General features: G+C 35.0%; 48 protein-coding genes and 1 riboswitch. Of the genes, 44 read left to right on the forward strand and 4 right to left on the reverse strand.

Annotated elements, in window-relative coordinates:
- Positions 1 to 21: 21 nt before the first annotated feature.
- The 6 genes from FLAK523_RS05855 (at position 22) to FLAK523_RS05880 (ending at position 6,378) form a co-directional block, all read left to right on the forward strand.
- Positions 22 to 984 carry an alpha/beta fold hydrolase gene (locus FLAK523_RS05855; RefSeq protein ID WP_248907529.1) on the forward strand — a complete coding sequence of 321 codons (963 nt, stop codon included), beginning with the start codon at positions 22 to 24 and terminating at the stop codon, positions 982 to 984.
- Between the two features lie 22 nt (positions 985 to 1,006).
- Complete coding sequence (gene thrA / locus FLAK523_RS05860; protein ID WP_248907531.1) at positions 1,007 to 3,418, forward strand: bifunctional aspartate kinase/homoserine dehydrogenase I; 2,412 nt, start codon at positions 1,007 to 1,009, stop codon at positions 3,416 to 3,418.
- 47 nt (positions 3,419 to 3,465) lie between these two features.
- On the forward strand, positions 3,466 to 4,119 hold the full coding sequence (locus tag FLAK523_RS05865; protein WP_248907533.1) for a hypothetical protein: 654 nt from the start codon (positions 3,466 to 3,468) through the stop codon (positions 4,117 to 4,119).
- Between the two features lie 90 nt (positions 4,120 to 4,209).
- On the forward strand, positions 4,210 to 4,644 hold the full coding sequence (locus FLAK523_RS05870; RefSeq protein ID WP_248907535.1) for an OsmC family protein: 435 nt from the start codon (positions 4,210 to 4,212) through the stop codon (positions 4,642 to 4,644).
- Positions 4,645 to 4,726: 82 nt separating this feature from the next.
- Complete coding sequence (locus FLAK523_RS05875) at positions 4,727 to 5,899, forward strand: PLP-dependent aspartate aminotransferase family protein (protein WP_248907537.1); 1,173 nt, start codon at positions 4,727 to 4,729, stop codon at positions 5,897 to 5,899.
- Positions 5,900 to 5,967: 68 nt separating this feature from the next.
- Positions 5,968 to 6,378: an Rrf2 family transcriptional regulator gene (locus FLAK523_RS05880; protein ID WP_248907539.1), complete on the forward strand. Its 411-nt coding sequence runs from the start codon at positions 5,968 to 5,970 to the stop codon at positions 6,376 to 6,378.
- 70 nt (positions 6,379 to 6,448) lie between these two features.
- On the opposite strand, the gene FLAK523_RS05885 is transcribed toward FLAK523_RS05880, so the two are convergent.
- Positions 6,449 to 7,237: a sulfite exporter TauE/SafE family protein gene (locus FLAK523_RS05885; RefSeq protein WP_248907541.1), complete on the reverse strand. Its 789-nt coding sequence runs from the start codon at positions 7,235 to 7,237 to the stop codon at positions 6,449 to 6,451.
- Positions 7,238 to 7,562: 325 nt separating this feature from the next.
- On the opposite strand from FLAK523_RS05885, the gene FLAK523_RS05890 reads away from it, so the two are divergent.
- From FLAK523_RS05890 to FLAK523_RS05950, 13 genes are all read left to right on the forward strand, one after another.
- Positions 7,563 to 8,264, forward strand: a complete 702-nt coding sequence (locus FLAK523_RS05890) for a phosphoadenylyl-sulfate reductase (protein WP_248907543.1) — start codon at positions 7,563 to 7,565, stop codon at positions 8,262 to 8,264.
- Between the two features lie 114 nt (positions 8,265 to 8,378).
- A complete protein-coding gene (gene cysD / locus FLAK523_RS05895; RefSeq protein WP_248907546.1) occupies positions 8,379 to 9,278 on the forward strand; it encodes a sulfate adenylyltransferase subunit CysD in 900 nt (299 codons plus the stop codon).
- 1 nt (position 9,279) lies between these two features.
- Positions 9,280 to 10,011, forward strand: coding sequence for a DUF2490 domain-containing protein (locus FLAK523_RS05900; RefSeq protein WP_248907548.1), 732 nt, complete (start codon positions 9,280 to 9,282; stop codon positions 10,009 to 10,011).
- Positions 10,012 to 10,130: 119 nt separating this feature from the next.
- Entirely contained in the window at positions 10,131 to 11,375 is a 1,245-nt protein-coding gene (locus FLAK523_RS05905; RefSeq protein ID WP_248907550.1) for a sulfate adenylyltransferase subunit 1, read from the forward strand.
- 157 nt (positions 11,376 to 11,532) lie between these two features.
- Positions 11,533 to 13,647, forward strand: coding sequence for a nitrite reductase (locus FLAK523_RS05910; RefSeq protein WP_248907552.1), 2,115 nt, complete (start codon positions 11,533 to 11,535; stop codon positions 13,645 to 13,647).
- A gap of 52 nt (positions 13,648 to 13,699) precedes the next feature.
- Positions 13,700 to 14,494: a uroporphyrinogen-III C-methyltransferase gene (gene cobA / locus FLAK523_RS05915; protein ID WP_248907554.1), complete on the forward strand. Its 795-nt coding sequence runs from the start codon at positions 13,700 to 13,702 to the stop codon at positions 14,492 to 14,494.
- Positions 14,481 to 15,056, forward strand: coding sequence for a bifunctional precorrin-2 dehydrogenase/sirohydrochlorin ferrochelatase (locus FLAK523_RS05920; protein ID WP_248907556.1), 576 nt, complete (start codon positions 14,481 to 14,483; stop codon positions 15,054 to 15,056). The genes cobA and FLAK523_RS05920 overlap by 14 nt, the downstream gene beginning before the upstream one ends.
- A 228-nt stretch (positions 15,057 to 15,284) precedes the next feature.
- Positions 15,285 to 16,337, forward strand: a complete 1,053-nt coding sequence (locus FLAK523_RS05925) for an NAD(P)/FAD-dependent oxidoreductase (RefSeq protein ID WP_248907558.1) — start codon at positions 15,285 to 15,287, stop codon at positions 16,335 to 16,337.
- Between the two features lie 93 nt (positions 16,338 to 16,430).
- Positions 16,431 to 16,535, forward strand: a riboswitch (SAM riboswitch).
- A 266-nt stretch (positions 16,536 to 16,801) separates the two neighbouring features.
- Entirely contained in the window at positions 16,802 to 17,803 is a 1,002-nt protein-coding gene (locus FLAK523_RS05930) for a homocysteine S-methyltransferase family protein (protein ID WP_248907560.1), read from the forward strand.
- 123 nt (positions 17,804 to 17,926) lie between these two features.
- Positions 17,927 to 20,608 carry a methionine synthase gene (metH, locus tag FLAK523_RS05935; RefSeq protein ID WP_248907562.1) on the forward strand — a complete coding sequence of 894 codons (2,682 nt, stop codon included), beginning with the start codon at positions 17,927 to 17,929 and terminating at the stop codon, positions 20,606 to 20,608.
- A gap of 82 nt (positions 20,609 to 20,690) precedes the next feature.
- Positions 20,691 to 21,647 (forward strand): methylenetetrahydrofolate reductase [NAD(P)H], encoded by a 957-nt coding sequence (gene metF / locus FLAK523_RS05940; protein WP_248907564.1) that lies wholly within the window; start codon positions 20,691 to 20,693, stop codon positions 21,645 to 21,647.
- 231 nt (positions 21,648 to 21,878) lie between these two features.
- On the forward strand, positions 21,879 to 23,282 hold the full coding sequence (locus FLAK523_RS05945; RefSeq protein WP_248908053.1) for a pyridoxal-dependent decarboxylase: 1,404 nt from the start codon (positions 21,879 to 21,881) through the stop codon (positions 23,280 to 23,282).
- A gap of 131 nt (positions 23,283 to 23,413) precedes the next feature.
- Entirely contained in the window at positions 23,414 to 24,031 is a 618-nt protein-coding gene (locus FLAK523_RS05950) for a hypothetical protein (RefSeq protein WP_248907567.1), read from the forward strand.
- Positions 24,032 to 24,126: 95 nt separating this feature from the next.
- On the opposite strand, the gene gldA is transcribed toward FLAK523_RS05950, so the two are convergent.
- Positions 24,127 to 25,026, reverse strand: coding sequence for a gliding motility-associated ABC transporter ATP-binding subunit GldA (gldA, locus tag FLAK523_RS05955; RefSeq protein ID WP_248907569.1), 900 nt, complete (start codon positions 25,024 to 25,026; stop codon positions 24,127 to 24,129).
- 151 nt (positions 25,027 to 25,177) lie between these two features.
- Here gldA and FLAK523_RS05960 point away from each other — a divergent pair, with 151 nt between their 5' ends.
- The 16 genes from FLAK523_RS05960 (at position 25,178) to FLAK523_RS06035 (ending at position 46,073) form a co-directional block, all read left to right on the forward strand.
- A complete protein-coding gene (locus FLAK523_RS05960) occupies positions 25,178 to 26,431 on the forward strand; it encodes a dicarboxylate/amino acid:cation symporter (protein ID WP_248907570.1) in 1,254 nt (417 codons plus the stop codon).
- Positions 26,432 to 26,828: 397 nt separating this feature from the next.
- Positions 26,829 to 27,656 (forward strand): prephenate dehydratase, encoded by an 828-nt coding sequence (locus FLAK523_RS05965; protein ID WP_248907572.1) that lies wholly within the window; start codon positions 26,829 to 26,831, stop codon positions 27,654 to 27,656.
- A 242-nt stretch (positions 27,657 to 27,898) separates the two neighbouring features.
- Positions 27,899 to 29,047: an aminotransferase class I/II-fold pyridoxal phosphate-dependent enzyme gene (locus tag FLAK523_RS05970; protein WP_248907574.1), complete on the forward strand. Its 1,149-nt coding sequence runs from the start codon at positions 27,899 to 27,901 to the stop codon at positions 29,045 to 29,047.
- Positions 29,048 to 29,899: a prephenate dehydrogenase gene (locus FLAK523_RS05975; RefSeq protein ID WP_248907576.1), complete on the forward strand. Its 852-nt coding sequence runs from the start codon at positions 29,048 to 29,050 to the stop codon at positions 29,897 to 29,899.
- Positions 29,900 to 30,009: 110 nt separating this feature from the next.
- Positions 30,010 to 31,092, forward strand: coding sequence for a bifunctional 3-deoxy-7-phosphoheptulonate synthase/chorismate mutase type II (locus FLAK523_RS05980; protein ID WP_248907578.1), 1,083 nt, complete (start codon positions 30,010 to 30,012; stop codon positions 31,090 to 31,092).
- A 206-nt stretch (positions 31,093 to 31,298) separates the two neighbouring features.
- Positions 31,299 to 32,276 carry a ribosome small subunit-dependent GTPase A gene (rsgA, locus tag FLAK523_RS05985; protein ID WP_248907580.1) on the forward strand — a complete coding sequence of 326 codons (978 nt, stop codon included), beginning with the start codon at positions 31,299 to 31,301 and terminating at the stop codon, positions 32,274 to 32,276.
- 78 nt (positions 32,277 to 32,354) lie between these two features.
- Positions 32,355 to 32,807 (forward strand): D-aminoacyl-tRNA deacylase, encoded by a 453-nt coding sequence (dtd, locus tag FLAK523_RS05990; protein WP_248907582.1) that lies wholly within the window; start codon positions 32,355 to 32,357, stop codon positions 32,805 to 32,807.
- A 193-nt stretch (positions 32,808 to 33,000) separates the two neighbouring features.
- On the forward strand, positions 33,001 to 36,285 hold the full coding sequence (locus tag FLAK523_RS05995; RefSeq protein ID WP_248907585.1) for a type ISP restriction/modification enzyme: 3,285 nt from the start codon (positions 33,001 to 33,003) through the stop codon (positions 36,283 to 36,285).
- A gap of 69 nt (positions 36,286 to 36,354) precedes the next feature.
- The gene (locus FLAK523_RS06000) at positions 36,355 to 36,966 is read left to right on the forward strand and encodes a hypothetical protein (RefSeq protein WP_248907587.1); all 612 of its coding nucleotides are present in this window, start codon (positions 36,355 to 36,357) and stop codon (positions 36,964 to 36,966) included.
- A gap of 64 nt (positions 36,967 to 37,030) precedes the next feature.
- Positions 37,031 to 37,357: a nucleotide pyrophosphohydrolase gene (locus FLAK523_RS06005; protein WP_039110839.1), complete on the forward strand. Its 327-nt coding sequence runs from the start codon at positions 37,031 to 37,033 to the stop codon at positions 37,355 to 37,357.
- A gap of 100 nt (positions 37,358 to 37,457) precedes the next feature.
- Positions 37,458 to 38,678 carry a 3-phosphoshikimate 1-carboxyvinyltransferase gene (gene aroA, locus FLAK523_RS06010; RefSeq protein WP_248907589.1) on the forward strand — a complete coding sequence of 407 codons (1,221 nt, stop codon included), beginning with the start codon at positions 37,458 to 37,460 and terminating at the stop codon, positions 38,676 to 38,678.
- Positions 38,679 to 38,862: 184 nt separating this feature from the next.
- A complete protein-coding gene (queA, locus tag FLAK523_RS06015; protein ID WP_248907591.1) occupies positions 38,863 to 39,912 on the forward strand; it encodes a tRNA preQ1(34) S-adenosylmethionine ribosyltransferase-isomerase QueA in 1,050 nt (349 codons plus the stop codon).
- A gap of 325 nt (positions 39,913 to 40,237) precedes the next feature.
- Positions 40,238 to 41,512, forward strand: a complete 1,275-nt coding sequence (gene kynU, locus FLAK523_RS06020) for a kynureninase (protein WP_248907593.1) — start codon at positions 40,238 to 40,240, stop codon at positions 41,510 to 41,512.
- A 122-nt stretch (positions 41,513 to 41,634) separates the two neighbouring features.
- The gene (locus FLAK523_RS06025) at positions 41,635 to 42,045 is read left to right on the forward strand and encodes a glycine zipper family protein (protein ID WP_248907595.1); all 411 of its coding nucleotides are present in this window, start codon (positions 41,635 to 41,637) and stop codon (positions 42,043 to 42,045) included.
- A 239-nt stretch (positions 42,046 to 42,284) separates the two neighbouring features.
- Positions 42,285 to 44,675 carry a penicillin acylase family protein gene (locus FLAK523_RS06030; protein ID WP_248907597.1) on the forward strand — a complete coding sequence of 797 codons (2,391 nt, stop codon included), beginning with the start codon at positions 42,285 to 42,287 and terminating at the stop codon, positions 44,673 to 44,675.
- Between the two features lie 60 nt (positions 44,676 to 44,735).
- On the forward strand, positions 44,736 to 46,073 hold the full coding sequence (locus tag FLAK523_RS06035) for an NAD(P)/FAD-dependent oxidoreductase (RefSeq protein WP_248907599.1): 1,338 nt from the start codon (positions 44,736 to 44,738) through the stop codon (positions 46,071 to 46,073).
- Positions 46,074 to 46,181: 108 nt separating this feature from the next.
- Here the strand turns inward: FLAK523_RS06035 and FLAK523_RS06040 are convergent, their stop codons facing one another.
- Positions 46,182 to 47,726, reverse strand: a complete 1,545-nt coding sequence (locus tag FLAK523_RS06040) for a helicase HerA-like domain-containing protein (protein ID WP_248908055.1) — start codon at positions 47,724 to 47,726, stop codon at positions 46,182 to 46,184.
- Between the two features lie 372 nt (positions 47,727 to 48,098).
- Between FLAK523_RS06040 and FLAK523_RS06045 the strand changes: the two genes are divergently transcribed.
- The 7 genes from FLAK523_RS06045 (at position 48,099) to FLAK523_RS06075 (ending at position 54,619) form a co-directional block, all read left to right on the forward strand.
- Complete coding sequence (locus FLAK523_RS06045) at positions 48,099 to 48,917, forward strand: MotA/TolQ/ExbB proton channel family protein (protein ID WP_248907601.1); 819 nt, start codon at positions 48,099 to 48,101, stop codon at positions 48,915 to 48,917.
- Positions 48,918 to 48,953: 36 nt separating this feature from the next.
- Entirely contained in the window at positions 48,954 to 49,565 is a 612-nt protein-coding gene (locus FLAK523_RS06050) for a biopolymer transporter ExbD (protein WP_248907603.1), read from the forward strand.
- Between the two features lie 18 nt (positions 49,566 to 49,583).
- Positions 49,584 to 50,132, forward strand: coding sequence for a biopolymer transporter ExbD (locus FLAK523_RS06055; protein ID WP_248907604.1), 549 nt, complete (start codon positions 49,584 to 49,586; stop codon positions 50,130 to 50,132).
- A 37-nt stretch (positions 50,133 to 50,169) separates the two neighbouring features.
- Positions 50,170 to 50,967, forward strand: a complete 798-nt coding sequence (locus FLAK523_RS06060; RefSeq protein WP_248907605.1) for an energy transducer TonB — start codon at positions 50,170 to 50,172, stop codon at positions 50,965 to 50,967.
- Positions 50,968 to 51,200: 233 nt separating this feature from the next.
- Positions 51,201 to 52,139, forward strand: coding sequence for a PstS family phosphate ABC transporter substrate-binding protein (locus tag FLAK523_RS06065; protein WP_248907606.1), 939 nt, complete (start codon positions 51,201 to 51,203; stop codon positions 52,137 to 52,139).
- Between the two features lie 16 nt (positions 52,140 to 52,155).
- On the forward strand, positions 52,156 to 53,823 hold the full coding sequence (locus tag FLAK523_RS06070) for a lipopolysaccharide assembly protein LapB (protein WP_248907607.1): 1,668 nt from the start codon (positions 52,156 to 52,158) through the stop codon (positions 53,821 to 53,823).
- A gap of 163 nt (positions 53,824 to 53,986) precedes the next feature.
- Entirely contained in the window at positions 53,987 to 54,619 is a 633-nt protein-coding gene (locus FLAK523_RS06075; protein ID WP_248907608.1) for a 7-carboxy-7-deazaguanine synthase QueE, read from the forward strand.
- A gap of 69 nt (positions 54,620 to 54,688) precedes the next feature.
- On the opposite strand, the gene FLAK523_RS06080 is transcribed toward FLAK523_RS06075, so the two are convergent.
- On the reverse strand, positions 54,689 to 55,393 hold the full coding sequence (locus tag FLAK523_RS06080) for a bifunctional 2-polyprenyl-6-hydroxyphenol methylase/3-demethylubiquinol 3-O-methyltransferase UbiG (protein ID WP_248907609.1): 705 nt from the start codon (positions 55,391 to 55,393) through the stop codon (positions 54,689 to 54,691).
- A gap of 72 nt (positions 55,394 to 55,465) precedes the next feature.
- Between FLAK523_RS06080 and FLAK523_RS06085 the strand changes: the two genes are divergently transcribed.
- The gene (locus FLAK523_RS06085) at positions 55,466 to 55,960 is read left to right on the forward strand and encodes a YkgJ family cysteine cluster protein (protein ID WP_248907610.1); all 495 of its coding nucleotides are present in this window, start codon (positions 55,466 to 55,468) and stop codon (positions 55,958 to 55,960) included.
- Between the two features lie 47 nt (positions 55,961 to 56,007).
- Positions 56,008 to 57,243, forward strand: a complete 1,236-nt coding sequence (locus FLAK523_RS06090; protein WP_248907611.1) for an ABC transporter permease — start codon at positions 56,008 to 56,010, stop codon at positions 57,241 to 57,243.
- Positions 57,244 to 57,671 lie beyond the last annotated feature (428 nt).

Consider the following 57,671-nt stretch of genomic DNA (forward strand, 5'->3'; position numbering starts at 1 on the left):
CAAATTATAAAAAATTTGAAATTGGAAAATAAACCCAACCTGATTACATTACAAAATTTCACCACCGAAAGTGGCGTATTTTATGCTACCCTTAACTTAAGTTATCAAGTTTTTGGACCAGCGTTAAATTCGGCTCCTATCGTATTGGTCAATCATGCATTGACTGGAAATTCACAAGTTATAGGTAAAAACGGCTGGTGGAATGATTTGATAGGAGACCACAAAACGATAGACACTACTAAATATTCCCTGCTTGCTTTTAATGTCCCTGGTAATGGTTTCGATCAAACTAGTATTTACAATTATTTAGATTTTACTGCTCGAGATATTGCTAAAGCATTTCTTCAAGGAATACAATTATTGCAAATCAACCAGCTGTATGCCATCATTGGAGGTTCTGTGGGTGGAGGAATTGCTTGGGAAATGATCGCTTTAGAACCCAAAAGCACCCAACATTTAATCCCTATTGCAACTGACTGGAAGTCGACGGATTGGTTAATAGCCAATTGTTATTTGCAAGAGCAAATTCTAAATAACTCTTCACGACCTATCGAAGATGCCCGTATTCACGCTATGTTGTGTTACAGATCTCCAGAATCCTTCAAGGAAAAATTCCAAAGATCTTCTAACGAGGAATTGGCAGTTTTCAATGTCGAAAGCTGGTTGCAGCATCACGGGGAAAAATTGCAGAAACGATTCCAACTTTCGTCCTACAAGATGATGAACCAATTGCTTAAAACAATCGATGTTACCAGAAACAGTGATTCATTCGAAATAATGGCTTCCAAGATTGAAGCGACAATTCATATAATCGGGATTAATTCAGATTTGTTTTTTACGGCTAAAGAAAACAAAGCAACCTATCAGGAATTAAAAAAACACAACGTTAATGTATTCTACAAAGAAATCGATTCGATGCACGGGCACGATGCTTTCTTGATAGAATACGAACAATTAAATAATCTACTTGCTGATATATTTTAGAAGCAATAAAATTCAACATAAAATGAAAATATTAAAATTTGGAGGAAAGTCATTGTCGAATGGCGAAGGAATAAATAAAGTGGTTTCTATTATAACTGATAAAGTAAATCAAGGGGAACAAATAGCTATCGTAGTTTCTGCTAGAGGAAATGCAACGGATGAATTGGAACATATTCTCGAGGTAGCTGTTAAAAATGGAGAATACAAACCTTTATTCGAAAATTTTAAAACGTATCAAAACGGGGGATTTAAGGAAATAGATTTATCGGAGGAATTTGGGATTCTGGAAAAACTTTTTGAAGGGGTAAGTTTGATTGGGGATTACAGCATCAAAATTAAAGACCAGGTTTTATCCAAAGGAGAATTGATTTCGGCAAAATTATTGACCGCTATTTTAGTTAAAAATGGGATAAACGCCCGTTTTGCTGACTCTAGAATATTACTAAAAACAGATTCGAATTATGGGGACGCACAGCCGTTAGAACAACTTTCTAAGAAAAATGTAATTCAGTATTTTAAAGTCAATAATGGAACAACTGTAAATGTTGTTACTGGTTTTATAGGTTCTAATAACAATAATGATACCACGACTTTAGGGAGAAACGGTAGTAATTACACGGCTTCTTTATTGGCTAATTATCTAGATGCCGAAGAACTACAAAGCTATACTCACGTTGATGGGATTTATACTGCAAATCCGGAACTAGTTGCCGATGCCAAAAAAATTGACCACTTAACATTCAATGAAGCGAATGAGCTGGCGAATTTTGGTGCAACAATACTTCACGCCAAAACCATTATTCCTTTGTTGGAAAAGAATATTCCGCTTCGAATTCTTAATACTTTCAATCACGAAAATAAAGGAACTTTAATTACTTCAAATTCGAACAAAGAAGGAATTAAAACATTATCTGTCTTGGAGAATGTGTCTTTGGTAAATTTAGAAGGAAGAGGATTGTTAGGGAAAACGGGTATTGATGCGCGTATTTTTAAAGTGATGGGAGATAATGATATCAGTGTGAGTATCATTTCTCAAGGATCATCAGAAAGAGGAATCGGACTGGTGGTTGCTGCGGATAAAGCCACAAAAGCGATGATCGAACTGGAAAATGAATTCGAAAATGATTTCTATTCTAAGGATGTGAATAAAATCACCGTGACTGATAATGTTTCAGTGATATCTATAATCGGACAAGATTTGAGTACGTTTCACAAACCGTATACCGCATTAATCAAGAATAAAATTGTCCCTATACTTTTCAATAATACCGTTACAGGGAAAAACGTGAGTTTAGTGGTGAAAAAGTCAGAACTGAATAAGGCGTTAAATGTAATTCACGGGGAAATTTTTGGTGTGGCAAAGAAAATAAACATTGCCATTTTTGGACACGGATTAGTAGGCGGGACTTTGATTAATCAAATATTAGAATCGGCAACTGCCATCGAAAAACGAAAGGACATTAAATTAAATGTTTTTGCTATAGCCAATTCGAAAAATGTGCTTTTAAACAAAGATGGAGTTTCGGCTAACTGGAAAAACGAAATTCAAACAAACGGCGCTTCTTACACCATTGACGATGTTATCGCTTATGCAAATGAGCACCATCTGGAGAATTTGATTGCAATTGACAATACGGCAAGCGCCACTTTTGTGGAAAATTATATTCCGTTAGTGGAAAGCAGTTTTGATTTGATTTCATCCAATAAAGTGGCCAATACCTTGAGTTATGGTTTCTATAAAGAATTGCGAAAAGCATTGGCTGACAATCAAAAGAATTATTTGTATGAAACCAATGTAGGAGCTGGATTGCCGTTAATTGACACTATAAAATTACTGCATCTTTCTGGTGAGAATATCACGAAGATTAAAGGAGTTTTTTCAGGATCGTTGAGTTATTTGTTCAATAATTTCTCTGCCAAGGACGTTCCTTTCAGTGAAGTTCTGAAAGAAGCAATCGATAACGGCTATACTGAACCGGATCCAAGAGAGGATTTATGCGGAAATGATGTGGGTAGAAAATTATTGATTTTGGCCAGGGAACTGGATTTGCAAAATGAATTTGACGAAATTGATATTCAGAATTTAATCCCTGAGCAATTGCGTGAAGGCAGTGCAGCTGATTTCCTGACAAAGTTGAAGGAGTTTGATCCTATTTATGACAAAATAAAAACTGACCAAAAACCAAATCACGTCTTGAGATACATTGGAGAATTATCGGGGGATTTGCAAAATGACAAAGGGATTTTGGAAGTCAAATTGGTTTCCGTACCTTCGGATACCGCTTTGGGAGGCTTGAAAGGATCTGATTCTTTTTTCGAAATTTATACGGAATCTTATGGAGATCGACCTATCGTGATTCAAGGAGCCGGAGCTGGATCAGCAGTAACTGCAAGAGGGGTTTTTGGTGATATATTAAGATTGTCTGATAAATAGCCCCCTAACCCCCGAAGGGGGAACTTTGAGAAACTAAAATTAATGTAATGATTAGAAGTATCTGTTTATTTTGTTCCAATAGAATAAAGAAAATAATGTTTTATTTTCTGTTATTGCTTTTTATTTCTTGTAATAAAAGCACCGTTGAGGTTGAAAAGGGTTTTAATAAAATTGAAAATATTGTAAGTAGAGATGAATTAATAAAAGGCATTGTTCCTAATGAAAAAATGTTGTATTGGGAATATGTGAGAGTTCGGCTCGGACTGAAAAAAGGAGTCGAAATAAGGGTAAAACATTGTTTTGGAGATTCTTTAATTAAAAAGAAATACAATATTGTTTATCCTAAAAAAGGTTTAATAAGAGGCGAGTTTATTAGTTATACATTTATAAGTTATATTGATGATGAGGGAGTGAAATATGTGACAACTGAAAAAGAACTAATTGATTTTGTTGGAAAAATAGATAATGCAGAAGAAGCTGCCCTGATTATGTCTTATAAAAGTGATTTGTGGATTGACAATAACGATATAAGAGGAGGTGCTTACAAGAAAGTAAAAGATGGCTTTGAATTATATATGATGAAATATTATAATTGCCCAGTAAAAAAAGAATCGTTTAAAGTGGAAATTGACACAAATGGTAACTTTAAATATAAAAGTAATGGGGTGTATTATAAATCAAAAGATTGTATAATGACTTAGTTTTTTATAAAAAATAATAATTAAAAAGGGACTGCCTCCGGTCTTGGCTCCCTCCCCGCGGCGGCGGGAGGGTTGTGGAGGGGAAAAATTATGAAAATAACATTAAACAGAGTAAACGACAACTTCCATTTCGAATTAAAAAACGAACGTGGACATATAGTAAGTGTGGATAACCGTTCTGAATTTGGCGGAAATGATTTAGGCGCAAGCCCAATGGAATTAGTGTTAATGGGCGTTGCTGGATGTAGCGCTATTGATATGATTTCGATCTTGAAAAAACAACGACAAGAAATCACTTCGTTCAAAGCTGAGGTTGAAGGAGAGCGAGTACAAGTAGGAGAGGCTAAACCTTTTAAAGACATCACGGTGGTTTTCTTATTGGAAGGACCTATAAATGAAGAAAAGGCATTAAGAGCAGCCCAACTTTCTTTCGAAAAATATTGTTCTGTTTCTAAAACATTAGAGCCTACAGCAACAGTACATTACAAAGTGGTTTTGAATAATGTTGAATTATCTAAAATTTAAAAATAAAATTAATCGTTTAAAGATTTAGTGTTGAAATACCAAGTGCTAACAACCTTAAACTTTAAACTTTAAACAAAATATAATGAATGATTCAGAATTCGGTTTTGAAACCCAAGCCATCCGTACCCAATTAGAACGGACGCAATACTTAGAACACTCGGTTCCTTTATACTTAACTTCTAGTTTTGTGTTTGAAGACGCCGAAGATATGCGTGCCTCATTTGCCGAAGAGAAAGATAGAAATATTTATAGTCGTTACAGCAACCCAAACACCAACGAGTTTGTGGAAAAAGTATGCAAGATGGAAGGCGCAACAGCTGGTTTCGCTTTTGCTTCAGGAATGGCGGCTGTGTATTCAACCTTAGCAGCTTTATTAAAATCTGGAGATCATATAGTTTCTTCCAGTAGTGTTTTTGGAGCTACACATTCCTTGTTTGTCAATTATTTCCCAAAGTGGAATATTGAAACCTCTTATTTTGATATTAATAAGCCAGAAACTATTGAAAGTTTCATCACACCTAATACAAAGATTCTTTTTGCGGAATCACCAACCAATCCAGCGGTCGACATTATAGATCTAGAATTGCTTGGGAATATTGCCAAAAAGCACAACTTGATTTTGGTTATTGACAACTGTTTTGCAACGCCATATTTGCAACAACCTATAAAATGGGGCGCACATTTGGTGGTCCATTCGGCTACAAAGTTAATGGACGGTCAAGGACGAGTTTTGGGCGGAATTACAGTAGGTGATCCTGAATTGATTCAGAAAATATATTTGTTCAGCCGATTGACAGGTCCTTCTTTATCTCCGTTCAATGCTTGGGTATTGTCTAAAAGTTTAGAGACTTTGGCTATTCGTTTGGATAGACATTGTGAAAATGCCTTGAAGGTGGCAGAGTTTTTAGAACAGCATCCTAATGTTAATCGAGTGAAATATCCGTTCTTGAAATCGCATCCACAATTTGAAATTGCTCAAAAGCAAATGAAAGCAGGTGGTAATATTGTTGCTTTCGAAATAAAAGGCGGACTAGAAGCAGGACGTAACTTTTTGGATAAAATAAAACTATGTTCGCTTTCGCCAAATTTAGGAGATACAAGAACAATCGTGACTCATCCAGCATCAACAACACATAGTAAATTATCTGTTGATGAACGTTTAGCGGTAAGTATTACAGACGGATTGGTGCGTGTTTCTGTTGGATTAGAAACAGTAAAAGATGTAATTGCTGATTTAGAGCAGGCTTTATCTTAAAAAATTACGATATTTGATGTTGGGTTTGTGAATAACAAAAGCCAACATCAAATATCTAATCTTATTTTATGCTTTCAAAAAAAACAAAATACGGAATCAAAGCGTTGACCTTTTTGGCTCGTCAAGAAGATCAAACTCCAGTTGCTATTGCTGATATTGCTAAAAGTGAAAATATTTCGATAAAATTTTTAGAAAGTATATTGTTGCTTTTGCGTAATTCAGGTTTTTTGGGAGCCAAAAAAGGAAAAGGAGGCGGTTATTATTTAATTAAAGAACCGAAGGATATCAATATGGCCAAGGTATATCGTATTCTTGAAGGACCTATTGCTTTGTTGCCTTGTGCCAGTCATAATTTTTATGAAAAATGTGATGATTGTAAAGAGGAGGAAGCCTGTGCTGTACGTAAATTAATGACCGAAGTACGTGACAACACCCTGAAAATATTAGAAAACAATTCCCTTGCCGATATCGCTTTTTAAATTAAGCCGTTCCAAATAAAAAATAAAAAAAAGACGCTTTCATTGGAATCCAATGAAAGCGTCTTTTTTTTTAAGCCAAAAACACCAATTTATATCCCACGAAAAACAGCATTATCGCGATCGCATTTCTAAGAAATAAATCAGGTACTTTTCCGCTCATCATACTTCCTATAAATATTCCAGGAAGGGATCCTATTAATAACTGACCTAATAGACCTAAATCTAAATTCCCCATTGTAGCGTGTCCTAATCCAGCAACAAGAGTCAAAGGAACTGCGTGAGCAATCTCGGTCCCAACCAGCCTCGGAGTTACTAAAAGCGGATATAAGAAAAACAAAGTCACAGTCCCTAAAGCACCTGCGCCTATTGATGTTAAGGTTACAGTTGCTCCTAATAACACACCTATTGAGATAGTTAGAATATTTTGTGTTTTACTCTCGCTATGGAACTTATCACCAGCGTGTTTTTGAGAAAAAACCAAGAGTTTCTTTTTAAATAAAACAGCTATCGACGTAAAAAGTAAGGCCCAACCCAAACCGTATTTTATGATAGCATTAATACCTGTAATATCTGTTTTTATACTATGAAGTATCCACAAAGTTAGCAGGGCTGCGGGAACACTGCCTAAAGAAAGCCAACCAGTTATGGACCAATTGATGTTCTTTTTTTTATGATGAACGTACACGCCTCCCATTTTAGTAAATGCTGCATATAGTAGGTCAGTTCCAACAGCCGTTGTTGGAGGGATACCAAACCACAATAGAATAGGCGTCATCAATGAACCGCCTCCTACACCTGTCAATCCAACAATAAAGCCTACGATTAAACCTGCTACTATAAATCCTAATTGAAACTCCATAAATAAAAATTTGGACAAAAATAATAACTATTTAATAATTATCCTATCGGGAAAGTAGACTAATTAAAATATATTTGAAAAATTAAATATATTTTAGAATTATATGATATAATTTAGGAATAATAAATTAATCGTCACGATTATTTATTGATTTAATAACCTTTACCCTGATAGGGTTTAAAGTGCTTTTATTGAGGGATTAAGGATTGTTTATTTCGAAATAAAAAATTGAAATATTATTTTGTAGTTTAGAAATAAGTATTACTTTTGCCTTTTAATCTATTAATCCGATAGGGTAATGGATTTTATTGTAAATGAAAATAAAATGAACACAACTATAGTAGAAACATTAATAGAAACAACCAAGGATTTCTCAATTGAGGAGACTATGGATTTTTTAGCAAATGAATATAAAGACAAAGTGGTTTTCTCCACTTCTTTTGGTCAAGAAGACCAGGTGATAACGGCATTAATTGCTAAAAGTGATGTTGCAATTAACATTTTTACCTTAGATACGGGCCGTTTGTTTCAAGAAACCTATGATGTTTTTCATAAAACCTTGAAGAAGTATAAAAAACATATTGAGGTATATTTCCCAGAGGCTTCTGAAGTACAAAATATGCTGAATGAAAAAGGACCAAACAGTTTTTACGATTCGGTTGAAAATAGAAAAGAGTGTTGTTTTATTCGAAAAGTAGCTCCATTGACTAAAGCGTTAAAAGGAAACTCGATTTGGATTACGGGTTTAAGAGCGGAACAATCGGAAAACAGGAATGATTTAGGATTTTTTGAATACGATGCTAATTTCAAAATTATAAAATTCAATCCCTTATTAAAGTGGACTTTAAAAGAGGTTGAAGCGTATTTAGAAAAAAACAATGTCCCTCAAAACACATTACATAAAAAAGGATTTTTAAGTATTGGTTGCGAGCCTTGTACCAGAGCGATTGCTCCTGGCGAAGACATAAGAGCAGGAAGATGGTCGTGGGAATCAAGTCAGAAAGAGTGTGGTTTACACCAGAAATAAGATTTAGAGAAAAGAGAATAGAATAAAGAGAATAGAAATAATAAGTTGAAGAGAGATTATTGTCTAGGTTAAAACAACCTTAAACTTTAATCTTTAAACTTTTAAACTACTAATATGAACACAATATTAAAAACAAACGCATTAGAAAGCGAAGCGATATATATATTCAGAGAGGTAATCTCTCAATTTGATAAACCTGTTTTGCTTTTCTCTGGAGGGAAGGATTCCATTACGTTGGTACGATTGGCCCAAAAAGCTTTTTTTCCGGCTAAAATTCCCTTTCCATTATTGCACGTTGACACGGGACATAATTTTCCGGAAACCATCGAATTCAGAGATCGATTAGTGAAAGAATTAGGATTGGAATTAATCGTTCGTAATGTTCAAGACGCTATCGATGAAGGAAAAGTAATGGAGGAAACCGGGAAATATTCGAGTAGAAATAGCTTGCAGACCACAACACTTCTTGATGCAATTGAGGAATTCAAGTTTGATGCTTGTATAGGTGGAGCGAGAAGGGACGAAGAGAAAGCAAGAGCAAAAGAACGTATTTTTTCTGTCCGTGATGATTTTGGTCAATGGGATGAAAAAAACCAACGTCCGGAATTGTTTGATATTCTGAACGGAAAAATTGAAAATGGTCAAAATGTACGCGTGTTTCCAATTTCGAACTGGACAGAATTAGATGTTTGGAGTTATATAGAACAAGAGCAAATCGAAATCCCATCGATTTACTTTTCGCACAAACGCAAAGTTTTTTTGAGAGACGGTTTAATCTGGTCGCATTCTCCTTATGTGTACCAAGAAGAAGACGAACAAATCGAAGAAAGAATTGTTCGCTTCAGGACCGTCGGTGATATGAGTTGTACTGCAGCTGTAGAATCCTATGCTGCGACTATCAAAGAAGTAGTTGGAGAAATAAGAATATCAACAATTTCCGAAAGAGGAGCCAGAATTGACGACAAACGCTCTGAAGCAGCGATGGAGAAAAGAAAACAACAAGGGTATTTTTAAGATGAAATTCTTGATATATTTTTTAAGCATATTTCTTTTAAGTGTTGGAGTAAAAGCACAAACCGAGAAGAACATAAAAAACCAAAGTTTACTCTGGACACGATATTACAATCAGCTGGATCTAAATAACAAATGGTCTGTTCATACTGAGATTGACAATAGGGTTTTTATAAATTCTGTAACGCAAAACACACTTGTTGGCCGCATTCAACTTAGAGATAAAGTAACAGATAAGATAGAATTAGGTGTAGGTTTTGATTATTTCTCTGTGGCAACACAAGACCCTGAAATAATTAATGGATTTCATATTCCTGAATATCGAGCACAGCAAGATGTAACTGTAAAACAAAGTTTAGGTAAAATAAATTTAAGTCATCGGTATATGATTGAAGAACGGTTTGTTCATAATTCCAGTAAACTAATGTTAGAAGAGGGCACTACATTTTACTTGAGATTTAGATACCGAATTCAAGGAGATTATACTTTTTGGAAAAATGAAAAACAATATCTAAAAGGAATAGTGCACGACGAGTTAATGATTAATGGCGGAAACAAAATTATCAAAAACACCTTTGATCAAAATAGAATATATGGAGCCTTACAATTTGGAGTGAATAAATCAATTGCAATGGAGTTCGGCTATTTGAACAGTTTTCAACAAAGGGCAAGTGGAGTGGATTATTTTGCAAGAGACATAATAAGGTTCAGCTTCATTCATAAGGTTAAGATATAATGTAGAGTAAGAGTTTTGTATTCGAAAATTCAAAAAGTAAATAAAATATTCAAGTTTAAAAGTGTGTATAAAGGTCTTTCTTGAAACCTTAAACTTTTAAACTTTAAACAAAATAAGAGATGGAAGTTTTAAAAATAGCAACAGCAGGAAGTGTAGATGACGGGAAGAGTACATTAATTGGGAGGTTATTATACGATACACAATCTTTGACTACAGATAAACTGGAAGCAATAGAAAAAAGTAGCAAGCAAAAAGGATACGATTATTTAGATTTTTCTTTGGCTACTGATGGTTTAGTTGCCGAGAGAGAGCAAGGAATCACAATTGATGTGGCACATATTTATTTTTCTACAGCTAAGAAAAGTTACATTATTGCTGATACTCCAGGTCACGTTGAGTACACTCGAAATATGGTTACAGGAGCTTCCACTTCACAAGTGTCCATTATTTTGATTGACGCTCGTAAAGGAGTTATTGAGCAAACCTACCGTCATTTTTTTATCAATAATTTATTGAGAGTAAAAGAGGTGATTGTTGCGGTAAATAAAATGGATTTGGTTGATTATTCGGAAGATGTGTATAATAAAATCAAAGCCGACTTTGAAGCACTAAATGCTAAAAGTACTTTCAAAGAGCAAAACGTAAGTTACATTCCGTTAAGTGCTTTAACAGGAGATAATGTGGTGGAGTCATTAGGAGGAATGCCTTGGTACGAAGGGCAAACAGTCCTTGAACATCTTGAAGCTTTAGAGCCTACAGATGTGTACGAAAAAGGGAAAGCTCGTTTTCCGGTACAAACCGTTATCCGACCTAAAACTCAAGAATACCACGATTTTAGAGGGTATGCTGGTAAATTGTATGGAAATAATATTAAAGTAGGGGATGCAGTAACCGTATTGCCTTCTTTAACAGAATCGAAAGTGACAAACATTCACTTTTTTGATAAGCAATTTGACGAAGCTTCAGCAGGTTCTTCAATTACAATCGAATTAGAAAATGATATCAATGTGACTAGAGGCGATATGATTGTAAAATCAGCTGAATTGCCTAAAGTGGAGAAAGACATCAATACCACAGTTTGTTGGATGGACAGTAAAAAGTTAGTTCCGGGAGCAAAATATTTTGTACAACACAACACCAATAGAGTTTTGGCTAAAATTGACAGTGTGAAAAACGTAATTGCCACTGATTTTTCAGGAACAACGGAAGCGTCTCAATTAGCGATTAACGAAATAGGAGAAGTAAATATCAAGTTAAGCAAAGCCTTATATTTTGATGCTTACAACGACAACAAATCAAACGGTGCATTTATCCTAATTGATGCAGCAACAAATACAACTGCGGGAGTTGGGTTTATCCGATAGGAATCCCCACCCCAGCCCTCTCGCCGCGGCGAGGAGGGAGAGAATGTAGATAAACTTTGTGGCTATTAAGTTTACAACCAGAATATAACACAATATAGCTCCTCAATGGCTCCCCCTCCTTCGGAGGGGGTCGGGGGGAGGATAATAATAAATAGGTATGGAAAGTTTTAGAACCGAAATAGAAAATCAGATTGTTCAAAAAGAGATAATCGAGTTAGAAAGAAAAATTGCATTATTCAAAGATGGTAAAATTGACGACGAACGTTTTCGTAGTCTTCGTTTAGCGCGTGGTGTTTACGGTCAGCGTCAAGAAGGCGTGCAGATGATTCGTATCAAATTGCCATTTGGTAAAGTAAGTAGTGAGCAATTGATACGTATCACAAAAGTTTCTGATGAATACTCAACGGGACGTTTGCATATTACTACCCGTCAGGACATTCAAATTCACTACGTAAGTTTAGATAGAACTCCGGAATTGTGGGCACAATTGGCTATTGACGATATTACGCTTCGTGAAGCTTGTGGAAATACCGTTAGGAATATTACTGCAAGTGAATTAGCTGGTGTTGATGTCGACGAACCTTTTGATGTGTCACCTTATGCACACGCGATGTTTCAGTTTTTCTTGAGAAATCCTATTTGTCAGGAAATGGGGCGTAAGTTCAAAATATCATTTTCTTCTTCTGATAAGGATACTGCCTTGAGTTATTTGCACGATTTAGGTTTTATTCCAAAAATTGTAAATGGCGAGCGTGGATTCAAAGTAATGTTAGGCGGAGGATTAGGTTCTCAACCGCATCACGCCGAGTTATTATCAGAATTCATTCCGGTAAACCAAATTATCCCAACTACCGAAGGTGTTTTGAGAATATTTGATCGTTTTGGGGAAAGAGCCAAACGATTAAAAGCACGTATGAAATTCTTAATTAAAGATATTGGAAGAGATGAATTTTTACGATTGGTTGATGAAGAGAAAAAAGCCTTGTCCTACCAAACGGTAGAAATTGACACCACTGATTTTGATGTTGCTATTCCTGAAACTTTATTAGAAGTGCCAAAGGTAATTATCGAAGATACAGCTGCTTTTGAAGCTTGGAAGCAATCAAATGTAATTGCTCAAAAACAATCGGGTTATGTAGCGATTGGTATCAAAGTGCTTTTAGGAGATTTTTATACAGATAAAGCGAGAGCTTTAGCAGACTTAATTAAAAATTATGGAGCTAATGAATTGCGTTTTTCACTAAAGCAAAACATAGTTCTTAGAAATATAAAAGAAAAAAACTTGCCTTTCTTCTACCAAGAATTAGCCAAATTAGATTTTGTTACTCTTGGGTATGATACTATTAACGATATTACCGCTTGTCCCGGAACGGATACCTGTAATCTTGGAATTGCAAGCAGTACTGGTATTGCTGAGGAATTAGAAAGAGTACTAAAACTAGAATTTCCACAATATAAAGAGAACCGAGAAATCACTATAAAAATTAGTGGTTGTATGAATGCTTGTGGACAACATAATATGTCTACAATTGGTTTTCAGGGAATGTCGATTAATGCAGGAAAACTGGTTGCGCCAGCATTACAAGTATTGCTTGGTGGTGGAATTTTAGGAGATGGAAAAGGACGATTTTCTGATAAAGTAATCAAGATTCCGAGTCGTAGAGGACCTGATGCCTTGCGTTATATCTTAAATGATTTTGAAGCTAATGCTGATGGATTGTCCTTTTTAGATTATTACGATACCAAAGGAGAGAAATATTTTTACGAATTCCTTAAACCATTGGCGGACACTACTAACCTAACAGATGAAGATTTTATCGACTGGGGAAATGCCGATAATTATGTGAAAGCAGTTGGTGTAGGGGAATGTGCGGGTGTAGTGATTGATTTGGTAGCTACTTTACTATTGGAAGCCAAGGACAAATTGACTTTCGCTCAAGAAGCATTCGAAGATAAAAAATGGTCTGATTCAATATACCTTGCCTATGCTGGTTTTGTAAATGGTGCCAAAGCTTTATTGCTTGCGGAGAACCAAAAAACAAACCATCAAGCAGGAATCATTGATTTGTTTGATTCTGTTTTTGTGGAAACCAATAAAATAACATTAGAATCTTCATTAAAGGATTTAGTGTATCAAATAAAAGAGAACGAACCATCTGAGGAATTCGCAAAAAAATATATTGAGAAGGCGATCGCTTTTTTCGAAAATATCGAATCGTATAGAACAAAAGATTTAGCTGATGAAATCGCCAATATTCCAAAAAGCAAATAGGAAGGAAGAATGGCGATACCATATTCCAATAAAGAACAAATATTAACTTCGTATGAAAAATAAAATAAATCCATTAGTAACTTTAGTAGGCGCTGGTCCAGGAGATCCGGATTTGCTTACCATCAAAGGCGCTAAAGCATTGGCGGAAGCTAACGTGGTGCTGTATGATGCTTTGGCAAACGAAGAAATATTGGCGTATGCCCCTAAAAAAGCAATAAAAATATTTGTTGGAAAAAGAAAAGGGAATCACGCCTATTCTCAGGACCAAATCAACCAATTGATTGTCGATAATGCACTTACTTACGGACACGTAGTTCGACTAAAAGGGGGAGACCCATTTATTTTTGGAAGAGGAAGTGAAGAAATAGAGTATGTAGAAAGCTTTGGAATTCCTACATTTGTAGTTCCTGGAATTTCATCATCGATTGCGGTTCCGGCATATCAAGGGATATCGCTTACAAAAAGAGGGGTTTCGGAGAGTTTTTGGGTTATAACTGGAACGACTTCAGCACGGAAATTGTCGGCAGATGTAGCTTTAGCGGCTCAATCTTCAGCAACGGTTGTCGTTTTGATGGGAATGAGTAAGCTGGATCAAATTGTTTCTATATTCCAAAAAGAATCCAAAGGAGAAACACCAGTAGCGATCATTCAAAACGGGACAACGCCGGAGGAGAAAGTTGGTTTTGGAACAGTAAACAATATCCAAAAAGTGGTATTGGAGAATAATTTAAGTTCGCCAGCGATAATTGTTATTGGAGAAGTGGTAGGAGACGGTAAGAAAAGGGAAGGATTTTACAAAGAATTAATTTCCAACCATAATAAGGGACTGATCTATGGAAAGGAATGAGTTATACCCCGTATTTCTTAAACTACATCAACTCAACGTACTCATTGTAGGCGGAGGAAATGTAGGGCTGGAAAAATTATCGTTCTTGTTGAAATCGAGTCCAAATGCAAACGTTGAGGTAGTGGCGACACGTTTTTTACCTGAATTAGTTGAATTAGTAAGTAAGCACGATTCGGTTACATTGAAAGAGAAGAAATTCAAGAAAAAAATGCTCGAAAAACGGCATATGGTTATTGCCTGTACCGATGATCTTGAAGTGAATAGAAGGATTTATGAGTTGTCTCGAAAAAGATTCTTAATTTGCAATATTGCTGATACACCGGATTTATGTGATTTTTATTTGGGTGGAATTGTAACTAAAGGGAATGTGAAAATTGCGATTTCGACCAATGGTAAATCACCAACGACGGCCAAGCGACTAAGAGAATTTTTTGAAGAAGTGATTCCGGAGGACATCAATAAAATGGTTGAAAACCTAAACGAGTATCGCAAATCCTTAAAAGGAGATTTCGAAAATAAAGTTCAACGGATGAATGCCATTACGGAGTCGTTGAAGAAGTAAGGGAAAAAGGCAAGAGGCAAAAGCCAAGAGAAAAGAGAATAGAACTAAGAAAAGAGAATAAAGAGAATAGAAATATACGAATGAAACTACACCCAGTCTCCCCCTCCTTCGGAGGGGGCGGGGGGAGGAAAAACTTTCCGAATGATATTTATCATTTAATTAAGGATGAATCGTTCGTTACTTTACACCAAAAATAGTTTAGCATAATACACATATAAAGAATATAAAATGATTGAAACAGATATCCTAATAATAGGAGCCGGTCCAACTGGTTTATTTGCAGTTTTTGAAGCAGGATTATTAAAATTAAAATGTCATATATTAGACGCTTTACCACAAGCGGGTGGGCAGTTATCAGAGTTATATCCTAAAAAACCTATCTACGACATTCCAGGTTTTCCAGAAGTACTGGCAGGAGATTTAGTAGATAATTTAATGGAACAAATCAAGCAATTCGAACCTGGTTTTACTTTGGGAGAACGTGCTGAAACAATTAAAAAACAAGAAGACGGTAGTTTTATTGTGACTTCAAACGAAGGAACTGAATTTCACGCTAAAGTGATTGCTATAGCTGGTGGTTTAGGGAGTTTTGAGCCAAGAAAACCGCTTATCGACGGAATAGATTTCTATGAAAATAAAGGGGTTAAATACTTTATAAAAAACCCGGAAGATTTTAGAAATAAAAGAGTTGTCATTGCAGGAGGAGGAGATTCAGCCCTTGACTGGAGTATTTTCCTTTCTAATGTTGCTTCTGAGGTAACTTTAATTCACCGTAGAAATGAATTCCGTGGTGCATTAGATTCTGTAGAAAAAGTTCAGGAACTAAAAGATTCTAAAAAAATCAGATTAATTACACCTGCTGAGGTAGTTGGATTAAACGGTGCTGAGCACATTGAATCAATCGACATTGAAGAGAATGGAGCTCACCGTAACATCCCAACAGATTTCTTTATTCCGCTTTTTGGGTTAACACCTAAATTAGGACCTATAGGACACTGGGGATTAGAAATCGAGAAAAACGCGATTAAAGTAAACAATGCCTTAGATTATCAAACAAACATTCCAGGAATCTTTGCTATTGGTGATGTAAATACCTATCCAGGTAAACTGAAATTAATCCTATGTGGATTCCACGAAGCAACATTAATGTGTCAAGCGGCTTACCAAATTATCAATCCAGGGAAACGATATGTACTGAAATACACAACAGTTTCAGGTGTTGATGGATTTGACGGAACTCGTAAAGAGGCACCAAAAGCAGTCGTTAAAGCTATAGTTTAACAAGTTATATAAAAAGAAGTAAAAAAATATAGTGTTAATGCTTGCAAGTATTAACACTATGTCTTTACTTTGCAGTGTTCATACATTTATTGAAAGTTATCACGAAAGGCGGAGGGAATGACCCAATGAAACCTTAGCAACCCTTTATCTATAAAGAAGGTGCTACATTCTACCATATTATTTATGGATAGATAACACACGAAAAATACTATCATAGTATTTCCCAATACCCTTTCCTGACAATTTTATCGATATTTTAAGTTACTGAATTCATTTCTTTTTTAGAAGCGAATGATTTGGCATTTTTGCCTTCATCGTTCCTGCTGTACGTTGCAATCTTTTATTCTGAACACCAGAATAAAAGGATTTTCACTTCCATCAGGGCTAAAGAGTAACAATTGTGAACATTTGAAAGTAATAATCAAAGCTCAGCGTTAAGCGTTTTGCGAGAATAAAACAGAAAAATGGCATCAATTCAAGAAGCAATTAAAAAAAATATACTCATACTCGATGGAGCAATGGGAACGATGTTGCAACGCTACAATTTCTCCGAAGAGGATTTTCGCGGAGAACGTTTTAAAGATTTTCCACATTCTCTTAAGGGGAACAACGATTTATTATCCATCACCCAACCACAAGCGATTCGCGATGTGCACGCCGCTTATTTTGAAGCAGGCGCCGATATTGTTGAAACCAATACCTTCTCAGGAACTACCATCGGAATGGCCGATTATTATCTGGAAGAATACGTATATGAATTGAACTACGAATCGGCAAAAATTGCCCGTGAAGTAGCTGATGAATTCACAGCCAAAAATCCAGATAAACCTCGTTTTGTGGCCGGTTCAATAGGACCAACAAACCGTACAGCAAGTATGTCACCAGATGTAAACGATCCGGGATATAGAGCCGTAACTTTTGATGATTTACGCATTGCGTACAAACAGCAAGTTGAAGCTTTAATTGACGGAGGAAGTGATTTATTATTAGTTGAAACTATTTTCGACACCTTAAATGCCAAAGCAGCACTTTTTGCTATCGAAGAAGTAAAAGACGAACGCAATATTGATATTCCAATAATGGTTTCAGGAACCATTACTGATGCTTCAGGAAGAACACTTTCTGGACAAACGGTGGAAGCTTTCTTGGTTTCGGTTTCGCACATACCTTTGTTGAGTGTAGGTTTCAATTGCGCCCTTGGAGCCGATTTATTGAAACCGTATTTACAAACATTGTCGCAAAATACTTCATTCAATGTTTCAGCGCATCCCAATGCAGGATTGCCAAACGCTTTTGGAGAATACGATGAAACACCAGAGCAAATGCAAGCCTTCATTAAAGAATATCTGGACGATAATTTAGTAAATATCATAGGTGGATGTTGTGGAACAACCCCAGAACACATCAAGTTGATTGCTGATATCGCTAAGGATTATAAGCCGAGAGTATCAACAGCAACAATGTAACGTAGAGACGCGATTTATCGCGTCTAACGAAGATGTTACAAAAAAGGAATGACATGATTTATCGCGTCTATAATTATAGCCGCAAACTCACGTATAAAGTGAATGTGTAGAAAAAACAATAAAATGGCACAAGCAGAAATTAGAAGAAACCTTGTATTATCAGGATTAGAACCATTAATCATTACGCCAGATAGTGTATTTGTAAATATTGGGGAACGTACCAATGTAACAGGTTCGAGAAAATTCCTTCGATTAATCAAGGAAGAAAAATACGAAGAAGCACTTAGCATTGCCAAAGAGCAAGTGGAAGGTGGTGCCCAAATCATCGATATTAATATGGATGAAGGGATGCTCGATGGCGAATATGCTATGACAAAATTCCTGAATCTAATCGCTGCCGAACCGGACATTTCTCGTGTGCCTATTATGATTGACAGTTCGAAATGGGACATTATCGAGGCAGGGTTGAAAGTAGTTCAAGGAAAAAGTGTGGTAAATTCGATTTCGTTAAAAGAAGGAGAAGAACAATTCATACACCACGCTAAATTGATCAAGCGCTACGGTGCAGCGGCAATTATAATGGCTTTTGACGAAACAGGACAAGCTGATAATTACGATCGAAGAGTGGAGATTTGCCAACGTTCGTATGATATTTTGGTGAATAAAGTGGGTTTTCCTCCACAGGACATTATTTTCGATTTGAATATATTTCCAGTTGCAACGGGAATGGAAGAACACCGCCTGAATGCGTTGGATTTCTTTAGGGGAACCAAATGGGTTCGTGAAAATTTACCACACGCACATATTAGTGGTGGAGTAAGTAATGTTTCTTTTTCTTTTAGAGGAAATGATACGGTGAGAGAAGCGATGCACTCGGTTTTCTTGTACCACGCCATTCAAAACGGAATGACTATGGGAATCGTAAATCCAGAGATGCTTTCTATATATGATGAAATTCCAAAAGATTTATTAGAGCACGTAGAAGATGTAATTCTAAACCGTCGAGATGATGCCACGGAACGTTTGTTGGACTTTGCCGAAAATGTAAAAGGAGATGTAAAGAGCAATGAAAAGGCAGTTCAAGAATGGCGTTCGGGAACAGTTCAAGAAAGAATTACGCACTCGCTTGTAAAAGGAGTGGACGCATTTATAGAGTTAGATGTTGAAGAAGCCAGACTCGCAGCTACCAAACCAATTGAAGTTATCGAAATCAACTTGATGACAGGAATGAATGTTGTTGGGGATTTATTTGGAAGCGGAAAAATGTTTTTGCCACAGGTGGTAAAATCTGCCCGTGTAATGAAAAAAGCGGTGGCGTATTTATTGCCTTATATCGAGGCAAGTAAACAAGCTGGGGACAAACAAGGGAATGGTAAAATCTTGATGGCAACCGTAAAAGGGGATGTACATGATATAGGTAAAAATATTGTTTCGGTAGTATTGGCTTGTAACAATTACGAGATAGTAGATCTTGGCGTTATGGTGCCTCCTGAAAAAATTATTGCAGCAGCCATTGAACACAATGTGGATATTATCGGACTGAGCGGATTAATCACACCATCATTAGACGAAATGGTTTATTTAGCTAAAGAACTAGATAAACGAGGACTTAAAATTCCAGTGATGATAGGTGGAGCAACGACTTCGCGTGCACATACTGCAGTGAAAATTGCACCTCAATATAGAGAAACGGTAATTCACGTAAACGATGCTTCGAGAGCCGTAACGGTGGCTGGAAGTTTATTGAACAAGGATAAAAAAATATATGCAAGCGACATAAGAGCAGAATACGATGCGTTTAGAGAAACGTTTCTGAACCGTTCACGCGACAAGAATTTTTTGACCATTGAGCAAGCTCGCAAAAATAAATTGCAATTGGATTGGGAGAATTTTACTCCTGTGAAACCAAATGTAATAGGCGAACAAGTGATTGAAGTCGATTTGGACGTTCTGGTTCCCTATATCGACTGGACGCCGTTTTTTAGAACTTGGGAATTATTCGGGAAATATCCGGCTATTTTAACGGATGAAGTGGTGGGAGAACAAGCGACTTCGGTTTTTGCAGATGCACAGGAAATGTTGGAAGTGATTTTGAGAGAAAAGAAACTGACTGCCAAAGGTATTTACGGAATTTTCCCGGCAAATCAAGTCAATGATGATGATATTGAACTAATGGATGAAAACGGGAAGCCATTACAAACGTTCTTGACATTACGCCAACAATCTCAAAAAACAAAAGGAGCACCAAATATTGCCTTAGCTGATTTTATTGCCCCAAAAGACAGTGGGAAAATCGATTATATGGGTGCGTTTTGTGTCACTACCGGTTTTGGTGTTGATGAATGGGCAGCCGAATTTGAAAGAGATTTAGACGATTACAATTCGATAATGGTTAAAGCGTTAGCAGACCGTTTTGCAGAAGCTTTCGCGGAATATTTACACGAAAAAATCCGTAAAGAAATTTGGGGTTATTCGGCGGATGAAGCATTAACTACGGAAGGAATGATTGCTGAAGATTATAAAGGAATTCGTCCGGCACCAGGTTATCCTGCCTGTCCAGACCATTTAGAAAAACCAACGATTTGGAAATTACTAAACGTAGAAAAAGAAATAGGAGTGACCTTGACGGAAAGTATGGCGATGTGGCCCGCTTCATCTGTATCGGGCTATTATTTCGGGAATCCAGAAAGCAAGTATTTCGGACTCGGAAAAATAAAAGAAGACCAAGTAATCGATTACGCCAAACGAAGAAGTATTTCGACCGATAAAGCCACAAAATGGTTAAACCCAAATATTGCGGATTAAATATAGTCATAAAGTCAAAAGTCATAAAGTCTGTAATGGATTTGACTTTCGACCTTCGACTTTAAAACTTTAAGACTTAACAATGAAAGTAACACAACATATAGAAGACGCAAAAGGAGAAACGTTATTCTCTTTCGAGATTATTCCGCCTCAAAAGGGGAAGAATATTCAGGAATTATACGACAATATCGATCCTTTGATGGAGTTTAATCCGCCATTTATTGACGTTACGACATCTAGGGAAGAGTTTATCTATATTGATAAAGGCAATGGATTGTTAGATAAAAAAATGACCAGAATGCGCCCGGGAACACTTGGGATTTGTGCGTCTATAAAGCACAAGTACAATGTAGATACTATTCCGCACGTGCTTTGTGGTGGTTTTACTAAGGAAGAAACCGAGTATTTATTGGTGGATTGTCATTACCTAGGACTAGACAATGTGATGGCACTTCGTGGTGATGCTATGAAAGACGAACAGTCTTTTGTTCCAAAAATGGGTGGAAACAATTTCGCGGTAGACTTGGTACATCAAATCAACCAATTGAATGATGGGAAGTATTTACATGACGTAATGCACATTGATAACAAAGCCGATTTTTGTATTGGAGTGGCGGGTTATCCGGAGAAACATTTAGAATCCCCGTCTTTACTTTCTGATTTAAGAAGATTAAAAGAAAAAGTGGATGCAGGTGCTGATTATGTGGTGACCCAGATGTTTTTTGACAATGCAAAATATTTTGAATTTGTTGCCAAAGCACGAGAAATGGGAATCACAGTGCCTATAATTCCGGGAATTAAACCTATCGCAGTACAAAGACATTTGCAAATATTACCGCAAATATTCCGTATCGATTTACCAGAGGATTTGATTCATGAAGTGGAGAAATGCAAGACCAATGCTGATATTAGACAGGTGGGAATCGAATGGGCAATCCAGCAATCATTAGAATTAAAAGCGGCTGGTGTTCCTGTGTTGCATTATTATTCTATGGGTAAATCAGAAAATATTCGACAAATAGCCTCTAAGGTTTTTTAGGAGCTTTTTCCAGCTGTCCGCTATATCTTTTACAAAAAATCCAGTTCGCCGCGGCGAACTGGATTTTTTGCAAAAGGATGCCGCTTCCATCTGGGCTATGGTATTTGTGATTATTTACAGTAATTGTCATTCAGGAAAATAATTTTAAATCAGACTATTTTTATGCGTCTAAATGACAAAAGGGAATTGATATTTGATAAGTTTGCTACAATAAAATTTCAATTGAAAACAATGAACCCAATTCTGAAACAAGACCTAAACGATATTGAAACGATCCTTGAAAGAGTAAAACAGCAAGGAATTGATTTTTTAAATTCAATTGATACTATTCCTACTTCTACAAAAAACACCATAACCACCGACAGAAATCTGGACGATTCGGGTTTGGGAGCATTGTCCGCCTTAGAAGAATTCAACCAGCGGTTGGCTCCTTTGATGGTTTCGCAAACGGGACCTCGCTATTGGGGATTTGTAACAGGTGGCGTTACACCGGCTTCCATTGTTGGTGATTGGTTGACAACTATTTATGATCAAAATACGCAAGCCACAAAAGGACGTGGTGGAGTTTCAGCTTTAATTGAAATTGAAACGATCAACTTACTTTTGCAATTGTTAGATTTGCCAAAATCTTTTCTTGGCGGATTTGTTACGGGTGCCACCATGCCTAATTTCACCTGTTTGGCTGTCGCTCGACAATGGTTCGGAAACCAGTTGGGAAAGGATTTTGCCAGAAACGGAATTTCAGAATCAATCCATATTCTTTCTGCAACACCGCATTCGTCTTCTATAAAATGTTTGGCGATGTTAGGGATAGGAAGTCAAAATTTCACCAAAATAAAAACTATCGAAGGAAACCGTGAAGCGATAGACATTGCCGATTTAGAAAAAAATATCGAAAGTCTAAACGGAAAACCTTTCATTTTAATCTCCAGTGCAGGAACGGTAAATACCGCTGATTTTGATGATTTCAATGCGATTACCAAACTGAAAGAAAAACACAATTTCTGGTGGCATATCGATGCCGCTTTTGGAGGTTTTGCCGCTTGTTCGCCCAAGTACAAACATTTAGTTAGTGGCTGGCATAGCGCAGATTCAATTACTATCGATTGCCATAAATGGCTGAATGTTCCTTACGAAAGCGCTTTTTATTTGGTTAAAGAACAACATGAAAATCTACAAGTAGAAGTTTTTCAAAACTCGAATGCGCCTTATTTGGGTGACCCATTGGAGAATTTTAGCTATCTTAATTTCTTGCCGGAAAATTCGAGACGTTTAAAAGCATTGCCAGTTTGGTTTTCGTTATTGGCGTATGGCAAACAAGGATATCAAGAAATTATAGAAAACAGTGTTGCTATGGCGTTGCAATTTGACGATTTTATAAGTCAAAACGAAAACTACGTACTATTGGCACCAACACGTTTGAACAACGTTTGTTTTACTTTGGCGGGAGACCACAATCAGGAAAAAGTGAGTTCGTTTTTGACAGTTCTTAACGAAAAAGGCAAAGTGTTTATGACACCAACAATTTATGAAAACCGAAAAGGAATTCGTGCTTCGTTTGTGAACTGGAGAACGAGTGAACTGGATATTCAGATTGCTATTGCCCAAATGGAAGAAATTCTTTTGTCAATTTAAGAATTGAATTCAGAAATTTTTTGATAAAATTAGGACAGTGAATCATTCTATTTATTTTTTAAAACAATTTGCTTTTTGCTTACAGGGTTATAAATGCTTATATTTGATTATTAGCTTCTAATTATTTAGATATGAAATACTTATTCTATACACTTCTAGTGACCGCAATTACGATTACTTCCTGTAAAAATAATGACACCGAAAAAGAACAAGCTGACCCTAGTACTGTAGTCCCTTTTTGGCAGCAATCAACTTCAGCGGTTCAAGGCCAATCAACATTGCCCACCGAAACACAAAATAATTCAAAAATAGCTACGGCTACTTTACCTGGTATGAACCCTCCACATGGACAACCAAATCACCGTTGTGATATACCAGATGGAGCACCCTTAAATTCACCGGGAAATGGAACTGCGGCTGGACCGTCAGCTACTGCCCAACCTTTGCAAATAGGTACAAGTACTCAAACAGCAACCGCTAAAACAGTAACGCCGAAGGGAGTGAATCCTCCACATGGAGAGAGTGGCCATCGTTGTGATATAGCTGTAGGAGCGCCTTTAAATTCAAAACCTTTAACAACTACAAGCGAAAATTCAGATGAAGCTTCACAAAAATATACTCTTCAGCAACCAGTGCCAGCTTTATTATCAACTACTGCTACTGAAACTCCTTCGGGAATGAATCCTGAACACGGAAAAGACGGTCACCGTTGTGATATTGCCGTGGGAGCCCCGTTACCGAAATCATAATTTTAATTTTTCCCTTACTATAAAAAAAGAAGCTCATTTAAAATAATTTTAAATGAGCTTCTTTTTTTGTCTGAACACTAAAAACTGACCACTGCCTACTTTTTCGTAATCTCCCTGAACACTGCCTCTAGATTTTTATTTTTCTGATTAAGTTGCAAAGTTTTTAAACCATTTGCTGTGGCAAAATCAAAAACGGCAGGGCGCATATCTTTGTCAGTTGTAAAGGTCAATTCCCAAATCATATCGTGGGTATTTTTATAAGAAGTAAGATTTTCGATTTTAGCAATTGCTTGCTCTTCGATTTTATAATCAAACTCTACTTCAATAACTTGTTCTTTGTCTTCTGAGATTAAGTTATCCATTTTTTTGTCGGCAACTATTTTTCCGTTGTTGATGATAATCACGCGGTCACAAATCGCTTCCACTTCTTGCATAATATGCGTTGATAGAAAAACGGTTTTGTCTTTTCCCACGTTTTTAATCACGTTCCGAATCTCGATTAATTGATTCGGGTCTAGACCAGTTGTAGGTTCGTCCAGAATCAAAACATCAGGATTATGCAACAAAGCATTGGCAAGTCCCACACGCTGGCGGTACCCTTTCGATAATTGTCCTATTTTTTTATGACTTTCTGTGCTTAATCCTGTCAGTTGAATCACTTCTTCGATTCGGGATTTAGCCACTTTATACACATCAGCATTAAAAGACAGATACTCTCTCACATACAAATCCAAATACAGCGGATTATGTTCTGGTAAATACCCTATGGAAAGCTGAACTGCTTTTGGTTCTGAATTTACATCGTGACCATTTACAACAGCTGAACCTTCATCTGAATGGATGTAAGTTGTCAATATTTTCATTAATGTAGATTTTCCAGCTCCATTTGGACCTAAAAAACCAACAATTTCTCCTTTGTTTATAGAAAAGGAAATGTTGTCTAGTGCTTTTTGGGCACCGTAACTTTTGGAGATGTTATTTACTTCTATTGACATATTGTATTATTTTGAACAAAAGTAAACAGAAAAATTATTGATTTATAGTTTTTTCACAATCAATAACAAATAAGTGAATATCATAAAAAAAGAAAACAATGTTTGATATATTTAAAAATAGAATAATATATTTATAAAAAATATAGAAAATATGAGTCAAGAAACTATAAAACCAAATAGTTTGTTTAAAACATACAGCAGTATTATTTGGTTGCTTTGTGGTATTATCGCTGGAAGTATATTAGGATTAGTTTTTGGTAAAGGAGTAGAAGTTATAAAACCACTTGGAGATATATTTTTGAATTTACTTTTCACGGCTATTATTCCTTTAATTTTCTTTACGATTGCCTCATCCATCGCCAGTCTTGAAAAATCAGAGAAATTAGGGAAGTTGTTTGTGGTTGTAATTGGTGTTTTTCTAAGTACCGTGTTGATATCCGCAATACTGATGATTGTGGGAGTACTGATTTTCCCCATACATCAAGATATAATCATTTCCAATATTCCATTAGAGAGTATGCAAACTGAAAGCGGAGGTTCTCAAATCACTCAATTATTGACCGCGGGTGATTTTTATGAGTTGCTTTCCAGAAAAAGTATGTTGGCATTAATTATATTTTCTTTTTTAATTGGCTTTGCCAGTTTACGTTCTGGTGAAAAAGGAGAAGGCTTTAGAACTTTTCTAAATTCTGGTAACGAGGTGATGAAACAATTATTGCATTTGATTATGAAAACGGCTCCTGTAGGATTAGGTGCCTATTTTGCATATCAAGTTGGTATTTTTGGGCCACAATTATTTGGTGCTTATGCGAAGCCTTTAGGGTTGTATTATGGGGTTTGTGCTTTCTATTTTGTAGTTTTCTTTAGTTTATACGCTCTTCTTGCAGGAGGTAAAAAAGGATTAAAAGTATTTTGGGGAAACAATATAACACCATCTTTAACTGCTTTAGGAACTTGCAGTAGTATCGCTACTATTCCGGCAAACCTGGAAGCTGCTGAGAAAATGCAAATACCAAGTTATATTAGAAACGTAGCAATACCTCTTGGCGCTCCTTTACATAAAGACGGATCAAGTATGTCTTCGATTATAAAGATTGCGGTTATATTTGCGATGTTTGGAAAAGATTTTACGGATCCATACACCTTGCTTACGGCACTAGGAATTACAGTAATCGTTTCGGTTGTTGAAGGAGGAATTCCAAATGGAGGTTATATAGGTGAAATACTGGCCATCACGATTTATGGTTTCCCTATGGAACAAGCTTTACCCGCAGCAATGATCGTAGGAACATTAGTAGATCCTATGGCTACACTTTTGAATGCTAACGGTGATGTGGTTTCCTCTATGTTGATTACCAGAATTTCTGAAGGAAAGAATTGGCTATCATCTAGATTGACTACTTAGGGTGGATTTTGATGTTCCTTTGGAGTTTAATTTCAAAGTATATATTGGAATTTTCAATAAAATTCATTTTCTAAGGATATTTTAAAAAGAATATAATCAGCTTTTAATGATTATTATGTAATTAAAAACCAGTTTTTTAGAGAATACTTTTTTTGTTTAATAAAAAAGCTCTTTTTTTTTGGTGGCCTTAATATTATTTATACATTCGCATAGAATTTATTTCATAAAAGACAACACAATGTTGAATAACCGATTTTATTTTAGCAATACTTATTATTTCATCTGGAAAGAGGATAGGGATTGTTGTATGGTTATTTAATTAAAATATTAAATAGATAAATATAAATATACAATCCCGATTCGCATCGGGATTTTTTTTTGCGTTAAAGTGAACAAAATGAATACAAAAATTGCAATACAAGGAATATTAGGATCTTTTCATCATCAGGTGGTTCAAGAATATTTTGACCAAGTGGTTGAAATTGAGGAGTGTTTGTCCTTTGAGGAATTAGTGGATAGTCTAATGTCCGGTAAATCAGATCAGGCAGTAATGGCTATAGAAAATTCTATTGCAGGGCCAATTATTCCAAATTATGCTTTGATTGACAAGAATAATTTGCACATAATTGGGGAACATTATTTAAGTATTCATCAAAATTTAATGGCGCTTAAAGGTCAAAAAATGGAAGATATATTGGAAGTTCATTCCCATCCGATGGCATTATTACAATGTATGGATTTCTTAAAAAAATATCCAAACGTAAAATTAGTTGAAGACAAAGACACCGCCGAAACGGCTCGCAGAATTCAGCAAAATCAGTTAAAAGGTATTGCAGCGATTGCCAGTCAAACTGCTTCTGAAATGTATGATTTGGAAATTTTAGCACCAGAAATTCAAACGATAAAAAACAACATGACTCGTTTTGTTATCATCAAAAAAGAAAATTCTTTCTTGAAAGAAAACGAAATTAATAGAGCTTCTCTAAAATTCGAATTGGATCATAAAAGGGGAAGTCTAGCAGCGGTTTTAAATGTAATGAGTGATTGTAAAATAAATTTAACCAAAATACAATCTTTACCTAAAATCGAAACGCCTTGGAAATATTCTTTTTTTGTGGATGTAACATTCGAAGATTACAATGATTATGCAAAAGCAAAGTCATTATTAGAAATTATGGCTGAATACTTCAAGGTATTGGGCGAGTACAAAAACACAAAACCCTAATCCCGAAGGGATAAAAGGCAAAAGGCAAAAGGCAAAAGGCAAAAGGCAAAAGGCAAAAGGCAAAAGGCAAAAGGCAAAAGGCAAAAGGCAAAAGGCAAAAGGCAAAAGGCAAAAGGCAAAAGGCAAAAGGCAAAAGGCAAAAGAAATAGAGTTGAGTAAATTAGTAGTATAAATTTAATAAATCTCCCAGTCCGTTAAGGCTCCCTTCCCTCCGGGGAGGGTTGGGGAGGGGACAAAAAACCATGATTACAACAGCAAAGCGTTTAGATATAATTGAAGAATACTATTTCTCTTCAAAACTGAGAGAAGTAAGACAGCTTGCTTCTGAAGGGAAACCTATTATCAATATGGGAATTGGAAGTCCGGATTTAAAGCCTTCAAATGAAGTTATTGAAGCGGTAACACTGGCAATGCAAGATGAAAATGCACATCAATATCAGAGTTATCAAGGATTGCCAGAATTAAGAAAAAGCATGGTTGATTTTTATAAAAACAATTATAATGTTGACTTAAATCTCAATACGGAAGTTTTGCCTTTAATGGGTTCTAAAGAAGGAATTATGCATATTTCATTGGCTTTCTTGAATGAAGGGGATCATGTTTTAATTCCGAATCCTGGGTATCCAACATATACTTCGGTGACAAATTTAGTAGGTGCCGTTCCAGTTTATTATGATTTAAAAGAAAGTAATAATTGGGAGCCAGATTTTGAAGCTTTAGAAAAATTAGACTTGACTAAAGTGAAAATCATGTGGATGGGTTATCCTCATATGCCTACGGGAGCTAGAGGGAGTATTGGATTATTTGAAAAGTTAGTGGCTTTCGCCAAAAAACATCAGATATTGTTAATAAATGACAACCCGTATAGTTTTGTTTTGAATGACAATCCAATGAGTTTGTTGCAAGTAGAAGGAGCGAAGGACGTTTCATTAGAACTTAATTCTCTGAGCAAAACATTTAATATGGCAGGTTGGCGTGTGGGTATGGTTTTAGGAAATGCTGCTTGTATCGATGCTGTTTTGAAGGTGAAAAGTAATATGGATAGCGGTATGTTTTTTGGAATACAAAAAGGAGCTATAGCGGCATTGAATTGTGATAAATCATGGTTTGAGGATCAAAATGTAATTTATAGAAAAAGACGAATTTTAACTGAGCAGTTAGCGGAGAAATTAAATTGCAAGGTGTATAAAGAGGGAGTGGGATTGTTTGTTTGGGCAAAACTACCGGAAGGAATAACTTCTGCTGAAAAGTTTATTGACAAAATACTGCACGAGAAACATATTTTTATTGCCCCTGGAACCATTTTTGGAAGCAACGGAGAAGGATATATTCGATTTGCATTATGTGTAAAAGAAGAGAAAGTACAAGAAGCAATTGATAGATTTAACTAAATGAAAATTTACATAATAGGAATAGGATTAATAGGCGGATCGATGGGTTTGGATATAAAAGAATTATACCCAGAGGCAACAGTTTATGGAATTGACACTAATGAAAATCATATTCAAGAAGCTTTAGATATAGGAGTAATTGATTCAGAAGGAAAATTTGAAAATTTATCGAATGCAAATTTTGTAATTGTATCTGTACCAGTTGATGTTGCTCTAACAGTTTTGCCTAAAGTGTTAGATGTAATTGGTGAGAATACGATTGTATTTGAAGTGGGATCGACAAAAGCGCCAATTTGTGAAGCGGTTGCAAATCATTCCAAAAGAAGAAATTTTATAGCTACCCATCCCATTGCAGGGACAGAATTTTCGGGGCCATCAGCGGCAATAAAGGGGTTGTTTCAGGGCAAAACAAATATCATTTGCGAAGTCGAAAGAACAGCGTTCAAATTGCAAGAGAAAGCCTTGGATCTTTTTAAAGCTATTGGAATGAGAATAAGATATATGGAGCCTAAATCACATGACAAGCATATTGCTTATGTCTCTCATTTGTCACATATAAGTGCATTTATGCTAGGAAAAACAGTCATAAACAAAGAAAAACACGAACAAGATATATTTGATATGGCGGGAAGTGGATTTGAAAGTACGGTTCGTCTGGCCAAAAGTTCACCTGCTATGTGGACTCCTATTTTTAAACAAAACAGAAAGCAAGTAGTAAAAACATTAGAGGAGTATATTTCTAATTTGACCCAATTTAAAGAACTACTAATAAACGAAGATTACGATGCTATTTACGAAGAAATGGAAAGTGTCAACAGAATAAAAGAGATATTAAACGGAATGGTAAAGTAATCATTGGTTAATAAGAATAATGAAACATAAACATTCCCGTTTCGGCTCCCTCCCTTTCGGGGAGGGTTGGGGAGGGGAAAAACGATAATAAAACTAAAAACTAAAACAAGATGGAAAACAAGAAAGAAATGAGAACATGGTTGGAAAACTTCAATTTAACTCATCCACTAGTAATAGCTGGTCCTTGTAGTGCGGAAACAGAAGATCAAGTATTGAAAATTGCACATGAATTGAAAGATTCTGATGTAAGTGTGTTTAGAGCTGGAATATGGAAACCAAGAACACGTCCAGGTGGATTTGAAGGTGTAGGAGAAATTGGTTTGAAATGGTTGCAAAAAGCAAAAGCAGAGACAGGATTGCTTATGGGTACTGAAGTAGCTACAGCTGCTCATTGTAAGTTGGCGATAGAACACGATATTGATGTATTGTGGATTGGAGCGCGTACTACTGCAAACCCTTTTGCGGTTCAAGAAATAGCGGATACTTTAAAAGGAACAGATAAAATTGTTTTGATTAAAAACCCTGTAAATCCAGATTTAGCTTTGTGGCTAGGTGGTGTGGAACGTTTACATATGGCAGGAATAGAGAAGTTAGGAGTGATTCATAGAGGGTTTTCTACTTATGAGAAAACAAAATACAGAAACATTCCAGAATGGCAGATTCCTATAGAATTGCAAAATAAATTCCCTGATTTACCTCTTATCATTGATCCATCTCATATCACGGGAGACCGCGCTATGATTCTTGAAGTAACTCAACAAGCGTTAGACTTGAATTATGACGGTATGATTATCGAAACACATGTTGATCCAGATAACGCTTGGAGTGATGCTGCACAACAAGTTACACCAACAGCTTTAAAACAAATTTTTATAGATTTAAAAATTAGAAAATTAGAAGGGGAAACGGATGAATACAACCAGAAGATGAAAAAATTAAGAGCAAACATCGATGTTCTTGATGCTTCACTTCTTGAGCTATTAGGTAAAAGAATGAAAGTAGCTGACGAAATAGGTCAAGTGAAAAAAGAAGGGAATGTAGCTGTATTACAAAACACCCGTTGGAATGAAATTTTAGGAAAAATGATTTTAGAAGGAGAACAAAAAGGGCTTTCTGAAGAATTTGTACTTAGAATGTTTAAGGCAATTCACCAGGAAAGTATTGGACACCAAGAGAAAATATTAAATGCTTAATTAGAATTATATTTAAGACTACAACCCCATAATTTATTTGAATTATGGGGTTTTTGATTTCTAAGGAACTAGAGATCTATTGTTCAAAGTGAAATTCTTTAAACTTTAAACTTTAAACTTCAAACAATGAATTATCTTTGCAAAGAATTAAGGTTTTACCTCGAAGTCTCAGGATAAAATCATAATTCTTAATTTGTAAATCAAGCATGACAGGAATCGTATATAAATCTACAGGGAGTTGGTACACCGTTAAATCATTACAAGGTGATTTTATTGAGTGTAGAATGAAAGGGAAGTTTAGGATAAAAGGTATAAAAAGTACTAATCCTATTGCTGTTGGCGATATTGTGGATTATGAACACGAAGAATCTTCGGATACCGTTACTGGTACGATTCATAATATTCATGAGAGAAAGAATTATATCGTTCGTAAGTCAGTGAATCTGTCTCATCAGATGCATATTATTGCCTCTAATATTGACCGTGTTTTTTTATTGATTACTATTAATAATCCACCTACAACTTTTAATTTTATAGATCGTTTCCTTGTAACTGCTGAGGCTTACGGGATAGAGACAATTCTAGTTTTTAATAAAATTGATACTTTAACCGAAGAAACGCTAGACGAGCAGTTGTATATGCAACACGTCTATCAGGAAATTGGTTATAAATGCTTACGAGTCTCATCAACTGAAGGGACGGGTGTGGCTGAGTTACAAGAAATGATGATAGGGAAAGTGAGTATGTTTTCTGGGCATTCTGGTGTTGGGAAATCAACTTTGGTAAATGCTATGGAACCTTCGTTACATCTTAAAACAAAAACTATTTCTGAAGCAAGCAAGCAGGGACAACACACTACGACATTTGCTGAAATGTATGATTTGTCTTTTGATGCTCGAATTATCGATACTCCAGGGATAAAAGGTTTTGGAATTGTTGATATGGAAAAGGAAGAAATTGGGGGTTATTTCCCTGAATTTTTCAAGTTGAAAGATCAATGTAAATTCAATAACTGTTTACATAAAGAAGAACCACATTGTGCTGTTAAGGCAGCTTTAGATAGAGATGAGATAGCTTGGTCACGTTATAAAAGTTACTTGAAAATACTGGAAGGCGATGACGAGAATTATCGTACTGATGTTCACGATGAAGATCGAAAAGCAAGTGATAAAACTAGAGAGTAAGCCTCCTATCCCCAGAAATGGGAATTCTAATAGTACTGTTTAATTTATTGTGATTTAGAAAATTTTATTCTTTAAAATATGAAAGTCGTACTTCAACGTGTTTCCTCAGCATCTGTAATTATCGAAAATAAAGTAGTAGCTGATATTCAAAAAGGGCTATTGATTCTTGTTGGGATTGAAGATGCTGACACGCAGGAAGACATCGACTGGTTAGTGGGTAAAATCACTAAAATCCGGATTTTTGAAGATGAAAACCACATTATGAATTTATCGGTTCAAGATATAAATGGTGATGTTATTGTCGTGAGTCAATTCACCCTTCATGCTACCACTAAAAAAGGGAATCGTCCTTCCTATATAAAAGCAGCAAAACCTGATGTTGCCATTCCGCTCTATGAAAATTTCGTGAAGGAATTAGAAAAGGAATTAAATAAAAAAGTACAAACTGGGGTTTTTGGGGCTGACATGAAAGTTAGCTTAATTAACGACGGACCAGTAACAATACTGATTGACAGTAAAAACAGAGAATAAGTTTTACTGAGATTAAACCCAAAGAGTATACTTTAATAGGAAAGTTGTCGACACAAGAGTACAATGATGTTCTCACTTGTTTAAGAAGCTCTCCAAATATTAAAAGTAAATACCGAAAATTATTATAAGAAACACCTCACTCTAGGTGTTTTTTTATGTTCCAATTCTTTATATTTGTTCGAATACAACTCAAATGACTTTAGAACAATACATTCAAAATATAAATTCAGCTTATAAACGAGGAAATGCTACTGAACACACGTATCGTGGTGATTTAAAGCAACTCATTGAAAGTATTGTAACTGATGTAGCCGCAACTAATGAGCCCAAACGCCAACAATGTGGAGCTCCAGATTATATCATCACTAAAAAAGATATTCCTGTAGGTTTTATTGAAGCCAAAGACATAGGCGACAAAGATTTGTCCGGAATAAAAAAAACGGGAAATAAAGAACAATTTGACCGTTATAAAAAATCTTTAAATAATTTGATTTTTACAGATTATTTAGACTTCCATCTATACATTGACGGGCTTTTTATCACAAAAATTGCCATTGCTGAAGTTCAAGAGGGAACGATTGTCCCTTTACCAGATAATTTCACGGCTTTTGCAAATCTCATTAAGGATTTTTGTGTCCACATTAGTCAATCTATAAAAAGCTCGAAGAAACTGGCCGAAATGATGGCGGGAAAAGCGCGGTTATTATCGGATGTGATTGAAAAAGCGTTGACCAGTGATGAAACACACAATGAAGACAGTACTTTGAAAGACCAAATGAACGCTTTCAAAGAAATCTTAATTCACGATATAACACCCAAAGGGTTTGCTGATGTTTACTCACAAACTATTGCTTACGGAATGTTTGCCGCACGATTGCACGATCCCACTTTACCCACTTTTTCCAGACAAGAAGCGGCCGAGTTAATCCCCAAATCAAACCCTTTTTTAAGAAAACTGTTTGGTTACATCGCTGGACCGGATATTGATGACCGTATAAAATGGATTGTAGATTCGTTAGTGGATATTTTCTTGGCGTGTAACGTTGCCCAAATCCTTAAAAATTACGGGAAGTCAACCAAAATGGAAGACCCCATTATCCATTTTTATGAAACTTTCCTGAGTGAATACGACCCGAAACTGAGGAAAGCGCGTGGCGTTTGGTACACACCAAAACCAGTCGTGAATTTTATCGTTCGTGCCGTTGATGATATACTAAAAACCGAATTCGATTTGCCGCAAGGTTTAGCGGACAAAAGTAAAACCAAAATAAAAGTTGACCTTCAAGGAAAGAAAGTGGAACAAGAAGTGCATAAAGTACAAATACTGGATCCAGCAACGGGAACAGGAACTTTTCTTGCCGAAGTAGTGAAGCACGTTCATAAAAAATTCAAAGGACAACAAGGCGTTTGGAGCACTTATATAGAAACCCATTTATTGCCACGACTCAATGGTTTTGAGTTATTGATGGCAAGTTATGCAATGGCACATTTGCAAATGGATTTACTGCTTACTGAAACTGGTTTTAAACCTACTAAAGAACAACGTTTAAAAATATATCTAACTAATAGTCTAGAAGAAAGCCATCCTGACACAGGAACTTTATTTGCTAACTGGTTAAGTAGTGAAGCTAACGAAGCTAATTTTATTAAGCGGGACACGCCTGTAATGTGCATTGTTGGGAATCCTCCTTATAGCGGCGAGAGTAACAATAAAGGCGAGTGGATTATGAAATTGATGGACGATTACAAGAAAGAACCAGGAGGAAAAGAAAAACTGAAAGAACAAAATTCAAAATTCATAAATGACGATTATGTGAAATTCCTGCGTTACGGACAATATTATATAGAAAAAAACGGCAGTGGAGTTTTGGCATTTATTAACCCACACGGATTTCTGGATAATCCAACATTTAGAGGAATGCGCTGGAATCTGTTAAAAACCTATGATAAGATTTACACGATAGACTTACACGGAAATGCAAAGAAAAAAGAAATTTCTCCTGATGGTTCTGCGGACGTAAATGTTTTTGACATTATGCAAGGGGTTGCCATTACTATTTTTGTAAAAACGGGAAACAAAAAAGCAAATGAATTGGGTAAAGTTTTTCATTATGATTTATTTGGAAAGCGAGATTTTAAATATGATTTTCTTACGGAGAATTCATTAAATACAATTGATTTTAATAAACTACCAAATATTGCTCCTTATTATTTTTTCGTTAACAAAGATTTTGATGAACAAAAAGAATATGACAAAGGATTTGCATTAAATGAATTATATATAATAAACTCATTAGGGCTATTAACAAAAAGGGATAAGTTTATCACAGATTTTAACAAACCTTCTATTAAAAAGAGATTGAATGATTTTTTAGAAGAAGATTTATCAAATGAAAATTTATCTAATAAATATGATTTAAAATTAAAGGATAATGATAATTGGGATTTGATAAAATCAAGAAATGAAATACAAAAAAATGGTATAATTGAGGATAATTTTAAAGTTCAAAATTATAGATGTTTTGATAAAAGATATATATACTATGATACAAATTTTGTGGCAAGATTAAATACAAAAGTATTGAAGCATTTTGACAATAAAAATGTAGCCATCATTTCAACTAGACAATTAGCAGGTAATAATTTCAATCACATATTTGTTTCAAATATAATCTCTGATCAATGTTTTATATCTAATAAAACAAAAGAAGGCTGTCAAGTTTTTCCCCTCTATCTTTACCCCGAAACGAACGGAAAACAACAATCGCTGTCAGGGTTTGAAACCCTGACAGCGATAGACGTAGACAAACAAAACGAAATCGCAGCCAGAATCCCAAATCTAAACCCAGAAATAGTCAATAAAATAGCCAAGAAATTAGGTTTAGCTTTTGTTGCTGAAAAAGAAGTTTATGGCAATGTCTGTATGGCTAACAATGACGAAGTTATCCCTGATTTCAGAGACAATTTTGCTCCAATCGATATTCTGGATTATATTTATGCCGTTTTGCATTCGCCAACATACCGAGAGAAATACAAAGAATTCTTGAAAATTGATTTCCCTAAAATTCCGTTTCCAAAAGACACTAAAACCTTCTGGGAATTAGTCGAATTAGGTTCGCAAATACGCCAAATTCATTTGCTGGAAAGCGAAATAGTAGAAGAATATATCACAGATTTTAATATTGATGGCGATTGCGTAGTTGAGAAACCACGTTTCGAGGCAAACTCTATCAGGGTTCAAAACCCTGATAGAGCTGAAGGTAAAGTATGGATAAACGAAACCCAGTATTTTGACAACGTTCCTGAAGTGGCTTGGAGTTTTTATATAGGCGGGTATCAACCCGCACAAAAATGGTTGAAAGATAGAAAAGGGAGAAAGTTAGAGTTTGACGATATTGCCCATTATCAAAAAATAATAGTTGCGTTAAGTGAGACTAATAGATTGATGGCGGCAATCGATGCAATAGAAATAGAATAAACTTTTAACTCTAACAGGGTTTAAAACCCTGTTAGAGTTAAAAGTTTAAAATTAAAAACAAGTAGTAATATGGAAATAAAAGAACCCATTCTTCACGGTAATTACTATCACATTTATAACCGTGGTAATAATGGAATTAATATATTTCTTGAAAATGAGAATTACTATCATTTTCTTCGGTTGTATGCTAAGTATATCGAGCCTATTGCAGATACATTTGCTTGGTGTTTGTTGAAGAATCACTTTCATATCTTGGTTCGAATTAAAGATAAAACGGAAATAGATCCTAATGAGTTGACGTATAACACTACAGAAAAACCAAAAATTATTGATCCGTCAAGACAATTCTCGCATTTGTTCAATGCTTATACTCAGGCAGTAAATAAACGCCACAATAGAACAGGAAGTTTGTTTGAAACAACTTTCGAAAGAAAAGTAGTCACTTCTGAAAAGTATTTTCAACAATTGATTTTTTATATCCATAACAATCCAGTACATCACGGTTTTGTCAAACAAATGAGTTTATATCCTTGGTCATCCTACGGAACAGTAATTTCTAATAGACCAACCAAACTTAAAAGAGACGAGGTAATTGAGTTATTTGTTGATATAGAAAACTTTGTTTTTTATCACAATCAACAACAAAATTTAAACGAAATCAATAATTTGATAATTGAATAATTTAACCCGTTTAACCCTTTCAGGGTTTTAAACCCTGAAAGGGTTAATTCTAATAATAAAAACTATGAACCTGAAAAATTCCCAACTGGACGTTGATACCTGGATAAAAGAACACGGAGTTCGTTATTTCAATGAACTGACTAATATGGCACAACTTACTGAAGAAGTAGGTGAAGTTGCCCGGATTATTGCACGCCGTTATGGAGAACAATCCGAGAAAGAAAGCGATAAAAACAAAGACCTTGGCGAAGAATTAGCCGATGTGGTTTTTGTTGTATTGTGTTTGGCTAACCAGACAGGTATTGATTTACAAGCTGCTTTTGATAAAAAGATGGATTTGAAATCAGTGCGCGATAAAGATCGTCACAAAAACAATGAAAAACTGAAGTAATTTGTGGATTGTAAATTATGAATTATAAACGAGGAGTGGTAAATTGCGGACTTGAATTATGCTGACCGTAATTCATAATTCTTAACTCATATTTTAAAACATGAATTTACTGTTACAAACTTCCCATTCTAACTTACAGGCTCAAATTGCAGTTACGGGATCCAAAAGTGAAACCAACAGATTGTTGTTGTTACAAGCGCTGTTCCCTAATGTTACACTTTCTAACACATCAAATTCTGATGATAGTGAGGTTATGCAAAAAGCATTGAAAGGAAATGAAGAATTAATAGATATTCATCATGCTGGAACGGCCATGCGATTTCTTACCGCTTTTTATGCAGTAAATGAGGGTCGCGAAGTGGTTTTGACCGGGTCAGACAGAATGAAAGAACGCCCTATAAAAGTTTTAGTGGAAGCACTGGAACAGCTTGGGGCAAAAATCACTTATGAAAATGAAGTGGGCTATCCACCTATTCGAATAAAAGGTCAAAAAATAACAGTTTCTAAAGTGAATATTCCGGCAAATGTAAGCAGTCAGTACATTTCGGCACTTTTACTTGTGGCGCCAAAACTAGAAAACGGAATAGAATTAACTTTAGTTGGTGAAATAACTTCTGTTCCTTATATCAAAATGACTTTGGCTTTGCTTGAAGAGATTGGGGTGGGAACCTCATTTGTTGGAAATACGATTACAGTAAATCCCAAATCCCAAATCTCAAATCCCAAATCTTTAACTGTAGAATCTGACTGGAGTTCCGCTTCTTACTTTTTCAGTTTAGTGGCTCTTGCTGATACAGCTTCCATTACATTAAACAGTTATAAAGAAAACAGTTTGCAAGGAGATTCGGCCTTGGTCGAAATCTATAAACAAATGGGAGTTGAAACGCATTTTGATGGAAATCAAATGATACTTACTAAACAGGCTAACTTTAATCCTAAAGATTTAAACTTAGATTTAAACAACACTCCGGATATTGCGCAAACAATTGTGGTCACTTGTCTCGGTTTAGGTATTGGTTGCCATTTAACGGGTTTGCATACTTTAAAAATTAAAGAAACGGATAGACTAGAAGCACTAAGAATCGAGTTGACTAAACTAGGTGCTGCTATTTCAGTTACTAATGATAGCCTAACGCTTGTTGCTTCAGGAAATATCAATCACAATGTAAAAATAGCAACTTATAATGACCATAGAATGGCAATGGCATTTGCTCCATTGGCCTTAAAAGTGCCAATTATTATTGAAAATGCCGAAGTAGTTTCAAAATCGTATCCTGATTTTTGGGATGATATGAAAAAACTGGGTTTTAATATTTCATAAAAAGGCATATTTTAAAGGGGTAAGAACTTTTTTTGTGCTTAAGGAGTTTGAATAGAGGAGGAATAGGAAAAATAAACGGCAAAACACTTGACAACGCCTATCTCACAATCGTATATTTGCAAACGATTATAATTATGAGGATCAAAACTTAGAAATTATAACTCATAACTTATAACTTTCTAAAATGAAATTATCACATTTTCAATTTGACTTACCTAAAGAACTTCTTGCCGAGTATCCGTCTGAAAACAGAGATGAATCGCGCTTGATGGTTATTGATCGTAAAAAACAAACGATCGAACATAAAACTTTCAAAGATGTAATTGATTATTTTGATGATGGGGATGTTTTAATATTAAATAACACCAAAGTTTTTCCAGCTCGTTTATATGGTAACAAAGAAAAAACAGGAGCTAGAATTGAAGTTTTCTTACTTAGAGAATTAAATGCTGAGCAACGTCTTTGGGATGTATTAGTAGATCCAGCACGTAAAATCAGAATCGGAAATAAATTGTATTTCGGGGATGATGATTCATTAGTGGCTGAGGTTATTGATAATACAACTTCTCGTGGAAGAACATTGCGTTTCCTTTACGATGGTTCGTATGAAGAATTCAGAAAAAAATTAACGGAACTTGGAGAAACTCCTATCCCAAAATACATAAGTAGAGACGTAACTCCTGAAGATGCTGAGCGTTACCAAACTATTTATGCTAAAGAGGAAGGTTCTGTAGCAGCTCCAACTGCTGGACTTCACTTCTCTAAGCATTTATTGAAAAAATTGGAAATTAAAGGAATCAAATTTGCTGAGGTAACACTTCACGTAGGTTTAGGAACTTTCAATCCAGTTGAAGTTGAAGATTTATCAAAGCACAAGATGGATTCTGAGGAATTAAAAATTACTCAAGAAGCTTGTGATATTGTAAATGATGCAAAAGTGAAAAAGAAACGTATTTGCGCTGTAGGTACTACATCAATGCGTGCTATTGAAAGTTCTGTCTCGTCTCAAAGCACATTGAATCCTTTTGACGGATGGACAAACAAATTTATCTTCCCTCCTCATGAATTCAGTTTGGCAACTTGTATGATTACAAATTTCCATACTCCAAAATCAACTTTGTTAATGATGATTTCCGCTTTTTGTGGTCACGATTTAATGAAAAGAGCGTATGAAGAAGCTATTAAAGAAGAGTATAAATTCTATTCTTACGGTGATGCGATGCTTATCATCTAAAAACATACCTAAAGGTTAATTCACAAATCTCGTCAGCAATGGCGAGATTTTTTTTTGGGCGTTTTCGGGCTGTCCATTTCAAGTTTATTATTAAAAATAAAGTAATACTAGTAGTCCGGGAGCTTCCGTTGGTCGCTTCCTCCTTACTGTATTACTACTATTTTCAATAATAAAGCTTTCCATTTCCATCCCTAACGCAGTACATTTCCATCCCTAACGCAGTAGATGATGAATAATTTTGGTTTTTTACACTTATCCCTTTTCCTTGTTTTTCCTTTCTCGATAATTTCTTTTTACTATTTTTACGACACAAACACGATATATAATGATTTTCGAAAATACTAAAGAATTTGCACAGCAACTTGATTCTCAAGACAAACTAAATAAATATAGAGATGAATTTATTTTTCCAAAAGTAAACGGAGAAAAAGTAATCTATTTTACCGGAAATTCATTGGGACTACAACCCAAAAGAACAAAAGCCTATGTTGATGAAGTAATGGACGACTGGGCAAATCTCGCTGTAGAAGGGCATTTTTATGCTAAAAAACCGTGGTGGGATTATCAAGAAAGATTCGCAAATCCGTTGAGTAAAATAGTAGGGGCATTGCCTTCTGAAATTACGGTAATGAATACCTTAACTGTAAATCTGCACTTGTTGATGGTTTCTTTTTATCGTCCTACAGCAACAAGGTATAAAATCATTTGCGAAGAAAAAGCATTCCCATCAGATCAGTATATGTTTCAATCCCAGGTTCATTCTCACGGTTTAAAGCCTGAAGATGCAATTGTCGAAATTAAACGGAGAGAAGGGGAACACAATATCCGTATTGAAGATGTTTTAGCTAAAATTGCCGAAGTAGGTGACGAATTAGCTTTAGTATTAATAGGAGGAGTGAACTATTACACGGGGCAAGTTTTTGATATGAAAACTATAACTGCTGCGGGACATAAGACAGGAGCAAAAGTAGGATGGGATTTAGCCCATGCTGCCGGAAACATTAAATTAGAACTACACGATTGGAATGTGGATTTTGCTGCCTGGTGCAGTTATAAATATATGAATTCAGGACCTGGAAACGCGTCTGGTTGTTTTGTGCATGAAAAACACCATAATAACCCTGATTTACCAAGATTTGCCGGTTGGTGGGGACACAATAAAGAACGCCGTTTCAAGATGGAGCCTACATTCGACCCAGTTCATGGCGCTGATGGTTGGCAAGTCAGTAATTTACCAATACTTTCCCTAGCACCTTACTTAGCTTCAGTTGAAATGTTTGACGAAATAGGAATGGATGCGCTTATTGAAAAAAGAGATAAAATCACTTCATACCTAGAATTTATTCTTCATGAAATAGATAAAGAAGTAGATAGTACATTCGAAATCATTACTCCAACAGATCTTTCTGAAAGAGGATGTCAACTTTCCGTTCTTCTGCATGGTGAGGGACGTAGCCTTTTTGATTATTTAATGAAGAGGGGTGTTATTACCGATTGGCGTGAGCCTAATGTAATTCGTTTAGCTCCTGTGCCATTATATTGTTCTTTTGAAGACATGTATGATTTTGGTCAAATATTGAAAGAAGGTATATTGCTTTAATACTTATAAGTTAAGATGATTTTTATTCTTGGAATTTTACAACTATTTGACGGAATTGTATAAGTCTTTATGCAGGATTTAGCTGTCTCTTTGTTCAGTTATAAAATCTAAAAATCACAATTATGAAAATAGTATATTTTGCGTTATTAGCGCTAGCATTAGTTTCTTGTAAAAATCAAGGAGAAATGAATATTGAAGATGCCAAGCAGGTAAGTATAGATTCAATGAAAATTGAAATTGAGAAGCAAAAAGTTATCGATTCAATGCAAATTGAAATGAGTAAAGCAGCTGCGCAAAAAGAAGTTGTTATTGTTAATCAACCGGCTGGAAGCACTACAACTACTACAACTGTGACTAAGAAGAAGGGTTGGAGTGGAGCAGCAAAAGGGGCCGTAATTGGTGCTGGAGTTGGAGCTGTAACAGGTGCGGTTATTAGCAAGAAAAAAGGAGAAGGAGCTATAATAGGTGGCCTCGCAGGTGCTGGTGTTGGTGCTGGAACTGGCGCAATTATCGACGGAAGTAAAAAGGAATAGAATAATTTATTTATTATATAAAAGGAGTGTCTAAGTCGTATTTGTGATTTAGACACTTTTTTTGTTTAACATTATTTTAGTGGAATAGAGGGAGTGATTTGTTGGACCTATACATATTCAAGAAGTATCTTTCTATGAATAAAATATTGAATTTTCAGAATTGTTATTCATTGTTGTTAAGCAATTTGTTAGAATTATTTTGAAATCATTTATATTTGTTTGCTTAATAAAACTTAAAAATGAATAAAATTAAAAAAGGACTACTGGTTTTAATAATAATAATGGTAGTGCTAGCATTAGCTTTGAGTGTTTATGGTTACTATTTAAAACCTAAATATGAAGGGAATGTAGATTTGAAAAACATTAAAGAAGAAACTACGGTGTATTTTGATGAATTTGGTGTGCCTCATATTTATGCCAATAATTCCAAAGATGCAATGGTGGCTTTGGGATATGTGCATGCGCAAGATCGTTTATGGCAGATGGAATTAATCCGACGCATTGCACCTGGTCGTTTGTCAGAAATTTTCGGATCTGTTGCTTTAAAGAATGATAAATTTTTTGCAGGGCTTGGTATTGAAGAAGCTTCGGAAATTGCGATTTCAGAATTGGATAAAAACAGTCAAAGTTATCAATTGATGTTGTCTTATTTAGAAGGGATCAATCAATATATGGATGTAGGAACTTCTCCTATTGAGTTTCAAATGTTAGGTATAAAGAAAGAGAAATTTACAATAAAAGACGTTTATAATATTTATGGATATATGTCTTTTAGCTTTGCTATGGCACAAAAGTCTGATCCTCTACTGACTGATATTCGAAACAAATACGGAATGGAATATTTGAAAGATTTTGGAATTGATGGCTCTTTTAATTCTACCCAAATTAAAAACGCTAAAGAAAACCCTGAAGAATATAGTGTTATTTCAAAATCGGTTGCTGCTTTATTAGAGCAGTCTCCTGTTCCTCCGTTTATAGGAAGCAATAGTTGGGTAATAGGGGGGAAGAAAACGAAAAGCGGAAAAGTAATTTTGGCAAATGACCCACATATTGGTTTTTCACAGCCGGGAACGTGGTATGAAGCACATATAGTAACACCGGATTTTGAATTATACGGTTGCTATCTTGCAGGAACTCCTTACCCTTTGTTAGGTCACAATAGAGAATATGCTTATGGGATAACGATGTTTGAAAACGATGATATCGATTTGTATCAAGAGGAAAACAGCCCAACTGATAGCAATAAATACAAAACGCCTGACGGTTTCAAAGCTTATGAAATTCGAAAAAAAACCATTAAAGTAAAAGACTCTGTAGATGTGGTGTTGAATGTAAAAGTGAGCCGCCATGGCCCTGTTATGAATGATTTGATAGATGGTTTGGATAAAAACAAACCAGTGGCAATGTCTTGGATTTATACTCAACAGCGAAACCAAATTCTTGATGCGGTATATTCGTTGTCACATTCTAAGAAAATTGAAGATTTCCAAAGAGGAGTTAGTCTTATTGCGGCTCCTGGGTTGAATGTTATGTATGGTGATGCTAAAGGGAATGTGTCTTGGTGGGCAACTGGAAAGTTATACAAACACAATAAAGGAGTAAATCCTAACTTTATTCTAGATGGTGCTTCCGGGAATGATGATATAAAGGAGTTTTTAGACTTCGCCAAAAATCCTTCAGCTACAAACCCCGATTGGAATTATGTGTATTCAGCAAATAATCAAGCCGAAGCGATTGATGGGTTTTTGTACCCTGGATATTATCTTCCTGAAGATAGAGCAAAAAGGATTACACAATTATTAGACCCTAAATCCAATTGGGATAAAGAATCTGTTAGTGAAATGATTACTGATAATACCTCAATTGTAGCTCCTGTTGTAGTTAAGAGTTTGATTGCTAATTTAAATGTAAAATCACTTTCGAAAAATGAAAAAGAAGCAATTGCCATTTTAAAATCGTGGAAAGGAACAAGTAATTTAGATGATGTAGCGCAAACGATATACAGTAAATGGGTTTATTTCTATTTGAAAAACACCTTTGAAGATGAGCTAGGAGTTGATGGGTTTAAACAGTTTTTAAAGACTCATATTATGAAGCAAATCATTGCAAAGCAAATTGACAATGAGAATTCGCTTTGGTGGGATAACGTTACAACCAAAAACAAAAAAGAAACCCGAAGAGATGTTTTGTCTAAATCATTTAATGAGACGGTTGCTTCATTAGAAAAACAATTAGGGGGCTCAGTGGACTCTTGGACTTGGAATAAAGTACATCAAGTTGAATTTAACCATCCATTGGGTAAAATTGAAGCTTTGAGGAAAATATTTAATGTGGGGCCTTTTGAAGTTTCAGGAACAAATGAGGTAATTAACAATCAGATGTTTTATTACAATAATGAAGAGAAACATACTGTTGACGGAGGGCCTTCAACCAGAAGAGTTATTGATTTTTCAGATATAGAAAATAGCTGGAGTATTTTACCAACAGGCCAGTCTGGAAATCCTTTTAGCTCTCATTATAGCGATCAAGCTGAAATGTATAATAAAGGTAAGTTTAGGAAAATGAAGATGAATAAGGGGGAAATAATCAAGACGTCAACAAAATTGGTGTTTATTCCATATAAAAAATAAGTTTTTTAAACCCCTTGAAATATATAATCAGTAATTTTGCCTAACTTTTTATAATTAAGAATGCAAACACCAAAAAAAATAGCTGTAGTTGGGTCTGGTTTAGTCGGGTCTTTATTAGCTATTTATCTTCGAAAAGCAGGTCATACAGTACATATATACGATAGAAGTCCGGATATTAGACAAATTCAGTTTTCGGGACGCTCCATAAATTTGGCAATGTCAAATCGTGGATGGAAAGCACTTGATGGTGTTGGGGTAGGTGATGCAGTGCGTGAAATAGCTATTCCTATGGGTAAACGCGCGATTCACTTGGTTGACAAACTTAATTTTCAGAATTATGGTCAGGAAGGAGAATGTATTTATTCGATTTCGCGAGGCATTCTAAATAGAAAAATGATTGATTTGGCAGAAGAAGCCGGTGCCGAGTTTTTCTTCGAACATAAAATCTGGGATGTTACCCTTGATGATGCTACTTTGCATATTGGGGAAACCGAAAGAGGAGCATGGGAAGAAAAAAAATACGATATGGTTTTTGGAGCTGATGGTGCTTTTTCTAGAATCCGTCACCGTATGCAGCGTCAGAGCATGTTTAATTATTCACAAGAATTTTTGAATATTGGCTATAAAGAATTGAATATACCTGCAAATCTTGACGGAACGCATAAATTAGATAAAAACTCATTCCACATTTGGCCTCGTGGCGATTATATGTTAATTGCATTACCTAATCTTGACGGAAGTTTCACTTGTACATTATTCATGCCTTTTGATGGTGAGAATTCTTTTTCGTCACTCACAGAGCGGAAAGATGTTGAAGTTTTTTTCGAAAAAAACTTTCCTGATTCTATTGAAGTAATTCCTAATTTAGCCGAGGATTTCTTTAAAAACCCAACGAGTACCTTGGTGACAATGAAGTGTTTTCCTTGGACTTATGAAGATAAAGTAGCTTTAATTGGTGATGCCTGTCATGCTATTGTTCCTTTTTATGGACAGGGTATGAATGCAGGTTTTGAGGATATTTCATATTTATATGAAATGATGGAAAAATATGGTGATGACTGGGAAATAATTTTTTCTGAATACCAAATTGACCGCAAGCCAAATGCAGATGCAATAGCCGAACTTTCGTATCGTAATTTTATGGAGATGAGCTCGAAAACTGCCGACGAAAAATTCCTTTTGCAAAAGAAAATTGAAAAATCATTTTCAGATAAATATCCAGATAAATGGATTCCACTTTACAGCAGAGTTACATTTAGTGATCGTCCATATACTGAGGCTTTGACGTTAGGTGATGAACAAAACGCAATTATGGAAGAGGTTATGAGAATACCAAATATCAAAGCAATTTGGGATAGTCCTGAAATAGAAAAAAAAATGCTGGAATTGTTAAAATAAGTATACGATTTAAAACAAAAAAAGACATATTGATTTTTCAATATGTCTTTTTTTGTTTTGAGGGTGTTATAGAATAAAACGTTGAAAAGAAATAATACTTTCAGGCCGCTATTTTTTAAACATTTTAGTTAGTATCCCAAATGCTCCTCTAATGAAAGTTGCGCTTGTAAGTACTTTTAAAACCGTTTTTCCTATGGCATCAGTAGTTTTAGTAGTTTGTTTGCTGCTTCTTTTTATTTCTGCTTGTTTTTCTTTTAGCTCTTCCTCTTTTTCTTCTTTTTTAGCGGTTTCTGTTTCTATAACAGCAATTTTTTTATTGAGCATCTCATAAGCACTTTCACGGTCTATAAGTTCGCTGTATTTTTTTACCAATTTAGACTCGTTGTTGATATTCTGGATCTCACTTTCGGTTAGTATATCCATTCTGCTCATTGGAGCTCTCAGCATAGTTGCGACTAATGGGGTAGGGATGCCTTTTTCGTTTAGAGCCGTGACTAAGGCTTCTCCAATTCCTAAACTCGTAAGGATCTCACTTGTGTTGTAAAACTCGGATGTAGGATAGTTATCGGCTGTTTGTTTTATCGCTTTTCTGTCATTGGCGGTAAATGCTCTTAAAGCGTGTTGTACTTTTAAGCCTAATTGAGCAAGAACGCCACTAGGTACGTCCATTGGATTTTGAGTAACAAAATATATTCCAATTCCTTTAGACCGAATTAGTTTTACAATAGTTTCTATTTGTTCTAATAAGACTTTACTGGCTTCATTGAATATCAAATGTGCCTCGTCAATAAACACTACTAATTCAGGTTGGTCAGAATCTCCTTTTTCAGGCATTTGTTGGTATATTTCAGCAAGCATGCTCAACATAAAAGTGGAAAATAATTTAGGTTTGTCCTGAATGTCTGTCAACCGAATAATATTGATGTATCCTTTTCCATTTTCATCAATTCGCATTAGATCATCAATATCAAATGACATTTCTCCAAAAAACAGATCAGCACCCTGCTGCTCTAGTTCAATAATTTTGCGCAAGATTGTTCCGGTTGTAGAGGTCGAGATTTTACCGTAATCTTTTGTGATTTCTTCTTTTCCTTCTTCGGTAATGTAATTGATTATTTTTTTGATGTCTTTTATGTCCAATAAAGGCATTTTATTGTCATCGCAATATTTAAATATAACCGACATCACTCCGGACTGGGTGTCGTTTAATCCTAATATCCTTGAAAATAGAACTGGGCCAAATTCGGATATGGTGGCTCTAAGCCGTACTCCATTTTGTTCAGAAAGCGTCAATAATTCCACTGGGAATTTTGAGGTTTTATATGGAATGTTTATTTTGGCGTGTCGTTCAGATATAAATGTTTTCTCTTCTCCTTCTTTTGCAATTCCGCTAAAATCTCCTTTTATATCCATCATTAAAACTGGAATGCCAAATGATGATAATTGTTCTGATAAAACCTGAATAGTTTTGGTTTTTCCCGTCCCGGTTGCCCCGGCGATCAGGCCATGTCTATTTAAGGTCTTTAAAGGTATTTTGACATGTGCATCTGCAATTGGATCTCCATCTAGGATTGCGCCACCTATAATTATACTTTCTCCTTTTGAGTTGTATCCATCAGTGATATGTTTTATAAAGTCATCTTTTCTATTCATAATATTGTCTAAATTTGAATACATGTAAGTTTTTGCTTTTTAAAAGTAGGTGTTTTTAGCGTTTACTGCAATTTATTTCCTTTTTTGTTGATAATAACAAAAAAAAGTTTTTTTAACACTTTTTGTTGTGTAGTTGAAATATAATTGCAATAATTCATAAATTGATGCGTTATGTATTGAAATGTATGTGATTTGATTGCGAATATTGATGAATATTCAAATGAATTAATTTAGAATTTTAAATTTCAAATAAATTTAATTCGAATAAAATTAAAAAAAGTTTTTTTATTTAAACTAAACATATAAATTTGCTCCATTACAAGTTTATTATAACTAAAAATAAATTATTTAAAACTATTAAAATTAAAAAAAATGGCAAACGTTAAAAAAGAAAGCACTTCAAACGGAGGAGGAATGGTTTCGGGACTTATTATTATGGCATGTGTTGGTGTAGGTGTTTTGATATGGAAATTTATCATGGGTAATCCTGCGAATTTTGAAGGAGGAAATGCTGAAACAGGACATCCATTAAATACGTTAGGTCAGGTTTATCATGGTGGAGCAATTGTGCCTATTTTATTAGGGATGTTGTTAATGGTTCTTGTTTTTTCTATTGAAAGATTCTTTGTTATATCTAAAGCAGCTGGTAAAACTAAATTAGATACTTTTATGACTAAGATACAAGCAAGTATTAAAGAAGGTCAAATTGATGAAGCTATTGCTGCATGTGATAAACAACAAGGTTCTGTTGCAAATGCAATAAAATCTGCTTTATTAAAGTATCAAGCTGTTAAGAAAGAAGGATTTAATAGTGAAGAAGCGTCTGAGACTATTCACAAAGAAATTGAAGAAGCTACTTCTCTTGAAATGCCTATGTTGCAAAAAAACATGACTATTATTTCATCTTTAGTTTCTTTGGGAACTCTTGTGGGATTGTTAGGTACAGTTGCGGGTATGATTAAAGCGTTTGGTGCATTAGCTGCTGCTGGAACTCCAGATCAAGCTGCTCTTGCTGCTGGTATTTCTGAGGCACTTATTAATACTGCTACAGGTATTGGTACTTCAGCTGTAGCGATTATTTCTTACAATTTCTTTACATCAAAAATTGATGACTTGACGTATTCTATTGACGAAGCTGCTGTTTCTATTGTGAATACTTACAGAAGATTCAGAGGAAGTTTGAAGCAATAATAATTTGATAATTTTATCAAATAAAAAACAAAAAGAATGGCTAAAATAAAAATAAAAAAAAATCCAGGGTCTACAGACATGACTGCGATGTGCGATGTTGCATTCCTTTTGCTTACCTTCTTTGTAATGACTTCAACAGCAAAAGTGCCTGAGGCACTTGTTGTAGACACACCTGTTTCAACAGTTCAAACTAAATTGCCTGATTCTGATTTGGCTACTTTAACTGTAGGTAAAGGAAAGGTTTTCTTTGATTTGAAAGGGAGAGAAGTTCGTATGAGAACCTTAGAATTGATGTCAGAGAAATACAGTGTAGAATTTACTGATGAGGATAAGAAGATGTTTTCAATGATGGATGACTTTGGTGTGCCAATTCTTAACCTTAAACAAATTATCGAAATGAAAGCAGGAGATAGGAGTAAAGCTGGGCAACCTGGTATTCCTATTGACTCACTTGATAATCAGTTGAAGGAATGGATCTATAATGCGCGTATCGCGAATATAGAGATAAATGATAAAGAATTGCAAGTTGCCATTAAAGGTGATGGAAAAGAAGAATATCCAGCAATTAAAAAAATTATGGATATTTTGCAAGAGCAAAAAATCAATAGCTTTAGTTTAGTTACAGGTTTAAGAGGAAAAGATTTTTAATAAAAAAAAGACACTATAATGGCTGAATTAAATACCGGCGACGGTGGAGGCGGAAAAGGTGGAAAAGTAAGAAGTAAAAAATCAAACGCAAAAGTTGATTTAACTGCCATGGTTGATTTGGCCTTTTTATTGATCACATTCTTCATGCTTACCACTACGTTGTCTAAACCTCAATCGATGAGTTTGGGGTTGCCAGATAAAGATGACGATCCTACTAAGAATAAAGATATTAAAGTAGATGAAAATCGTACCATGACGTTATTGTTAGGGGATGATAATAAGTTAGTGTACTATATGGGGTTGTTAGCAACGCCTATTGGTGGTCCTAAAGAGATGACTTTTGGTAAAGACGGAATTCGTAAAGAATTATTGTCTAGAAAAGTATCGGTTGTGGAATATACAGGAAAGAAAGACAAAGGGATAATTGTTATTATTAAACCTAGTAAGAAATCAAATTACAAAAACTTAGTTGATATTCTTGATGAAATGGCGATTACAGGTGTTGAAACCTATGCTATCGTACCTGAATTTACACCGGAGGAACAAAAATTGTTAGAAGGAAAGTAAGTATTCTTATGCCCCAATAACCTAATAATTAAGAAAAATGAAATTAGACATATTAAAAAATCAATGGCTTGAAATCGTATTCGAAGGGCGTAATAAAGTTTACGGAGCTTATGAATTAAGAAAGTCAAACAGAAAAACTACTATTAAAGCGCTTGTTCTTGGAGCTATCTTTTTTAGTTTTGCTCTGGCGGCACCTCTTATCATAGACTTAATTCCTAGTAGTGAGGATGAAAGTATTGACAGGGATATTAAAATCACTGCGATAAAATTGCCTCCTAAGAAAGAAGAGCCTAAATTAAATGTGCCACCACCACCACCACCACCACCAAAAGTGGATCAGGTAAAGTTTGTGAAGCCGGTAGTAGCTAAAGCAGCAGAAGTGACTGAAGAGCCACCGAAGATTATCGAAATGAAAGAGAAAAAAATTGGTGCTGAAACTATTAAAGGAGATCCAGATGCAGTTTTGTCTGTTGCTCCGGTTGGTACTGGTCCTAGTAAAGTAGTTGAAGAAGTTGATAATCAAATCTACAATACTGCAGGTATTGAAGTAAAACCTGAGTTTCCAGGAGGTATGGATAAATTTTACTCTTATGTTGGTAAAAACTATCGTGCTCCAGAAGAAGAAGGTTTGAAAGGTAAAGTTTATGTTACTTTCGTAGTTGAAAAAGATGGTTCATTAACAGATATTAAAGTATTAAGAGATATCGGTTATGGAACTGGAAAAGAAGCTATCAGAGTATTGAACAAATGTCCTAGATGGAATCCTGGAGTTCAAAATGGAAAACCGGTAAGAGTTCTTTATTCTTTACCGATAACTATTCAAACAGCGGATTAATGTTATACAAATTACGTAGTAATATACAGAAGAAATCGCTTAAAGAGCGATTTCTTCTCGTTTTAGGGATTTTGTTTTTCTTAGTATATATTGTCTTAGGATTATTTATTATCTTTATGAAGAATTTTCCATTAGAAATGAAGCCTTCTTATAGGTTAGCTTTTGGAATTCTACTTATTGTATACTCTTTTATCCGATTTGTTCGTATTATTAACGATAACAAAGATTAGATTATGAAAAAATTAGCCAATCTTCCGTTTTTAGTTGTTTTTGCTGTTATTTTAGTATTGTTTGCTTGTAAGCAAAATGATAATAAAGACAATGGGAAAGAAACAATTTTGAAAGGTAAAGTGACTATTATTGTAGACGAAACCCTTAAACCTATAATTGAAGATCAGATAGAGGTTTTTGAAAACAAGTATGAAGCTAAAATTACATTGGATGCTAAATCTGAAAAAGAGCTAGTGCAAGCTTTTCTTAAAGACACATCAAGTATTGTAGTTTTGTCCAGAAAATTAACGGCTGATGAGTCTAAAAAATTCGAGTTTAAAAAAATCGTTCCTAAACAAACTATTATTGGGACAGATGCCATCGCTTTTATTGCCAATAAAAACAACAAGGATACTTTGATTGCCCTTCAGGATGTAATTCATTTTATGCAAGGTAAAAGAGATTCAAAAATAAAAGGGCTGGTTTTTGATAATCCAAATTCAAGTACTGTGCGTTTTATGAATGAGTTGGCAGGACTTAAAGAAATACCTGAAAAAGGAATTTTCTCTTTTAAAATTAATGATGAAGTAATTAAATTTGTTTCTGAAAATGACGGTATGATCGGTATAGTAGGAGTAAATTGGTTGTCTCAACCATTACCTGCCATGAAGGATTATGTTAAAAAAGTCAATGTTCTTAACGTGAAGGGGCTTGCAGGCAGTGGTTATTTTGCGCCTACGCAAAATAATATTGCAGAGGGCACGTATCCTTTGGCACGTGATTTGTATATAATAAACTGTCAAGGGTACTCCGGTTTAGGAATGGGTTTTGCATCATTTGTTGCCGGGGAAGTTGGACAAAGGATAATTTTAAAATCTGGATTGTTACCCGTACGAACTCCAGGTCGAAAAATGTTAATTAGAAACGGAATTAATAATGATAAAGAAAATGAAAAAAAATAAATCAAATAAAGTTAAAATGAACAAGTTTAAAATTTTAAGTATTGCGTTTTTGGCCACTGTAACTGTTGCTCAAGCTCAGGATATAAACCAAGCCAAAAAAGCAATTGACGCTGAAAAATATGAAAGTGCAAAATCGACTTTGAAATCGATTATTAAATCTAATCCTTCTGAGGGATTTGCTTTTTTTCTTTTAGGGAACGTATATCTTGAGCAAAAAGTTGCTGATTCAGCTAAAATATCATATCAAAATGGTTTAAGTGCTAAAGATGCGGCAAATTTCAATTATATTGGACTTGGTCAACTTGATCTTAATAAAGGAGATGTTGTTGCTGCCAAAGCTAAATTTGAATTAGCTAAAAAAGATATGAGAAGAAAAGATTTTGAAGAATATGTTTATATCGCCAAGGCGTATATGAATACTTCAAAACCTGATTATAAAAATGCTATTGCAACACTAGATAATGCGAAGGAGAAGTTTGGACAAGAGCCACAAGTACTTTTAACATACGGTGATGCTTTTTACGGAGATAAAAATCAGAATGATGCATACGCTTCTTATCGTAATGCTTATCAGGCTGATAACACTTTGATTAGAGCAAAAATGCAATTAGGAGTTTTGCTTAAAGGAGCAAAAGCTTATACAGAAGCAGTTGCTGCTTATAATGAAGTTATTGCTATAAACCCTTCTTATGGTCCTGTTTATAGAGAATTAGCTGAGACGTATTATTATTGGGCTAATAATGTTCCTGGAAGATTCGATCAATATATTAAAGAAGCATTGTCATTTTATGAAAAATACATGACTATGACAGATTATTCATTGGCTTCTCGTATGCGTCATGCAGATTTCCTTATTTTAGCTGGTGATTACAAAGCTTTAGAAATTGAAGCTAATAAAATGAAGGAATTAGATAAGGTGAACCCTAGAATCTTACGTTATTTAGGATATTCAGCATATAAGAATGGTAATCCGGACTTAGCTATTAAATCAATAACAGATTTTATTGCTGCTGGAACTAATGAAATCATTGGTCTTGATCATCTTTATATTGGATTGTCTAAAATTAGTAAAGGAACCTCTGCTGATGGTACATCTGTAGATCCTGTGCTTTTCAATGCTGGTCTTGAAGATATTCGTCAGGCGGTAATTGTAGATAGTACTATGACAATTCACCTAGGTGAAGTAGGAAAAGGTTTGTATGAGAATAGATTATATAAACAAGCTGCTGCAGTATTGGAAATAGCAACATCTAATAATGAATCTAAAAGTTTTTTATATGATAATTACTATTTAGGTAACGCAATTTATTTTGATAACGCAGGTTCAGGTGTAGTAAAAGATATGGAAGCATTGAAAAAAGCGGATAAAGCTTTTGGTAACGTTATTACAGCTTCTCCTGATACTCAAGATGTATACCTTTCTCGTGCTAGAACTAATAGTTTAATGGAGAATGATGAAGCAATGATTATGTATTATCAACAATACATTGATATTGTAACTAAAAAAGGTGCTGAAGAAATGGCTAAACCTACAGTGAAGTCTAAAATGATCGAATGTTATAACACTATGGCAGCGGGTTATGCTAACTTTGATAAAGTAAAAGCTAAAGAATTTTTTGCTAAAACATTAGCAATCGATCCTACAAATAATTACGCAATTCAATCATTGAAAACTCTTAAGTAATCAAATCGATTGTATTTTTATAAAGAAAAACCGATAGTTTCAAAGCTATCGGTTTTTTTATGTCGTTATGCGAGTTACTATTATATTTATTATTTTATGCATTTTGGGATTATTAAATTGACTCCTTTTCAAATTACCTATCTTTGCGTTTTAAATTAGAATAATGTTATCAAAAGAAATACAATTAGAAGTAAATAAAGGAGCTATGTTGCCTTTGATGGAAGAGTTTTATACAATTCAAGGAGAAGGATATCATACTGGAACAGCGGCATATTTTATTAGAATTGGTGGGTGTGATGTAGGTTGTCATTGGTGTGATGTCAAAGAAAGTTGGAATGCAGAATTACATCCTCCAACAGCTGTTGATATTATAGTCGAAAATGCAAGTAAATATGCAGAAACAGTTGTTGTTACAGGTGGTGAACCTTTGATGTGGGATATGAGTTTATTGACTCGAAATCTAAAGAACAATAATAGGAAAGTACATATCGAGACTTCGGGAGCTTATCCTTTATCAGGAATATGGGATTGGATTTGTTTGTCTCCTAAAAAGAATAAACTGCCAACTCAAACCGTTTATGATAATGCAAACGAGCTGAAAGTAATAATTCATAACAAACATGATTTTATTTTTGCAGAAGAACAAGCTGCTTTAGTAAATGAAGAAGCGATTTTATTCCTTCAGCCAGAATGGAGCAAGAAAGAAGAGATGACACCGCTGATTGTTGATTACGTTATGAACAATCCAAAATGGAGGGTGTCACTGCAAACTCACAAATATTTGAATATTCCATAAATATTCAAAACATAAAAAAGCCAAACAACAATTGTTGTTTGGCTTTTTTATGTTTTGAAAAGTTAACTTTTAGATGCTTAGTCTTGCTAAATAGTCATAGTGTTCGCCTTCCTGAATCAATTCGCATTTTAATCCATTGTCATGCGCGGCATTCTGTAAAGTATTATAATCAAGATAAAGCCACGGGAATGAATCTTCTTTCTCTCCTTTGTATGTGATATTGAATTCTAGTTCGCCATAATATCCGTTTGAAGGAAGCCACTTTCCTCCATCTTCATCCTCATCAAACATATAGATAATGTCTGAAGAGTCAATTAATATTTGCCCATTAATATTTAACAGTGATTTTAATTTCTGTAGAAATTTAGGGGTGTTTTTGATGGTTCCAAAAATTCCTGTACCGTTCATAAGTAGCGTAATAGTATCGTAGGTTTCGTTTTCGATATCTAAAACATCCTGAACTCGGGCGTTTTTTAGTCCTCTAAGCTGGCATGCCTGAATTGCATTTGCAGAAATGTCAATAGAAGTTATTTCAAGATCTCGTTCGTTTTGTAAATGAAGAGCGTGACTCCCTGCTCCGCATCCCACATCAAGTGTTTTTCCTTTGACAAGATCTAGTGCTTTTTGTTCTAATAATGGCATTTCCATATAAGATCGAAATAAATAATCTACACTCATTTCATCTGCTTCAGATATGGATGTTTCCGTAATTATGTTTTCAGGGGAGTTCTTGGTTTGGAAATCAAGAATGGCTTTTCCGAAGAGGTCTTTCATTTTTATAGATTAAAGTTTACTGTTTAAGTTTAGATAGTTTATTTTTGCCGATATCAACTTTAAATTATTTTATTGAAACCTTCTTTAAACGAACTGGGAAAACTTGCCAAAGATAAGCATATCGAAAACAAAAAGTATTTCGATAAGCTTAAAAAGAAAACACCTAAGAATTTAGATTATGTAATGCAAGATATACATGATGCCGAATTTAAAAAAACGGATTGCTTAAAATGTGCCAATTGTTGTAAAACCACTGGTCCGTTATTTACTTCTGCTGACATTGAACGAGTTTCTAAATATCTTAGACAAAAACCACAACAGTTTATCGAGCAATACCTAAGGGTTGACGAAGATAAAGATTATGTGTTGCAAAGCGTGCCTTGTACTTTTTTGGATAATGAAAACGCCTGTATGATTTATGAAGTGCGTCCAAAAGCCTGTAGGGAGTTCCCGCATACTGACAGAAAGAAATTTCAGCAAATTACGGACCTTACTTTAACGAACGTATCTATTTGTCCCGCTGCCTATAATATTGTAGAAGAAATGAAAAAAAAGTTGCCGCTTTAATTGTTGTCGAATAGCTTTATATTTGTTGCTTAATCAAATCGAAAAACTTGAATTTAGAATACTTCATTGCCAAAAGACTCATAACTGCTAAGGATAACAAGAGTAGTATATCTGCACCAATTATTAAAATTGCAATATCGGCGATTTCCATAGGGATGATTATGATGATTGTTTCAGTTGCGACTGGTCTTGGTTTGCAGCAAAAAATTAGAGAGAAAATCTCGGCTTTCAACGGACACGTGATTATTTCCAACTTCGACAATAATCAATCTGATGTTACAATTGTTCCAGTTTTAACAAATCAAGATTTTTATCCCAATTTCAATTCGGTTGATGCAGTAAGTCATATACAAGCTATCGCGACCAAAGCAGGAATTATTAGAACCGAAACAGCATTCGAAGGGATTGTTTTCAAAGGGGTCGGAAATGATTATAAGTGGGATAACATCAAAGAATATATAATTCAAGGAAGGTTGCCTAATCTCAAATCTAATTTGAACGAGGAAGTGGTGATTTCTCAATTCCTTGCTGATAGGCTTAAACTTAAAGTGGGTGATGATTTCAATACTTTCTTTATGAAAGAAACCCAAAATAAATCGCCTAATCTTCGTAGATTTAATATCGTTGGTATTTTTAATTCTGGATTTCAGGAATTCGATGCTACTTATGTAATAGGTGATATTCGTCACATACAGCGGATTAATAAATGGAAGTCGGATCAGGTCGGTGCTTTTGAAGTATTTGTGACTGATTTTGATAATATCAAAGAGACGGCAGAGCAAGTTTATAAAAAAACGGGTTCGACATTGGATACTAAAAGCATCATAGAGAAATACAGTTATATATTTGAATGGCTACAATTATTCGACTTTAATATTATAGTCATATTGATTGTGATGATTTTAGTTGCTACAATAAATATGGTAGTTGCATTGTTAGTGCTTATTCTCGAGCGGACTCAAATGATAGGGATTCTAAAAGCATTAGGGGCGAGTAACTGGAGTATTAGGAAAATATTCTTATACAATGCTTCTTATCTTATTCTTCGAGGGTTGTTTTGGGGTAATCTAATCGGTATTTCTTTATTATTGTTACAGCAATACTTTGGTATAATTAAACTGAATCCAGAGAATTACTATGTCACTCAAGCTCCCGTATATTTAAATTGGGGGTATATAGGATTATTAAACCTGCTTACAATCGGAGTTTGTTTTCTAGTCTTACTGATTCCTTCTTATATAATAACAAAAATATCCCCGGTCAAAGCGATTCGTTTCGATTAATGAATCATTTGGGCGTTCCCCATTATAAAAAAAAAGAGACTATACCTATATATAAGGAATAGTCTCTTTTTTTTATAATAGGCCGGGCTATCCGTTACAAGTCCTCGTCCCGAAAAAAATCGGGACTGTGGGCTTTTCACTTCTATCCCTAACGCAACCTCGGTATCTAAACTTTGTTTTGAGACATCATTTCTTATTCATTATATAAGCAATGATATAAATCGACTTCAATATTCTCAAAGCTTCCGTTCTTCTGGAGGTTGGAATCTTTTTTTTTTTTAGTTTTAAATTTCAACAAATCCCCATCAATCTTCGCTAACCACTCTCGTAAATACTCCCTTTTCTTCGGACGCAAGAAGAGAGAGGGAAAACTTTTGCTTTCAACAGCCACGTTTTAAGCAATTTAAAATTAAAGATAAAAAAACATC

It is taken from the genome of Flavobacterium sp. K5-23, from assembly GCF_023278045.1.
GTDB lineage: Bacteria > Bacteroidota > Bacteroidia > Flavobacteriales > Flavobacteriaceae > Flavobacterium.

Bases quoted from the DNA above. Each gene is read 5' to 3' on its own strand.
- thrA (WP_248907531.1), top strand. From the start codon at position 1,007: ATGAAAATATTAAAATTTGGAGGAAAGTCATTGTCGAATGGCGAAGGA.
- FLAK523_RS05865 (WP_248907533.1), top strand. From the start codon at position 3,466: ATGATTAGAAGTATCTGTTTATTTTGTTCCAATAGAATAAAGAAAATA.
- FLAK523_RS05870 (WP_248907535.1), top strand. From the start codon at position 4,210: ATGAAAATAACATTAAACAGAGTAAACGACAACTTCCATTTCGAATTA.
- FLAK523_RS05875 (WP_248907537.1), top strand. From the start codon at position 4,727: ATGAATGATTCAGAATTCGGTTTTGAAACCCAAGCCATCCGTACCCAA.
- FLAK523_RS05880 (WP_248907539.1), top strand. From the start codon at position 5,968: ATGCTTTCAAAAAAAACAAAATACGGAATCAAAGCGTTGACCTTTTTG.
- FLAK523_RS05885 (WP_248907541.1), bottom strand. From the start codon at position 7,237: ATGGAGTTTCAATTAGGATTTATAGTAGCAGGTTTAATCGTAGGCTTT.
- FLAK523_RS05890 (WP_248907543.1), top strand. From the start codon at position 7,563: ATGAACACAACTATAGTAGAAACATTAATAGAAACAACCAAGGATTTC.
- cysD (WP_248907546.1), top strand. From the start codon at position 8,379: ATGAACACAATATTAAAAACAAACGCATTAGAAAGCGAAGCGATATAT.
- FLAK523_RS05900 (WP_248907548.1), top strand. From the start codon at position 9,280: ATGAAATTCTTGATATATTTTTTAAGCATATTTCTTTTAAGTGTTGGA.
- FLAK523_RS05905 (WP_248907550.1), top strand. From the start codon at position 10,131: ATGGAAGTTTTAAAAATAGCAACAGCAGGAAGTGTAGATGACGGGAAG.
- FLAK523_RS05910 (WP_248907552.1), top strand. From the start codon at position 11,533: ATGGAAAGTTTTAGAACCGAAATAGAAAATCAGATTGTTCAAAAAGAG.
- cobA (WP_248907554.1), top strand. From the start codon at position 13,700: ATGAAAAATAAAATAAATCCATTAGTAACTTTAGTAGGCGCTGGTCCA.
- FLAK523_RS05920 (WP_248907556.1), top strand. From the start codon at position 14,481: ATGGAAAGGAATGAGTTATACCCCGTATTTCTTAAACTACATCAACTC.
- FLAK523_RS05925 (WP_248907558.1), top strand. From the start codon at position 15,285: ATGATTGAAACAGATATCCTAATAATAGGAGCCGGTCCAACTGGTTTA.
- FLAK523_RS05930 (WP_248907560.1), top strand. From the start codon at position 16,802: ATGGCATCAATTCAAGAAGCAATTAAAAAAAATATACTCATACTCGAT.
- metH (WP_248907562.1), top strand. From the start codon at position 17,927: ATGGCACAAGCAGAAATTAGAAGAAACCTTGTATTATCAGGATTAGAA.
- metF (WP_248907564.1), top strand. From the start codon at position 20,691: ATGAAAGTAACACAACATATAGAAGACGCAAAAGGAGAAACGTTATTC.
- FLAK523_RS05945 (WP_248908053.1), top strand. From the start codon at position 21,879: ATGAACCCAATTCTGAAACAAGACCTAAACGATATTGAAACGATCCTT.
- FLAK523_RS05950 (WP_248907567.1), top strand. From the start codon at position 23,414: ATGAAATACTTATTCTATACACTTCTAGTGACCGCAATTACGATTACT.
- gldA (WP_248907569.1), bottom strand. From the start codon at position 25,026: ATGTCAATAGAAGTAAATAACATCTCCAAAAGTTACGGTGCCCAAAAA.
- FLAK523_RS05960 (WP_248907570.1), top strand. From the start codon at position 25,178: ATGAGTCAAGAAACTATAAAACCAAATAGTTTGTTTAAAACATACAGC.
- FLAK523_RS05965 (WP_248907572.1), top strand. From the start codon at position 26,829: ATGAATACAAAAATTGCAATACAAGGAATATTAGGATCTTTTCATCAT.
- FLAK523_RS05970 (WP_248907574.1), top strand. From the start codon at position 27,899: ATGATTACAACAGCAAAGCGTTTAGATATAATTGAAGAATACTATTTC.
- FLAK523_RS05975 (WP_248907576.1), top strand. From the start codon at position 29,048: ATGAAAATTTACATAATAGGAATAGGATTAATAGGCGGATCGATGGGT.
- FLAK523_RS05980 (WP_248907578.1), top strand. From the start codon at position 30,010: ATGGAAAACAAGAAAGAAATGAGAACATGGTTGGAAAACTTCAATTTA.
- rsgA (WP_248907580.1), top strand. From the start codon at position 31,299: ATGACAGGAATCGTATATAAATCTACAGGGAGTTGGTACACCGTTAAA.
- dtd (WP_248907582.1), top strand. From the start codon at position 32,355: ATGAAAGTCGTACTTCAACGTGTTTCCTCAGCATCTGTAATTATCGAA.
- FLAK523_RS05995 (WP_248907585.1), top strand. From the start codon at position 33,001: ATGACTTTAGAACAATACATTCAAAATATAAATTCAGCTTATAAACGA.
- FLAK523_RS06000 (WP_248907587.1), top strand. From the start codon at position 36,355: ATGGAAATAAAAGAACCCATTCTTCACGGTAATTACTATCACATTTAT.
- FLAK523_RS06005 (WP_039110839.1), top strand. From the start codon at position 37,031: ATGAACCTGAAAAATTCCCAACTGGACGTTGATACCTGGATAAAAGAA.
- aroA (WP_248907589.1), top strand. From the start codon at position 37,458: ATGAATTTACTGTTACAAACTTCCCATTCTAACTTACAGGCTCAAATT.
- queA (WP_248907591.1), top strand. From the start codon at position 38,863: ATGAAATTATCACATTTTCAATTTGACTTACCTAAAGAACTTCTTGCC.
- kynU (WP_248907593.1), top strand. From the start codon at position 40,238: ATGATTTTCGAAAATACTAAAGAATTTGCACAGCAACTTGATTCTCAA.
- FLAK523_RS06025 (WP_248907595.1), top strand. From the start codon at position 41,635: ATGAAAATAGTATATTTTGCGTTATTAGCGCTAGCATTAGTTTCTTGT.
- FLAK523_RS06030 (WP_248907597.1), top strand. From the start codon at position 42,285: ATGAATAAAATTAAAAAAGGACTACTGGTTTTAATAATAATAATGGTA.
- FLAK523_RS06035 (WP_248907599.1), top strand. From the start codon at position 44,736: ATGCAAACACCAAAAAAAATAGCTGTAGTTGGGTCTGGTTTAGTCGGG.
- FLAK523_RS06040 (WP_248908055.1), bottom strand. From the start codon at position 47,726: ATGAATAGAAAAGATGACTTTATAAAACATATCACTGATGGATACAAC.
- FLAK523_RS06045 (WP_248907601.1), top strand. From the start codon at position 48,099: ATGGCAAACGTTAAAAAAGAAAGCACTTCAAACGGAGGAGGAATGGTT.
- FLAK523_RS06050 (WP_248907603.1), top strand. From the start codon at position 48,954: ATGGCTAAAATAAAAATAAAAAAAAATCCAGGGTCTACAGACATGACT.
- FLAK523_RS06055 (WP_248907604.1), top strand. From the start codon at position 49,584: ATGGCTGAATTAAATACCGGCGACGGTGGAGGCGGAAAAGGTGGAAAA.
- FLAK523_RS06060 (WP_248907605.1), top strand. From the start codon at position 50,170: ATGAAATTAGACATATTAAAAAATCAATGGCTTGAAATCGTATTCGAA.
- FLAK523_RS06065 (WP_248907606.1), top strand. From the start codon at position 51,201: ATGAAAAAATTAGCCAATCTTCCGTTTTTAGTTGTTTTTGCTGTTATT.
- FLAK523_RS06070 (WP_248907607.1), top strand. From the start codon at position 52,156: ATGAACAAGTTTAAAATTTTAAGTATTGCGTTTTTGGCCACTGTAACT.
- FLAK523_RS06075 (WP_248907608.1), top strand. From the start codon at position 53,987: ATGTTATCAAAAGAAATACAATTAGAAGTAAATAAAGGAGCTATGTTG.
- FLAK523_RS06080 (WP_248907609.1), bottom strand. From the start codon at position 55,393: ATGAAAGACCTCTTCGGAAAAGCCATTCTTGATTTCCAAACCAAGAAC.